The organism is Chitinophaga rhizosphaerae, from assembly GCF_003958645.1.
Taxonomy (GTDB): Bacteria; Bacteroidota; Bacteroidia; order Chitinophagales; family Chitinophagaceae; genus Chitinophaga; species Chitinophaga rhizosphaerae.
Map to the genome: position 1 here is coordinate 1 of NZ_RXLO01000017.1, position 57671 is coordinate 57671.

General features: G+C 50.7%; 46 protein-coding genes and 1 pseudogene. 34 read left to right on the forward strand and 13 right to left on the reverse strand.

Annotation, left to right across the window (positions count from 1 at the left end; all coding sequences use genetic code 11):
• Positions 1-263: 263 nt before the first annotated feature.
• The 3 genes from EJ361_RS24220 to EJ361_RS24230 all read left to right on the forward strand — a co-directional run bounded on the left by EJ361_RS24220 (position 264) and on the right by EJ361_RS24230 (position 5263).
• Positions 264-968, forward strand: a complete 705-nt coding sequence (locus EJ361_RS24220; RefSeq protein WP_126249166.1) for a ferritin-like domain-containing protein — start codon at positions 264-266, stop codon at positions 966-968.
• Between the two features lie 15 nt (positions 969-983).
• Positions 984-1826, forward strand: coding sequence for a ferritin-like domain-containing protein (locus EJ361_RS24225; RefSeq protein ID WP_126249167.1), 843 nt, complete (start codon positions 984-986; stop codon positions 1824-1826).
• Between the two features lie 149 nt (positions 1827-1975).
• A complete protein-coding gene (locus tag EJ361_RS24230; protein WP_126249168.1) occupies positions 1976-5263 on the forward strand; it encodes a S41 family peptidase in 3288 nt (1095 codons plus the stop codon).
• A 154-nt stretch (positions 5264-5417) separates the two neighbouring features.
• On the opposite strand, the gene EJ361_RS24235 is transcribed toward EJ361_RS24230, so the two are convergent.
• The gene (locus EJ361_RS24235; RefSeq protein WP_205687103.1) at positions 5418-5561 is read right to left on the reverse strand and encodes a hypothetical protein; all 144 of its coding nucleotides are present in this window, start codon (positions 5559-5561) and stop codon (positions 5418-5420) included.
• Positions 5562-5655: 94 nt separating this feature from the next.
• On the opposite strand from EJ361_RS24235, the gene EJ361_RS24240 reads away from it, so the two are divergent.
• Positions 5656-7452 carry a S41 family peptidase gene (locus tag EJ361_RS24240; RefSeq protein ID WP_126249169.1) on the forward strand — a complete coding sequence of 599 codons (1797 nt, stop codon included), beginning with the start codon at positions 5656-5658 and terminating at the stop codon, positions 7450-7452.
• A 74-nt stretch (positions 7453-7526) separates the two neighbouring features.
• Here the strand turns inward: EJ361_RS24240 and EJ361_RS24245 are convergent, their stop codons facing one another.
• The 3 genes from EJ361_RS24245 to EJ361_RS24255 all read right to left on the reverse strand — a co-directional run bounded on the left by EJ361_RS24245 (position 7527) and on the right by EJ361_RS24255 (position 14341).
• Complete coding sequence (locus tag EJ361_RS24245; protein ID WP_126249170.1) at positions 7527-9278, reverse strand: RagB/SusD family nutrient uptake outer membrane protein; 1752 nt, start codon at positions 9276-9278, stop codon at positions 7527-7529.
• A gap of 18 nt (positions 9279-9296) precedes the next feature.
• Positions 9297-12566, reverse strand: a complete 3270-nt coding sequence (locus EJ361_RS24250) for a SusC/RagA family TonB-linked outer membrane protein (protein ID WP_164714411.1) — start codon at positions 12564-12566, stop codon at positions 9297-9299.
• 509 nt (positions 12567-13075) lie between these two features.
• Positions 13076-14341: an aspartate kinase gene (locus EJ361_RS24255; RefSeq protein ID WP_126249172.1), complete on the reverse strand. Its 1266-nt coding sequence runs from the start codon at positions 14339-14341 to the stop codon at positions 13076-13078.
• Positions 14342-14495: 154 nt separating this feature from the next.
• Between EJ361_RS24255 and fbp the strand changes: the two genes are divergently transcribed.
• The 5 genes from fbp (at position 14496) to EJ361_RS24280 (ending at position 18079) form a co-directional block, all read left to right on the forward strand.
• Positions 14496-15503 carry a class 1 fructose-bisphosphatase gene (fbp, locus tag EJ361_RS24260; RefSeq protein ID WP_205687104.1) on the forward strand — a complete coding sequence of 336 codons (1008 nt, stop codon included), beginning with the start codon at positions 14496-14498 and terminating at the stop codon, positions 15501-15503.
• 58 nt (positions 15504-15561) lie between these two features.
• Complete coding sequence (locus EJ361_RS24265) at positions 15562-16089, forward strand: CAP domain-containing protein (protein WP_126249173.1); 528 nt, start codon at positions 15562-15564, stop codon at positions 16087-16089.
• Positions 16090-16188: 99 nt separating this feature from the next.
• Positions 16189-16953, forward strand: coding sequence for an ABC transporter ATP-binding protein (locus EJ361_RS24270; RefSeq protein WP_126249174.1), 765 nt, complete (start codon positions 16189-16191; stop codon positions 16951-16953).
• Positions 16954-16984: 31 nt separating this feature from the next.
• Positions 16985-17515: a YfiT family bacillithiol transferase gene (locus tag EJ361_RS24275; protein ID WP_126249175.1), complete on the forward strand. Its 531-nt coding sequence runs from the start codon at positions 16985-16987 to the stop codon at positions 17513-17515.
• 12 nt (positions 17516-17527) lie between these two features.
• Positions 17528-18079, forward strand: coding sequence for an NUDIX hydrolase (locus EJ361_RS24280; RefSeq protein ID WP_126249176.1), 552 nt, complete (start codon positions 17528-17530; stop codon positions 18077-18079).
• Positions 18080-18239: 160 nt separating this feature from the next.
• Here the strand turns inward: EJ361_RS24280 and EJ361_RS24285 are convergent, their stop codons facing one another.
• The 3 genes from EJ361_RS24285 to EJ361_RS24295 all read right to left on the reverse strand — a co-directional run bounded on the left by EJ361_RS24285 (position 18240) and on the right by EJ361_RS24295 (position 22209).
• Entirely contained in the window at positions 18240-19535 is a 1296-nt protein-coding gene (locus EJ361_RS24285; RefSeq protein ID WP_126249177.1) for a bifunctional folylpolyglutamate synthase/dihydrofolate synthase, read from the reverse strand.
• A gap of 10 nt (positions 19536-19545) precedes the next feature.
• The gene (locus tag EJ361_RS24290; RefSeq protein ID WP_126249178.1) at positions 19546-21033 is read right to left on the reverse strand and encodes a DUF5723 family protein; all 1488 of its coding nucleotides are present in this window, start codon (positions 21031-21033) and stop codon (positions 19546-19548) included.
• A gap of 282 nt (positions 21034-21315) precedes the next feature.
• On the reverse strand, positions 21316-22209 hold the full coding sequence (locus EJ361_RS24295; RefSeq protein WP_126249179.1) for a hypothetical protein: 894 nt from the start codon (positions 22207-22209) through the stop codon (positions 21316-21318).
• A gap of 147 nt (positions 22210-22356) precedes the next feature.
• Between EJ361_RS24295 and EJ361_RS24300 the strand changes: the two genes are divergently transcribed.
• The gene (locus EJ361_RS24300; RefSeq protein ID WP_126249208.1) at positions 22357-23622 is read left to right on the forward strand and encodes an MFS transporter; all 1266 of its coding nucleotides are present in this window, start codon (positions 22357-22359) and stop codon (positions 23620-23622) included.
• 123 nt (positions 23623-23745) lie between these two features.
• On the opposite strand, the gene EJ361_RS24305 is transcribed toward EJ361_RS24300, so the two are convergent.
• From EJ361_RS24305 to EJ361_RS24315, 3 genes are read right to left on the reverse strand one after another with little or no spacing between them, the layout of a single operon-like run.
• Entirely contained in the window at positions 23746-25041 is a 1296-nt protein-coding gene (locus tag EJ361_RS24305) for a radical SAM protein (protein WP_126249180.1), read from the reverse strand.
• Positions 25038-25625, reverse strand: a complete 588-nt coding sequence (locus tag EJ361_RS24310; protein ID WP_126249181.1) for a hypothetical protein — start codon at positions 25623-25625, stop codon at positions 25038-25040. The genes EJ361_RS24305 and EJ361_RS24310 overlap by 4 nt, the downstream gene beginning before the upstream one ends.
• The gene (locus tag EJ361_RS24315) at positions 25618-26664 is read right to left on the reverse strand and encodes an agmatinase family protein (protein ID WP_126249182.1); all 1047 of its coding nucleotides are present in this window, start codon (positions 26662-26664) and stop codon (positions 25618-25620) included. The genes EJ361_RS24310 and EJ361_RS24315 overlap by 8 nt, the downstream gene beginning before the upstream one ends.
• A gap of 134 nt (positions 26665-26798) precedes the next feature.
• On the opposite strand from EJ361_RS24315, the gene EJ361_RS24320 reads away from it, so the two are divergent.
• From EJ361_RS24320 to EJ361_RS24355, 8 genes are all read left to right on the forward strand, one after another.
• Entirely contained in the window at positions 26799-27200 is a 402-nt protein-coding gene (locus EJ361_RS24320; RefSeq protein WP_126249183.1) for a cytochrome c maturation protein CcmE domain-containing protein, read from the forward strand.
• A gap of 87 nt (positions 27201-27287) precedes the next feature.
• On the forward strand, positions 27288-29774 hold the full coding sequence (gene ccsA / locus EJ361_RS24325) for a cytochrome c biogenesis protein CcsA (protein WP_240646727.1): 2487 nt from the start codon (positions 27288-27290) through the stop codon (positions 29772-29774).
• Between the two features lie 81 nt (positions 29775-29855).
• Entirely contained in the window at positions 29856-30845 is a 990-nt protein-coding gene (locus EJ361_RS24330) for an alpha/beta hydrolase (RefSeq protein WP_126249184.1), read from the forward strand.
• Positions 30846-30882: 37 nt separating this feature from the next.
• The gene (locus EJ361_RS24335) at positions 30883-31482 is read left to right on the forward strand and encodes a DUF4294 domain-containing protein (protein WP_240646728.1); all 600 of its coding nucleotides are present in this window, start codon (positions 30883-30885) and stop codon (positions 31480-31482) included.
• A gap of 69 nt (positions 31483-31551) precedes the next feature.
• Complete coding sequence (gene bshB1 / locus EJ361_RS24340; protein ID WP_126249185.1) at positions 31552-32283, forward strand: bacillithiol biosynthesis deacetylase BshB1; 732 nt, start codon at positions 31552-31554, stop codon at positions 32281-32283.
• 222 nt (positions 32284-32505) lie between these two features.
• Positions 32506-36564, forward strand: a complete 4059-nt coding sequence (locus EJ361_RS24345) for a DUF5977 domain-containing protein (protein ID WP_126249186.1) — start codon at positions 32506-32508, stop codon at positions 36562-36564.
• Between the two features lie 134 nt (positions 36565-36698).
• Positions 36699-41024, forward strand: coding sequence for a DUF6443 domain-containing protein (locus EJ361_RS24350; protein ID WP_164714412.1), 4326 nt, complete (start codon positions 36699-36701; stop codon positions 41022-41024).
• Positions 41025-41035: 11 nt separating this feature from the next.
• On the forward strand, positions 41036-41416 hold the full coding sequence (locus tag EJ361_RS24355; RefSeq protein ID WP_126249188.1) for a hypothetical protein: 381 nt from the start codon (positions 41036-41038) through the stop codon (positions 41414-41416).
• Between the two features lie 111 nt (positions 41417-41527).
• Here the strand turns inward: EJ361_RS24355 and EJ361_RS24360 are convergent, their stop codons facing one another.
• Positions 41528-41791: a helix-turn-helix domain-containing protein gene (locus tag EJ361_RS24360; RefSeq protein ID WP_126249189.1), complete on the reverse strand. Its 264-nt coding sequence runs from the start codon at positions 41789-41791 to the stop codon at positions 41528-41530.
• Positions 41792-41891: 100 nt separating this feature from the next.
• Between EJ361_RS24360 and EJ361_RS25785 the strand changes: the two genes are divergently transcribed.
• From EJ361_RS25785 to EJ361_RS26055, 10 genes and pseudogenes are all read left to right on the forward strand, one after another.
• The gene (locus tag EJ361_RS25785) at positions 41892-42272 is read left to right on the forward strand and encodes a hypothetical protein (protein WP_205687105.1); all 381 of its coding nucleotides are present in this window, start codon (positions 41892-41894) and stop codon (positions 42270-42272) included.
• 906 nt (positions 42273-43178) lie between these two features.
• Positions 43179-44114 (forward strand): annotated as a pseudogene (locus tag EJ361_RS24370) (RHS repeat-associated core domain-containing protein); the annotation flags it as partial.
• Complete coding sequence (locus tag EJ361_RS24375; RefSeq protein WP_126249191.1) at positions 44115-44756, forward strand: hypothetical protein; 642 nt, start codon at positions 44115-44117, stop codon at positions 44754-44756.
• A gap of 10 nt (positions 44757-44766) precedes the next feature.
• Entirely contained in the window at positions 44767-45054 is a 288-nt protein-coding gene (locus tag EJ361_RS24380; RefSeq protein ID WP_126249192.1) for an RHS repeat domain-containing protein, read from the forward strand.
• A 21-nt stretch (positions 45055-45075) separates the two neighbouring features.
• The gene (locus EJ361_RS24385) at positions 45076-45504 is read left to right on the forward strand and encodes a hypothetical protein (RefSeq protein ID WP_126249193.1); all 429 of its coding nucleotides are present in this window, start codon (positions 45076-45078) and stop codon (positions 45502-45504) included.
• Between the two features lie 254 nt (positions 45505-45758).
• Positions 45759-46067, forward strand: a complete 309-nt coding sequence (locus EJ361_RS24390; RefSeq protein ID WP_126249194.1) for a hypothetical protein — start codon at positions 45759-45761, stop codon at positions 46065-46067.
• 47 nt (positions 46068-46114) lie between these two features.
• On the forward strand, positions 46115-46408 hold the full coding sequence (locus EJ361_RS24395) for a hypothetical protein (RefSeq protein ID WP_126249195.1): 294 nt from the start codon (positions 46115-46117) through the stop codon (positions 46406-46408).
• Complete coding sequence (locus EJ361_RS24400; protein WP_126249196.1) at positions 46374-46889, forward strand: hypothetical protein; 516 nt, start codon at positions 46374-46376, stop codon at positions 46887-46889. The genes EJ361_RS24395 and EJ361_RS24400 overlap by 35 nt, the downstream gene beginning before the upstream one ends.
• A 61-nt stretch (positions 46890-46950) precedes the next feature.
• Positions 46951-47427 carry a hypothetical protein gene (locus EJ361_RS24405; protein ID WP_126249197.1) on the forward strand — a complete coding sequence of 159 codons (477 nt, stop codon included), beginning with the start codon at positions 46951-46953 and terminating at the stop codon, positions 47425-47427.
• A gap of 272 nt (positions 47428-47699) precedes the next feature.
• Positions 47700-47825, forward strand: a complete 126-nt coding sequence (locus tag EJ361_RS26055; RefSeq protein ID WP_262707086.1) for a hypothetical protein — start codon at positions 47700-47702, stop codon at positions 47823-47825.
• 1320 nt (positions 47826-49145) lie between these two features.
• Here EJ361_RS26055 and EJ361_RS24410 read toward each other — a convergent pair.
• Positions 49146-49514, reverse strand: coding sequence for a LuxR C-terminal-related transcriptional regulator (locus EJ361_RS24410; protein WP_126249198.1), 369 nt, complete (start codon positions 49512-49514; stop codon positions 49146-49148).
• A gap of 1010 nt (positions 49515-50524) precedes the next feature.
• On the opposite strand from EJ361_RS24410, the gene EJ361_RS24415 reads away from it, so the two are divergent.
• Both EJ361_RS24415 and EJ361_RS24420 read left to right on the forward strand, forming a co-directional pair.
• Positions 50525-50875 carry a hypothetical protein gene (locus EJ361_RS24415; RefSeq protein ID WP_126249199.1) on the forward strand — a complete coding sequence of 117 codons (351 nt, stop codon included), beginning with the start codon at positions 50525-50527 and terminating at the stop codon, positions 50873-50875.
• A 602-nt stretch (positions 50876-51477) separates the two neighbouring features.
• Positions 51478-51888, forward strand: coding sequence for a hypothetical protein (locus EJ361_RS24420; protein WP_126249200.1), 411 nt, complete (start codon positions 51478-51480; stop codon positions 51886-51888).
• A 199-nt stretch (positions 51889-52087) separates the two neighbouring features.
• On the opposite strand, the gene EJ361_RS26210 is transcribed toward EJ361_RS24420, so the two are convergent.
• A complete protein-coding gene (locus EJ361_RS26210; RefSeq protein ID WP_126249212.1) occupies positions 52088-52342 on the reverse strand; it encodes a helix-turn-helix domain-containing protein in 255 nt (84 codons plus the stop codon).
• A 113-nt stretch (positions 52343-52455) separates the two neighbouring features.
• Between EJ361_RS26210 and EJ361_RS24430 the strand changes: the two genes are divergently transcribed.
• The 4 genes from EJ361_RS24430 (at position 52456) to EJ361_RS24445 (ending at position 57480) form a co-directional block, all read left to right on the forward strand.
• Positions 52456-53097 (forward strand): SMI1/KNR4 family protein, encoded by a 642-nt coding sequence (locus EJ361_RS24430; RefSeq protein ID WP_126249201.1) that lies wholly within the window; start codon positions 52456-52458, stop codon positions 53095-53097.
• A 1610-nt stretch (positions 53098-54707) separates the two neighbouring features.
• A complete protein-coding gene (locus EJ361_RS24435; RefSeq protein WP_126249202.1) occupies positions 54708-54929 on the forward strand; it encodes a hypothetical protein in 222 nt (73 codons plus the stop codon).
• 48 nt (positions 54930-54977) lie between these two features.
• Positions 54978-56333: an RHS repeat-associated core domain-containing protein gene (locus tag EJ361_RS25790; protein ID WP_205687106.1), complete on the forward strand. Its 1356-nt coding sequence runs from the start codon at positions 54978-54980 to the stop codon at positions 56331-56333.
• Positions 56334-57126: 793 nt separating this feature from the next.
• A complete protein-coding gene (locus EJ361_RS24445) occupies positions 57127-57480 on the forward strand; it encodes a hypothetical protein (RefSeq protein ID WP_126249203.1) in 354 nt (117 codons plus the stop codon).
• The last annotated feature ends 191 nt before the right edge of the window (positions 57481-57671 follow it).

Genomic DNA, 57671 nt, shown 5'->3' on the forward strand with positions numbered 1-57671 from the left:
AATGGTGCAAGAATACCTGGATCACCACAAGGATGACCCAGGTGCTAATGCTGAAAATTTAATGCTGGAGTAGGACTTTAGTCCGGCATACCCAAACCTCTGCACTTTCAGTGCAGAGTATTTTAGTGTATGCAAACAACCGTATGTATTTTTTTCTGACGATTGAAACTAATTGGATTTTGGCCCCGTATATCTTCGTGAAAACATCCAAATCCATTCACTGAGAAGTACCCTTTTTTAATCCACCAGTAAAAGAAGATTTTATGGCAGAAAAATTGAATGTTCCACAGGAACAGGAGGGGCATGCCATGCTATCACAGAAAGGCCAGCAGCGCCGGCGGTTTCTCTCGCTTTTCGCGGGAACCGCTGCTGCGGCCACGCTGATGCATGCCTGTTCCAATAACGACGATCCTTCGCCCGATAATGGCGTCAATCTCGGCAGTGGCGATATCGGGATTCTCAATTATGCTTATGCGCTGGAGCAACTTGAAGCCGCATTCTACATTCGTGTAACGCAATCTTTTTTCAGCGGCGCTACGGCAACGGAGCAACAATTTCTCGCAGACATCCGCGATCATGAGATCGCGCACCGTGAATTTTTCCGGAATGCATTGGGTGGAAAAGCGATCCCCATGCTGGAGGCGGATTTCAGCAAGGTCGATTTCAGTAGCAGGGCGAGTGTGCTGGGAACGGCCAAGGCATTCGAAGACCTGGGCGTGGCGGCTTACAACGGCGCCGGCAAGCTGATCACCGATGGCGCTTACCTGTTGCTGGCAGGGAAGATTGTTTCGGTGGAAGCGCGGCACGCGGCCATGATCCGTGATTTGCTGAGCAATGGTTCTTTCGCCGACAACACAGCCGTAGACGCCAATGGGCTTGATATGGCGCTCGCACCGGCAGACGTGCTGAAAGTAGCCGGCGGTTTCCTTAAATCGAAGATCAACGCGTCCAATCTTCCCACTTCCTGATCTAAAATCCGAAACATGAACATCGAACATATCATTACCGAACTGGAACAGCAAGACCCCGAGCTCCACGACCGCATGAGCAGCCGGCGGTCGGCTATCAGCGGGCTGGCAGGCATTGGCGGCAAACTTGCCCTCGCTGCGATACCTTTCGCGCTGGGCAGTTTGTTTAAGAAAGCCTACGGGCAATCTACTACCGGCATCGTACAGGTGTTGCAATTCGCCCTTACGCTGGAGTATCTCGAAGCGGAATTTTACACCCTCGGCGCCGCGGCACCAGGCCTGGTGCCCGCCGGCCCGCCCACCGGCGCAATCGCCACGATCCGGGATCATGAGAATGCACACGTCTCGCTCCTCAAAACTACGATCATTTCGCTGGGAGCAACGCCGGTCCCCAAGCCCACCTTCGATTTCAGTGCGGGAGACGGCAGCGGGAACGGGCCGTTCAAGGGCGTTTTTTCGAATTATCCGCTCTTCCTCGCCGTGGCGCAGACTTTCGAGGATACGGGCGTCCGGGCCTACAAGGGGCAGGCGGGCGAGCTGATCGCCAGTAACGACGTGTTGACGGCCGCGTTGAAGATCCATAGCGTGGAGGCGCGCCATGCCGCCCATATCCGCTACATGCGGAGGAACCTCACGGCCAATGATACCATCAAGCCCTGGATTACCGGGAAAGATACCGGTGGTATCGGAGCCGCCGTGCAGGCCAGTTATAATGGTGAAGAAGTCAGCGCGCAGGCGGGGATCAATATCGTCGGGATCAACGGAACGGGCGTGGGGATGAATGCCGCCACAGAAGCGTTTGACGAGCCCCTGAGCAAACAGGCGGTGCTGGATATCGTAGCACCGTTTATCGTATAATTTGACTTGAGTTTTCCATCCCGTCGCGCCCCGGGCCTTCCGGCGGCGCGACATTCTTATCTTGCAATATCGATTTTCCGGCTTGGGATTTTATCCTTATTTTGCGCTACTGCCGTTTCTTACCGGCAATATCAAACCCAAGTCTGCTTATGATACAGAAAAGTATGTTCCTTGCCGCCGGCGCCTTCCTGCTGGCCGGCGCACCCGTCACCATGGCGCAAAGCCCCACCAAACTGCTCCGCAACCCTACGGTGAGCGCGCAGCACGTGGCCTTTATGTATGGCGGCGATATCTGGATCGCGAACCGCGACGGTTCCGCGCCAAAAAGGCTCACCATCAACCCGGCCCTGGAAACGGAGCCCGTTATTTCACCCGACGGCAAATGGGTAGCCTTTACCGGTAACTACGACGGCAATTCCGATGTATACGTGGTGCCGGTGGAAGGCGGCGAGCCCCGGCGCATCACGTTCCACCCCTCTTCCGAAATCGTTCGCGGCTGGGTGGATAACGATCATATCCTCTTCGCTTCCGGCCTGGAATCGCCCACGGGCAGTACCCAGCGCCTCTACACCGCCAGTCTCAAAGGCGGTCTCCAGCAACCGCATCAACGGATTCCCGAAGCCACCCAGGGCGCCGTTTCGCCCGACGGGAAATTTACCGCATACTTCAAAAATCCCGATCCTACCGAAGGCGGCGCCGTGTACCGCCCCTTCAAACGCTACCGCGGCGGTTATGCGCCTAAAATCTGGATCTTCAACCACGCCAATAACCAGATCGTGGAAATCCCCGGGGAAAACGCCAACAACATCCGCCCGCAATGGATCGGCAAAAACGTATACTTCCTCAGCGACCGCAACCACACCATGAACGTTTTCCGCTACGATACAGACTCGAAGCAGATTACGCAGGTAACGCACTACAAGTCGGACGATGTGAAATCGCTCCAGGGCGATGGTAAAACCCTCGCTTTCGAACAGGCCGGCACCCTCCACCTGCTGGACCCCGCTACCGGCAAAGTGACTAACCTTTCCGTGAGCCTTCAGGCGGATATTCCCTCCAAACGGCCGCGTTACGAAAAGCTGAATAGTTTCGAGAACGTATTCCTGTCGCCCACCGGCGCGAGGCTCCTCGTGCAAGGCCGCGGCGAAATCCTCTCCGTTCCCAGGGAAAAAGGCGATGTGCGCAACATCTCCAATTCCCCCGGCTCCCACGAACGCCTGCCGGGCTGGAGCCCCGACGGAAAGTACATTTCCTACGTGTCCGATAAAGACGGCAACTACAAACTCATCCTCCGCGACCAGAAAGCAATGGATACGCCGATCGAGATCGAACTCGGTAAAACCGTGTATTATTTCGGCCTGAACTGGTCGCCCGATAGCAAAAAGATCCTGTACAGCGATGCACACTTCAACCTCTTCGTGCTCGACGTGGCCAGCAAAAAGATCACCAAAGTGGCGACGTATGCCAACGGGAGCATCCCTTCCGGCGGCAGCAACCCGTTCCAGCCGTCGTGGTCGCCCGATTCGAAATGGATCACGTTCGTAAATGCCGAAGAGAATGGATTTGATGCAGTGTTCCTGTATGAAGTATCCGCCGGCAAAACCGTACGCGTAACCGACGGCATGAGCGATGCCAGCGCGCCTTCGTTCAGCGCCGACGGAAAATATCTCTTCTTCCCGGCCAGCACCAACAGCGGTATGGGCCTCAGCGGGCTCCACATGCAGACCTACGACCGCGGCAATGCAATGGCGCTATACGCCGCCGTGCTGTCGAAAAAAACGGCTACGCTTTTCACACCGGAAAGCGACGAGGAAACGGTGAAAACCGACGAAAAGAAAGAAGATAAGGATAAAGAGAAAGAGAAAGAGAAAGACAAGAAGAAAGACAGCACCAAAGCCACGCCAGCCAAGCCGGAGGCCGCCCTCGTTGATGCTGACGGCCTGCAGCAGCGTATTATCACGGTCCCGGTCCCGCAAGGCACTATCTATGGCGTGAACGGCGCGGTAAAGGATAAAATTTTCTACTCCGACGGAGGCGAGATCAAGTATTTCGACCTGAAAGAAAGAAAAACGGAAACCTTCGCCAAAGGCGGGCGTTTCATGATCAGTGCAGACGGGAAAAAAATGCTCATCGCCGCCGGCGGGAACAATTACCAGATCGTGGGAACGGAGCGGAAGCCCTCGCCAGGAGACGGCAAGGTAGACCTGTCTAAGGTGACCGTTTACGTAGACCCCGTGGCCGAATGGAAACAGATCTTCGACGAAGTGTACAAGATCGAGAAGGACTACTTCTACGTGAAAAACATGCACGGTGTGGATTGGGACGCCAACCGCCGCAAATATGAGGCACTGCTGCCGCATGTGAGCAGCCGCGCCGATCTCACTTACCTCCTCAACGAAATGATGAGCGAAATGGTGGTGGGCCACAACTACGTGGGCCTGGGCGATATGCCTTCCGGTCCGAGCGTGAACGTGGGCATGCTGGGGGCAGATTACGAAGTGACCGGCGGCCACTACCGCATCGCTAAAATCTACAACGGCGAAAGCTGGAACCCCGAAGCCAAAGCGCCCCTGGCCGTTCCCGGCCTCAACGTAAAGGAAGGCGATTACATCCTGGCCGTTAACGGCGTTCCGCTGACCGCTACCACCAGCATCCACGAACTGATGCAGAACCAGGCCGGCCGCCAGGTAACGCTGAAAGTGAATAGCTCCGCTTCCGAAACCGGTGCGCGCGACATCGTGGTGGAACCGGTCTCCGTGTCTACGGAAAACAGTCTCCGTTACGTAGACTGGGTGGAAGGGAACCGCAGGAAGGTAGACCAGCTGAGCGGCGGCAAGATCGCTTACCTGCATATGATCAATACGGGCCGCGAAGGGTATAATTCCTTCAACAGGTATTACTTCGCGCAGGCCGACAAAAAAGCCCTGCTGCTCGACGAGCGCTTCAACGGCGGCGGTTCCGTGGCCGATTATGTGATAGATGTGCTGAACCGGGAAGTAATGAGTTACTGGGGCGTGCGCGACGGCCGCAGCTTCACTACGCCCGGCAACGGCATCTACGGGCCGAAAGCCATGCTGATCAACGAATACGCAGGTTCCGGCGGCGATATGATGCCCTGGATGTTCAATCACAAGAAACTGGGCAAGCTGGTGGGTAAACGTACCATGGGCATCCTGGTGGGCATCAGCGGGTATCCTTCGCTGATCGACGGCGGTTATGTGACTTCGCCCAGCTTCGGAATTTACGATACCAATGGCAAATGGATCATCGAAAACGTAGGTACGCCAGCAGACGTGGATGTGGAACAAACCCCGGCCGATGTGATCGCCGGCCGCGATCCGCAGCTGGAGAAAGGCGTGCAGATCCTGCTGGAAGAACTGAAAACGAAAACCTGGCAGCCGGTGCCCAAGCCGGCAGATCCGGTTCGCGTGAAATAATCCGTAACGGAATTTTCCGAACGGCCGCCTGGAACAATCCGGGCGGCCGTTTTTTTATCCGTTTTTCATGATCCTTCCGGCAAGTCGTGGCGAAAGTCGGGCCAGTACTTTTTCCATGTCCGGGATGTGAATTCCGTTTACATAGGTAAAGAAATCAGCGGCCGGAGGATTTCCTGCGGATGCGGCTCAATTGCGTAGGCGTAACGCCCAGGTAGGAAGCGATGTGGTATTGCGGAACGAGTGCCTCCAACGCCGGGAACCGCTTGTCGAGGAAGCGATGGAGCTTATCATGTGGCATATCGGTGGGGCGGATTTGTTCCTAGATATACGGATTGCCGTTGCGCAATCGCGGCAAAACCATATATTCACCTACTTTTTAATGTTATACCTCCATGAAGACATTGACCCGGTTTCTCGCTTTCGGCATATTGGCATCGATCGCCGTAAATATCGTATCCGGTTGCGCGGCTGTCCCGGGCCGGCAGTTGGCATCCATCCAAGAACGCCCCATTTCCCCGGATACAGGTAAAACGGCGGATCTGGTGCTGCTGGCGCGGGTTTGGGGGTACCTGAAGTATTTCTCGCCCGTCATCAGCGAACGGAACATCGATTGGGATAAAGTACTGATCGATCAACTGAAATCGATGGACGAAAACCCCGCCGCCGGTGTGCTTCCCTCCATCCGCACGATGCTCGATTCCGCCGCACTTTCCGCGCCATCCGGCCGTAAGTCCGGCGCGAAGCAGCTCGCCGATGCGAAGGAGATCGAAAAAGTAAACATAAACCACCACTGGATCGCATCCGCAAAGCAGCTCGGCCAGGAGGAAAAAGACCGATTAACCGCGTTGGCAGATTATTTCAAGCCATTCAAGAATAAATACATCATCACACCCGACGTTTCCGGATATCCGTCTCCCCAATTCAGGGAAGAAACTTACGGGAAAGACTTCCTGCCCGAAAAGCACTTCCGGCTGCTGGCGCTTTTCCGCTACTGGAACATCATCGAATATTACCTTCCTGCGAAATACCAGCAGCAAGGCGGGTGGCCTGCAAAGCTGGCGCGTTTCATACCGGAGTTCGCCAATGCGGATACCGACCGCGATTACGCCCGCGCCCTGATCAAGCTCAATGCCGCCATTACGGACGGTCACAGTATCATGCCCACCCACGCTAAATTCCCGGAATACGTTCTGCCGGGCCGGCTCATCCGCTTGCCCTTTGCCATGGCTGTGATCGGCGATACGGTTTTTGTGCACCAAGCCGATTCCGGGTTTGCCGAATTGAGCGGGATGCGCCCGGGCGACCGGGTACATACCGTCAACGGAGCGCCAGTTAGCCGGTATGTTGATTTGTTGCGGGCCAACATGAGCGACCCGCGCAGCGAAATGAAGGACTATTATATTTCCGTATCGGGCATATTGCGAATGATGCCGGGGAGTGGCGATACGCTCACGGTCGGTTATGAAAGCGGCGGCCAGGCCAAAACGTTCCGCGGCCGGTACGGCGATGAGGAAATAGCGCAATACGGGGCTGCCGGTGCGAGGGCATGGGCGAAGCAGCAGGAAGCGCAGAAAATTGCGGCACCCAAACCTGCCATGCAATTGCTCGATGGCGATATCCTGTACATTGATCCCGCGAAATGGTCGGGCAAAATGGCGGACACCACGCGGGAATTGCTGTCGAAAGCCAAATCGCTCATCATCGAATGCCGTACCTATCCCAATTTCGATTTCATCAACTTCACGCATTTCCTGTTCAGAAAGCAGACGGAATGCATTTTATGGAACGGGACGATCGGCTACCCCGGCCTCACGAAAACGCTGGAGTACAAGCGCGGTCCCGACCGCAAGGTTCATTTCAAAGGAAAAGTAGTGGCGCTGATCGCGGAACGGTCTGTCAGCCGCCCGGAAATGCTCACCATGATCGTGAAGGCCCGTAAAGGCAATACGGTATTTTTCGGCCGTACTACGGGCGGTGCCGACGGAGACGTAACCCCAATCCCCATGGTGGGCAACCAGGACATGCGGTTCGTCATCTCCGGCCTCGACGTCCTGTATCCGGACGGCGGCTATACGCAAGGCATCGGCATCGGGCCGGATGTGGAAGTACCGTTGACCGTTGCGGAATTCGCCGGCGGGAAAGATGTTATCTATCAACGCGCCCTTCAATACCTCGCCGCAAACCCCTGAGCAACAGGTATACAAAACAGGAAAGGCGCCCTCATGCGGGGCGCCTTTCCTGTTTATAAAAATTGCCTGAGCGGCTACAGTCCGTCGTTCCAGTTCGGGTTCTGCGTCAGGATTTTGTTTGTCAACTGCCTTTCCTGGATGGGGATCGGCTGGAGGTAATCCCTGTTTTCCTGGAAGGTTTTAGTGGTAGTGCGGTTGATCAGTACGTTACCGGCATTATTTTCCAGCTCGATATCCTTGCCCAGTTTGAAGTACTGGACACCGGCTACTGCGGGGCTCGGCTTGTCGCCGGTGTAGATGTACACGTCGATCTTGCCGTCGCGGTCGAGGTCGTATTGGCCCGCACCGGGGAAGTACATCCCTTTGAACTGGCGCACTACGCTCTGGCCGGATTGCCAGCGCATGAGATCGTTCCAGCGGTGGCTTTCCATCACGAGTTCGATCCTTCTTTCCCGGCGGATTTCGAGGATAACGCCCTTGTTGGCGCCGGCCACGGCCGGGTATTGCGCGGCCATATAGGGGTCGGGGTTGGTGTTGGCGGCCACGAGATTCAGGTTGGGCATGGCTACACGCTCGCGGAGCTGACCGATGGATGCGTCGAGGTCGGCCTGCGTGAGGGTGCCCAGTTCCGCCTTGGCTTCGGCGAAGTTCAGCAGCACTTCCGCATAGCGGAAAACGGGCATGGAATTGATGGAACGGTTGTAAGAATCGAAAGACATGTCCGTCACGAACTTGATCAGCTGATAGCCGGTCACGCTTGCGCCGAAATCGGGCACCAGCGGGTTGTTGGTCCCGATGCGCGAGTAACCTGGCGTGCGGATGGTTTGGGCCAGGCGCGGATCGCGGTTTTGCGTTTCACCGTAAAACGTGATGGTGTCATACCGCGGAATGTCCGTAAAGCGGGAGCCGTCCGCCATCAGGTAGCTGTTCACGAGCTGCTTATCCAGCCCCGGCTTGCCGTAAGAGGATGTGATCGTGTAGTAGTTCACGTTATGCCAAACCGACAACTCATTGCTGAAGGTGCGGGCGAGGATGATTTCGTCCTTGTTCGGCGCGATGGAAGCGAACAGCTCGAGGTAAGCCTTGGACGGCGTGGATTTGTAAATTTTGTACTTGCCTGCGCTCATCAGCTGTTGCGAGGCAGCGGCCGATTTTTCCAGCAGGGCTTCCCAGCCGGCTTCGTTACGGTATTTTTTCCATGTCCCTTCGAACAGGCAAACGCGGCTCAGCAAGGCCATGGCCGTGTATTTGGATACCATTTCCGTGGATTGCGGGAAAGTGTTGATGTCCATATTGGCGATAGCGAAATCGAGGTCGGCAATGATGGAGTCAACCACCACTTTGCGGGGCGATCTGGGTTTGGTAAGGGCTTCCTTGTCCTGGTAATCGATGGTGTTGGTGTACCAGGGCACGTCGCCGAAACGCTGCACTTTGTCGAAGTAAAAATAGGCGCGGAAGAATTTGGCCACGGCGGCAAACCGGTTTACCTGCTCCTGCGGCATCACGCGGTTATAATTGTCGAGGTAGTAATTGATCTTCCGCAATTCGGTCCAGGTCCAGTTCCCGCCGGTCAGGGGCACAGTACGGCGGCCGGTCACCTGGTCGCTGAGGGATTGCTTCACGATGTTATCGATATCCTCGTTATACACGCCTTCGGCAGACGGGAATGCGCTGTAGAAGGAATTCAGGTAGAATTTCTGTTCGTTGTCGTTATTGAAATACTGGTCTGGCGCTACCTGCGAAAGCGGCTGCCGGTCCAGGAACTTGCTGCAGCTGCTGAAGAGCCCGGCCGCGGCGATGGCAAATATGGAAAGTTGCTTTTTCATTGTTGTGCGATTGATGGGTTAGAAAGACAGGTCCAGGCCGGCGGAAAATACTTTGCCGAAAGGGTACACACGGCCGTTGGAATCGGCATTGGCTTGTTCCGGATCGATGTACTTGTTGTCCAGTTTGGTCCAGGTCATCAGGTTGTCTCCGCTGACATATACGCGCAGGCGCGAAAGTTTCACGCGTTTCAGCAGATAGTCGGGCAGGGAATAGCCGATGGTCAGGTTTTTCAGGCGGAGGTACGCCAGGTCGCGCATGTACTTGTCATTGACGTTGGTGAGCGGGTTGTTGCCGTTGAGGGCGATGTAGCCGCGCAGGCGCGGGAAGTAGCTGTCCTGGCCTTTTTCCGGCGTCCAAACCTTATCGGGGAAGTCGGTGGGGAGGAAGGAGTAGTACGGACGGCTGTAAGGGCCCCAGAATTTATCTGCGTTGGCACCGGGGTACCAGTCTCTTTTACCGATGCCCTGGAAGAAGAACGACAGGTCGAAGCCGTTCCAACTGGCGCCGCCGTTAAAGCCGTATGGGTAGCGGATCTGGCTGTTGCCGAGCTTTACGAGGTCGCCGTGGTCGCTCAGGGTGTTCAGGCCGTTATTGATGATACCGTCGTTGTTGAGGTCTTTGAACTTCAGGTCACCGGCCAGCAGCCTGTTGTACTGTGCGGAGGCGTTTTTGATGTTGGAGCCCACGAGATCCTGGTTCACTTTGGCCTGCCATGCGGCGGCTTCTTCGTCGGTGTTGAAGTACCCGTCGGTCACATATCCCCAGATATCACCGTATTTCTGGCCTACGTAATAATCGTTCAGGCGCTTGTTGTCGTTGGAGAACCGGGTGATCACCGAGCTGAAATCGCTCAGGTTGGCGCCAACGTTCCAGTCAAAGGGTTTGCCGGCGAGGTCGAACGAGCTGCGGTAGTTGATGCTGATCTCGAAGCCTTTGGTGCGGAGGTCTGCGGCATTTTCCTGCGGTTCGCCGGTGCCGAACACTACGGGCAGCGTCGTGCCTTTGGTGAGCATGTCTTTCGTATCGCGGATATAGTAGTCGAAGCTCAGGGTCAGTTTGTTCTGGAACAGGCCTGCATCCAGGCCGAAGTTCTGCGAAGCTGTTTTTTCCCAGGTGAGGTTCGACGAAATCGCATTGGGCGAGGTGAGGTATTCCAGTTTCTTGCCGCTGTTGATCCAGTTCTGTGTGCCGCGGTTGAGCAGGAGAATGTAAGGGTATTCAGACCGCGTGACCTGGTTCCCGAGCTTGCCGTAAGAGGCGCGGAATTTCAAATCGCTGAGGGTGTTCTTGATCGGTTCGAAGAAGCTTTCCTCGCTGATTCTCCAGCCTGCAGACACTGAAGGGAAGAAGCCGAAACGCTTGTCTTTTGGGAACCGGGACGTACCGTCGTACCGGCCATTGACCTCCAGGAGGTATTTACCTTTGTAGTCGTAGTTGGCGCGTGCGAAGTAGCCGAGCAGCGCCCATTCTTTCTGCTCACCTGATGTGATGTAGTAACCGGAGCCGAGGCCGATATCGTTCAGGTCTTGCGACAGCAGGTCGCCGCGCTCGGACGTGATGCGTTTGAACTGTTTCAGTTCCTGGTTGTAACCCGCCATGAATTTCACGTTATGCTTGCCGTAGCTCTTGGTGAATTCACCATAGGCATTGGCAACGTGGTAGTAATCCTGGTTGGTTTCTTCGCGGAGGAAGTCGGGTCTGGGCACTTTGCTGATCACTCCGGGATAGATGGAGTAGGGCGAGGAAGTCTGCCGGAAGCTGGCCGTTGTCGGGTTGTCGTTATCCCGCGCAGGGTTCAGTGTAAAGGTGTAATTGGCGTACAGGTTGATGTTTTCGTTCACTTTAACGGTAACGCCCCAGGTGCTCATCAATTCATTCCAGCGTTGAACGCCTTTGTTTTTGCCGTACAGCAGGTCGGAAAAGAGGCCGTCGCCGATCTGGTAGTTGTTCAGGGCGGTGATGTAAGTGGCGGTGCCGTCGGGGTTTTTCGGGACATAGGAGGGAAGCGCGTGCACGGTGGAGTTCACGAAGTTCGTATTGGGATCCCAGCCCGGGTAGGTATACTTGCCGATCATGAGCTGCGTGTTGTTGGAGAACGTCAGCCATTTGTTGGCGCGCACGGTGAGCTTGGTGCGCATGTTGTAGGAGTTGTACACGTCGCGGTTGAGGCGCATCATGCCTTTCTTGTTGTACATGCGGCCCGATACGAGGAAGTCCACTTTATCGGTTCCGCCGGAAATGCTCAGGCTATGTTCCATACCGTCTTGCGCCGGCAGGAAAAATTCGTCCCACCAATCGGTATTCCCGTAATACACGTACTGGTCGCGGCCATTACGGTTATCGATCACCACGCTGGGGAGCGATTTGTCCGTCTGCCGCTTCTTCAGTTCTTCCATGTCTTTCGGTGTATACTGGGTATAGGTTTTACCGTTCGCTACGAAGAAGGCTTCGTCGTTCAGTGCCGCCGATGTATAGCCGTCGGTGATGAAGTCGGTGGAAACGGTGGAGTAGGATTTGTTGAAGTTGTTACCGTAGTTCACGGTGAGTTTCCCTCTTTTGGCGGCTTTGGTGGTAACGAGCACCACGCCGAAAGCGGCGCGCGCGCCATAGATGGCCGCTGCGGCGGCGTCTTTCAGCACGGTAACCGTTTCAATGTCGCGCGGGTTCACGTTGTTCATGGAGCCGGGCACACCGTCTATGAGTACCAGCGGCTGGGCGCCGGAGCTGAGCGGGTTGGTGCCGCGCACGTTGAACCGGCCGTTGGAGCCGGGGCGGCCGTCGGTGAACGTGATGTTCAGGCCGGGAACGGCGCCTTGCAGGGCTTGGGTGACGTTGGCGACGGGCCGGTTTTCAAACGCTTCTGCGCCCACCTGGCTGATGGCGCCGGTGAGGTTCACTTTCTTTTGGGTGCCGTAACCTACCACTACCAGTTCGTTCAGGCCTTTGGCGGCGTCTGCGAGGGTGATGGCGGGAATCGGGTTGTCGCCTTCTTTAAGGGTTTTTTCGGTAATCGATTGCGTTTCGAAGCCGATGAAGGTGAAAGTGATGGTAACGGGCGTGCCGGCAGGGAGCCCTGCGAGGCGGAATTTGCCGGTTCCGTCGGTAGCGGTACCTTTCCGCTGGCCGTCCGGCGTTTTCACTTCCACGGAAACGCCAGGTAATGGCTCGTTTTTCTGGCTGGATACGGTCCCCGAGATCGAGGCTCCGCCTTGCTGGGCCAGTACGGCCAATGGGAGGAGGCCTGTCAGGAACAGTCCCGCGCATAGTTTTCTAAGCATGTTGCGCATGATACAGTAGTTTATAGATTGATGTGTAATGAGCATGAGAAGTCCTGCAGGTGCGGTGTTCCGCCCTGCGGGTAATGTATGCGGTCATGAATGTTCCGTTTGCGGGCGCAAGATTGAAATTTATCCAGCGCTCACCTAACTTCCCAGGTTAAGGAACTATTAAAGAAATGTTAACTAAATGAAATAGTGGTGACATTTGACGTGGATTTTGATTTTAGCATTGATATTCAATAAAATACAACTCTCTTTTCTATGGATACTTTCAGGAAATTTGCTTGTGGCCCCAAATTACAGCAAAAAATTACAATTTAATAATGAAAAAGAATGTGTGTTTGAAAGAAAAGGTAATAAATGTGAAGGCGGGGCGAAATAATATGGATGTGCTAAAATAGTAGGGGAGCGGCTTGGATACGCCTGGCCGGGAAGGAGGGCGACATGGGAATAAAAAAACCGCCAGCGAGGGATAGGCTCCCGGGCTGGCGGATATTTCAATTCAAATCGTTCGTTACTTATTTGATCACCATCTGGATCGTATTGGCAGAACGCTGCTCCAGCAAAACGTTCCGGTTTTTCGTCAGCTTGTCGATCAGCCCGTTCTGATAATGGCGGATGGTCAGCAGCTCCAGTCCTTCGTTATAATTGATCCGGTAACCACCATGCAGCGCCTTGATCAGCAGCTCGATCTTTTCCGGGTTGTTGTCGATAGCGCAGGAGAAGGTAATGGCCCCGTTCTGGGTCAGGTTGATCTTGATCTTCTTGTCGTGGAAGATTTCGTAAATCTCGCTGATTTTATCTTCCGTGATAAAGGAGAAATCGCGGGAAGTAATGGAAATGAGCACCTGGTTTTTCTTCAGTACGATGATGGGTGGCAGTTTATGGTCGTCCACATCCTGGCGGATCACCGTGCCGGGGAGATTCATATCCAGGAAGCACTTCACGTACAGCGGGATCTGTTTGTTCTGCAACGGCTTGATCGTTTTGGGGTGGATCACCTGCGCGCCATAATACGCCATCTCGATCACCTCGTTATACGCGATCTCCGGGATGTCGATCGTATCGGGGAAAAGCTTGGGATCGGCGTTTTTCAGGCCGGTCACGTCTTTCCATATCGTCTGGCTTTCGGCGTTGAGGAGGTTGGCGAACACCGCGGCGGAAAAATCACTTCCTTCGCGGCCGAGCGTCACGCTTTCGTTCTGGTCCGTGCTCCCGATGAAGCCCTGTGCGATGACGATATTGGCCGTATTGAAGAGCGGCAGCACCTTCTGGTTCACCTGCAGTTCGGTGACTTCCCAGTTGATGTTGGCGTCGCGGAAGTTATCGTCTGTCCGGAACACGTCGCGCACGTCTACCCAGGTATTGGTAATGCCTATCTGGTTGAAATAGGCGCTTACGATAGCGGTACTGAGCAGTTCGCCCAGGCCTACCAGCTGGTCGTAATAGTAATCGTAGGAACGGATGGGCTTTTCGCCCAAGGTCCATTCCGCTTCGGTAAAGAATTGCTGCAACTGCGTGAACAGCGGATGCTCACGGTCGCCCAGCAGCGACTGCGCCACCTGGATGTGCTGCTGCTCGATGTTGAAGAGCAGCTGCGCGGCGATCTCCCGCTTGCGCATAAAGTAGTTCTGGGCTACCTTCTCCAACTCGTTGGTCGTTTTGCCCATCGCCGAAATCACCACCAGCAGCTTGCCGGATGCATTCGCTTCGATAATTTTTCCTACCTGCTGGATGCGCTCAATAGTTTCTAAACTTGCGCCGCCAAATTTGAAAACCTTCATACTTTGGTCCCTCTTCTTTATAAAAAATCTGCGGCAAAGTACGGCAACTTTAGAATTGATTAAAAATCCAACGGCCAAAAAATGACGTATTTCTTAAAAAGGACTGATTTCCCGTACCTTAGCCCGGCCAAAACCAATCAATTCAAACACGTTTATGAAATTCAACCGCCAAGTGATGAACCTGGACGAATTCACGATCCAGGACCTGAAAAACTATCCCGGCGCTACCGGCCAGCTGTCTGGCCTCCTGCGAGACATTGGCCTCGCGGCCAAGCGCGTGAATGTCGAAGTGAATAAAGCCGGTATCGCCGACATCCTCGGCGAAGCGGGCAAAACCAACGTCCAGGGCGAAGCCGTCAAGAAGCTCGACGAATTCGCCAACGACCAGCTCATTGCCTCCCTGGCCAGCTCCATTTACTGCGCCGGCGTGGCTTCCGAGGAGAACGACACGTTCATTGCGTTCGAGGACGAATTTTCCATGAACTCCAAGTACGTGGTGCTCATGGACCCGCTCGACGGTTCCAGCAACATCGACGTCAATGTGTCTATCGGTACGATCTTTTCCGTATACCGCCGCCTGTCGCCCAACGGCACGCCCTGTACGCTGGAAGACTTCCTGCAGCCGGGCTCCCAGCAGATCGCGGCCGGGTACATCATCTACGGCTCGTCTACCATGCTGGTATACGCTACCCGCCGCACGCTCCAGGGCTTCACCCTCGACCCGTCCATCGGCGAATTCTGCCTGTCCCATCCCGATCTCAAAGTGCCCGACGACAGCGATATCTTCTCCGTCAACATGGGATATTATCACCTGTACGAGCCCAAGGTCCGCAACGCCATCGATCTGTTCGTGGCTACCGACCCGAATCAGAAGATCTACCGGCACCGGTTCGTGGGCTGCATGGTCGCGGAAATCCACCGCACCCTCATCCAGGGCGGCATCTTCATGTATCCGGCGTTCGGGAAATATAAGAACGGCCGCCTGCGGCTTTGCTATGAATGCAATCCCATGTCGTTCATTATGGAAAAAGCGGGAGGGATGTCCATTTCCGCCGGCAACCAGCGCCTGCTCGACGTAAAGCCGACGGAACTGCACGAGCGCATCCCCATTTTCATCGGTTCGAAAAGTATGGTGGAAAGGGTGCAGGCCGCGATCCGTTAATTTGGCGCGAATTTGGATAAGGCAATAATAGAACAGCTTAAAAAATCGTTTAATCAACATGTTTAACCAACGTTATTGCAAAATCCTCTTCCTCGCCGCCGCGGTTATCACGGGCAGCTCCACCATGGCCTGCAGCAAACCGGTTGCCGGTAGCGGCTCCTCATCCGAACGCTCCGTTCGCAACGATGGCGACATGGATGAAGATATCCTCTTCTTTGTCAACAAGTTCCGCCGGTCCAAAGGTCTCAAGCCCCTGGAATTGAATGGCGTTCTCAGCAAGGAAGCGCGCGGGCATAGCAAGGATATGGCCAGCGGGCGGACCGGTTTCGGGCACGAAGGCTTCGAATCCCGGATCGACGATATCTCCAAATCCATCGGCACCGTGCGCGCCGCCGCTGAAAACGTGGCTTATGGCAACCTGAGCGCCGAAGCCGTGGTGGATGGCTGGATCAAAAGTCCGGGTCACCGTAAAAACATGCTCGGCGATTTCAACCTTATCGGGATCGGAACGGCCAGGGGCAAAGGGAACATTGTTTTCTTCACCCAGATTTTCGTGAACAAACCCGCCGCACAGGCGAAGAAATAAAACTTGCTAATCTGTTTTATACCGCAGCGGTTCCCTGGGCAGGGGAGCCGCTGTACTTTTTTTGTACCTCCCTGCCGTTTTTTGCCGTAATTTGGCGCCATGGAAAAACGCAGGATCATTGAGGTGAGAGACCTGGTGAAGACGTATGGAGATTTCACCGCTGTGAAAGGGATCAGTTTCGATGTGTACGAGAACGAAGTCTTCGGGCTCCTCGGCCCCAACGGCGCCGGTAAATCCACCACGCTCGAGATCATTGAAACCCTTCGCCAGAAAACCTCCGGCAGCGTCATGGTAGCGGGTTTGGACCTGGATAAGGACCCCGAGGCCATCAAGCAGATCATCGGCGTTCAGCTCCAGACGTCCGGGTATTATCCGAACCTCAACCTGGTAGAGCTGATCGACCTGTTCGGCGGATTGTACAATCAACCCGTAGACCCCATGGCCCTGCTGCGCGAATTCAACCTGGAAGATAAAGCCAAAGCCAAATACAAGGCGCTTTCCGGCGGACAAAAGCAGCGTTTCTCCATCGCCACCACCCTCATCAACAAACCGCGCATCATTTTCCTGGACGAGCCCACCACCGGCCTCGATCCGCAGGCGCGCCGCAACCTCTGGACGCTCATCCAGCAGGTGAGGGCCAATGGTACAACCGTCGTGATCACCACGCATTACATGGATGAAGCAGAGTTCCTTTGCGACCGCTGCGCCATCGTAGACAGTGGCCGCATCATCGCCATCGACTCGCCCGACGCGCTGATCGACCAGCTTGTGGCAGGCGGTTTCGAAAGGAGAAAAGAAGTGAAAAAGGCCAGCCTGGAAGATGTGTTCATCCAGCTGACCGGGAAGGATTTGCGCGAAGACTGATTATTCGTCAACATGCATACCGCTCTTTTTTATGGAAGATTTACGCTATCCCATCGGCCGCTTTCACCCGCCGGCCATCATTAACGCGGAAGCCCGCAAACGCTTCATCAATGACATCCGGCACCTGCCTTCGCTCATCGAGCTGGCCGTGCAAACGCTCGACGAGCACCAGCTACAATCGCCCTACCGCCCCGGCGGCTGGACGGTGGCGCAGGTGGTGCACCACCTGGCAGATTCGCACATGAACGGTTTTACCCGGTTGAAGCTGGCGCTCACGGAAGACAATCCTACCATCAAACCCTACGACGAAGCCGCCTGGGCCGAACTGCCCGACGTACAATATACGCCCATCAACATATCCATCAACCTGCTTCACGCCCTGCATGCCCGTTGGGCAGCCGTGCTCGAGCATATGGAAGCGCGGGACTGGGACCGGACATTTTTCCATCCCGGCAACAACACTTCCAACACGCTGGCGAAGCACCTGGCCAATTATTCCTGGCACGGGCTGCATCACCTGGCGCATATCGAAAAGCTGAAGGAAAGGGAAGGGTGGAAGTAAAACGAATGAATTTTGAACTGGAAACTACTGCGATCAGAATACCTTTTCCGCGAGCCCTGGCTCACCGTGCGGAGAGACACATGTGAAACGCCTTCCGGCGTGCTGGTACCTGAATATTACGTGCTCGAGTACCCGGATTGGGTGAACGCGATGGCCGTTACCGACGATGGAAACGTGATCCTCGTCCGCCAATACCGCCATCCCGTCGAAAAAGTATTGCTGGAAATCCCCGGCGGCGTGATGGACCCGGAAGACGAATCGCCCGAGATCGCCATGCGGCGCGAGCTGCTGGAGGAAACGGGCTATGTGTTCGATGAGGTGCATTTCCTCGGGATCACGTCTCCCAATCCTTCCACCCACACCAACCGCGTATTCATGTACCTGGCTACGGGCGGGAAGAAAATACAGGAGCAGCAGCTCGATTTCAATGAGGAGATCGACGTGGAAATCGTCACCATCGCGGAATTGGAGGCTAGGCTGGCGCGGAACGAATTCTTCCAGTCGCTGCATTGCACCTGCCTGTTTTATGGATTGATGAAGTGGAAGGATTTGCAATCCAGATAAATGAAGGGCAGCCGCTCCCCGCAGCAGGCGCCTCATACATGCTGAAAGCCCTCGTCGCCGCGGGGTGTACTCTGGCGTCGTTTCGGGAGATGCATTAAAACTATCGCAAGCCGGCGGCTCCGGCGGGTGCTTAAAATCGAAAACCGGGTACTTTTTGAATCTAGGGTTGTAATGGCATATCGCCGACGATGAAGCAGCTTCCGCAAACGAGGATCATGTCGTTGGCGCCGGCAGCGGCCCTGGCGGCGGCGTACGCTTCGGGGACCCCGGTGTATGCATTGCCCTGTAGTCCTTCCTGGCTGGCCATTTCCAGTAATTCTTTTTCGTCGAGTGCCCGGGGGATCTGGGCGCGGGTGAAGTAATACATCGCGTCTTGCGGGAATAATCGCAATGCGGCGGGCACGTCTTTGTCTTTCACGAAACCCGTCACGATATGTAACTTTTCGAATTTGACGAGGGCAAGCTGTTCTAGGATAGCGCGAATGCCGGCTTCGTTATGGCCCACATCCAGCACCGTGTAGGGTTGCCGGCCGATCACTTCCCATCTTCCACCCAAACCGGTCAGCCGTTTTACATTTGCCAATCCCTTTTCCACGGCTTCCTGCGTGAGCTGGTAACCTTCCTGCCGGAGGATGCTCACGCCGGCCAGCACGCCCAGGAGGTTTTTTTCCTGGTAATGTCCCGGAAGATCGAGGCGATAGGTGGATGCAGGCTCCCCTGGACCGGAAGCCACGGTAACGGTCAGTGTTTCGGGGCCCGGCTCGCTTTTGATAATGGTGTATTGCTTGTCGGCAAATAGGATCGGGGCGTTGTGGAGATCGGCCATTTCGCGGAAAACACCCTCGGGCCCGGCCTGCGTTTCGCTGATCACCACCGGCGTATCCGGTTTGATGATCCCGGCTTTTTCCCGGGCAATCAGTTCCGGCGTGTTACCGAGGATGTGGGTATGGTCGAGGCTGATGTTGGTAATGATGGAAAGGAGGGGGGAGATGATATTGGTGCTATCTAACCGCCCGCCCAGCCCGGTTTCGATGATGGCGATATCTACGCCTTCATCCGCGAACCACTGGAACGCCATGGCCACGGTCACTTCGAAGAACGACGGGTCGATGGTTTCGATATGCTGTTTGATGGCTTCGGTGAAAGTAACCACCCGTTCCCCGGGGATCATTTCGCCGTTGATGCGGATGCGCTCCCGGAAATCGTGCAGGTGCGGGGATGTGTACAGGCCCGTTTTGTACCCGGCCGACTGGAAGATGGCACTGAGCATGTGGCTGGTAGACCCTTTCCCGTTGGTGCCCGCGATGTGGACAGCAGGGAATTTTGCTTCGGGGTGGCCGAGCACGCCGCAGAGCAGGCGGATGTTGAGCAGGTCGTTTTTCAGCGCGGAAGCTCCCAGCTTGCTGAACATCGGGAGCCGGCTGTACAAGTAATCGATCGTTTGCTGATAGTTCATGGATACCTCGCTAAATAGTGGGGCAGCCCGTGTTGTGCCGGCGTTTGCGGTACGTTCCGTCACTGCCCTTGTCCCACGACCATTTACCGAAACGGATGGGAACTATGCGCAAAGCTACGAATACATCCGCATGATTGATCATCCGGCGGCCGAGGGTGGATAAGATGGAGGCAGACCCGATCACCAGGGGCCCCGCGCGCAGGGCAAAACCCGCATCCGCCTGTCCGTACCGGTTCACGGAAACAGGGAGGTAAACACCCAGGTTGCGGAGCTCGTACCGTGGCGTGACGGTCAGCTGCGTGAGAGCGCTCGTCTTGTTATCGTCTTTCTCCCCGCTGTTCAGGGCCAGGGTGGCGCTCGCGCTCAGGAAAAACCTGCCGTTCAGGTTGTAGTCGCCGAACAGGTTGAGCGAAGTGGGGAGGTTCATGTAATACGTTTCTTCGTTTTCCATGGGCGTAAACATCGTGGCGAGGCGCGTCGCATATCGCCGCATACTTTCGCCCCGCTGCTTGTTCAGCGAGCGGACGATCACATTGTTCGCCGTCATGTCCAGGTTGGCCGAAGCCATCGCTTTTCTATATTTGATACCGCCGATGTCTACGATAGACACGCCGAACCGGGCTTTCCAGGTATCCGCGTCGGGGTTCCAATCCGGCCCGCCTTCGTGCATACTTCCAAATCCGTCGTTATCCGGCCGCCATTCGTACACCACCCCGATATCCGCCCCGATGCCGGGATTCTGGAAGGGTTTGTAGTAAGACGACCAGCTATCGTTGTTCGTATACTCATCCATCTCCTCGTTATAGGCGTAATACACTTTTGCGCTGTTGATGTCGGCCAGTTCCGTGGTATTGAAGGTGAACGAGGCATCGCGGATTACGGTGTAGGCAGCTGCCTGTCCACCGAGGTATTTCAGCGTGATCCCCGCTTTCCAGCGGTGGTCGCCTTCGTCTTTGATAACGCGGGAATAGCTGAACCCGAATTCGTTCCAGGCATGACCGTTGCCCGCCGCGAATTTGGCGGCGAAGTTACGGTTGGTGAATCGGGGATTGGGATAGTTGAGCGCAAAGAAATTAGCGATGTCGGTTTCCACGCCGCCGGCATTGGCCGATCCGCGTACGCGCCAGGTGAAGGCGACGGACTGTTTTTCGTCGATCGAAAACAGGACGGACGGCAGCATGATTTCCCCGCTGCCCCAACCGTATTGCCGGCGGGTGGCGTTGGTGTCGGGGATATAGTCGACGTTCCGCACCAGCTTTTCCTGCCTGGAGAAAAGGGAGGATTTAACGAAGGAATAATAGGTATTGCCCGCCTTTACATCCGCCCCAACGATATTCACGTCCCACCTGTACCGCGATCCGGCACCGAGGGCCGGGTTGAACGGGATGGCGTGAATGCCTGCGTACTGGCTCGTATGATAGCCGGTAAATACCTGTGCCTGCGCTGAAATTGCGGTCAGCAGGCACAAAGCGAGATATCCGAGACGTGATTTGCCCATAGAATAGTACAAGGTATAGGTAATAACGTGAAAATCCGAAGGATATTACCGTACTGCCGTTCCTGCGGCCTGAATCAGAAGAGGGTAGCGCCGGACTGATCTTCGGGAGCATCCTCGTGTTGTATCCGCCTCCGCAGGTTGAAAGGCCGGCAAATACAGCCCTGGTTTGTTTACTTGTGGTCTGAAGACTGGCTCGTTTCGCATCGGACGGTTCGTTGGCCTGCGGCAAGTGGTTTACCCGGTATAATGTATGAAAATCCGGTAAAACCCACCTTACCGTATTTACTGCGGTTTGAAGTAGAACCGGATGGTGCCGAATTGTTCCTCGGGGGCGTCCTGGCTTGCGTTGTATTTGATGCGCATGGCAGCTTCCCGTGCGATGCGGACGGCGGCGGAATTATTGATGGTAGAACCGCGGAGGCTGTGCGTGGCGCTCACCACGTTACCATTACGGTCTACTTTAATGTTAATGGCTACGTAACCGGTTTCGTTGCCATCCCACTCTACAGACGGGCGGCCTACGAGGCTGCGGCCGCTGAGCCGGAAGTCTGACGCACCGCGGCCTGCGCCGGGCGTGCCGGTATAAGCGCCGCCATTGGGGCTGCCGCCGATAACGCCGCGGTCTCCGGGCTTGCCGGTATTGCCTTCGCCGGTGGAGTTATTGGAGCCGTCGGCCCCGTTGCCGCTGTTGGCCGAACTCCCTGTTCCGCCGGTGAAAACGGCTTTGGGTTTCGGTTTCGGGGCAGGGGGGACAGGTGCGGGAGGCGCTTCTGCTTTTGGCTTGGGCGCTTTTACCGGCTTGGGCTCGAGTGTTTTTGCGATTTCCTTGGGTTTGACGTTGACGGGCTTCACCGGCTGTTTAATCACTTCCGGCGCCTCGGCCTCGTCGGACGTGGCGAGTTCCTGCGAATTGCTGTTGTCGGCTTTGGAAGCGGCGGCAGGTTGCGGCACGGAAGGTTCCGGCTGGGCGGCCGCGGGCGGATTGGGGTTGAGCGGCTGCTCGTCGCCCATACCGTTGTCGGACGTGCCCAGGTTCACTTCGATACCCATGTCCTGGTCGGGCAGGGGCGGCGGCACGTCGAGGCTCACCATCACCAGTGCTACTAACAGCAAGGCATGTACGCCGATCGTGATGCCGGCGGCTTTTATATTCTTGGATTTATTTTGCGCTGTCATCGTGTTCCAAAGTTAATATTTTTTTTCCGGTGGAAGGAATGCCCCCGTTTCCGGCAGCAAATACCCTGCCGCGCCTGTCATTTACAAATGCGGTTTGTCATTTCCGGACAGGTAAATGTAAGTAAGCGGTGTAATTTGCGGTACATGATGTTCGACAAGACAATTTCCTTGTACAGAAGCGCCTACGGCGGTATTCCGCGGAAGGTCTGGCTGCTGGCGACCGTGCTGCTGATCAACCGCGCCGGCGCCATGGTGATCCCTTTCCTGACGCTGTACCTCACCACCCAGCTTCATTTTTCGCTGGAGCAGGCGGGTATTGTGATGACGGTCTATGGCATCGGCTCGATCCTCGGCTCGCTGCTGGGCGGTAAACTGACGGATACTATCGGTTTTCACCCGGTGCAGTTCTGGAGCCTGGCGATGCACGGCGTGATGTTCGTGGTGCTTTCGCGCATGGATACCTTTCCGCAGTTCGCCGTAACGGTATTCGTGCTCGGGATGGTGGGCGATGCTTTCCGCCCGGCCAACTTCGCGGCCGTAGCGCATTACAGCGATGCCACCACGCGCCTGCGCTCCTATTCCCTGCTTCGCCTGGCTTCGAACCTGGGCTGGGCGGTAGGGCCCGCGGTAGGCGGGGTGCTGGCCACCATCAGCTATAACATGCTCTTCTTCGCCGACGCATTTTCCTGCCTGTCGGCGGCCCTTTTGCTGAAATTGTTCCTCCGTCCCGGGAAAACAGCGGAAAATATCGTGCATACGGCACCCGCCGGCGAAGCCAATATGTCTGCCTGGCGCGATAAACGCTATCTATTCTTTATCCTCCTCGTCACGTTCAACGCCATCTGCCTGTTCCAGATGTTCAACATCGTTCCGGTGTACCTCAAAACCGTGGTCCACATGAATGAGAGCATGATCGGCCTGGCGATTTCGACCAACGGCGTCCTGATCGCACTGATCGAAATGATCCTCGTGTTCAAGCTGGAAAACCGCCGGCCCAACGAGTACTATATCTGCATCGGCGCCCTCCTTATGGGACTGGCGTACGTGATCTTCAATTTCATGCCGCCCGTGGCGGCAGTGGCCTATCTCCATATCGTGCTGTTCTCGGCTGCAGAAATGATGACCCTGCCGTTCATGAACAATTTCTGGATCAACCGCGCCCAGGCCCACAACCGGGGCCAGTATGCGGGCCTTTACACCGTCGCGTTTTCCTGCGCCACGATCCTGGCGCCCACATTAGGCGCTTTCGGCGTGGAACATTTCGGGTTCCGCGACTGGTGGTGGGCGGTAGGCGGCATCAGCCTGCTCACTTTCTTCGGGTTCCGCTGGATGCTGAAAAATACATCCACCCCTCCCGCAGCATCCGCGCCCACGCCCGAACCAAGCCCCGCGCCGGAAGCCGCGGTGGCGTAATCGGACGCGTTTGCGGAACCTAGATTCCTCATCCACCGGAAAAAACACCCGACAATACTTCGTTCGAAAAACAAAAAGCCCTCATCCAGCGATGAGGGCTTTTTCAAAATATTATCTTAAAAACTACAAATGCGCGAAATCCGCCTCGTAGTTGCCTTTGATACGTTCCATCGGCGGATTGTAATACCCGAATTTCAGATCGGGGAATTCTTCGCGGATGAGCTCCATCAACTGTTTCACGCCCAATAATTCACCGGTTTCCACCACGCCGATCTTGCCCAGGTACCAGTCCGGATCGATGTTGAAATTCCGCCACTGGATCATGTTCAGGCCGGTTTCACGGATCACCGTGCGAAGTGCTTCATATTCCTCCACCGTGTCGGTCATGCCCGGGAAAACGAAATAGTTGATAGACGCCCATCCACCATGCTCCCGCACCACTTTTATGCTTTCGATGATGTCGGAGAACTGGTAGTTGTTGGGCCGGTAATACGGTGTATAAATCTGCTCCCGAACGGAGTTGAGGCTCACGCGGATGCTGTTCAGGCCCGCCTTGCAGAGCTCGCGCACCGCATTGGGCTTGCTGCCGTTCGTATTAATATTGATGCTGCCCTTGCCGGTATGCTTGCGGATCTCGAGTATCGATTCGCGGATGGTTTCCCACATGAGCAACGGCTCGCCTTCACATCCCTGACCAAAGCTCACGATAGGGTACGGCGCCGATTCCAGGTGCGGAACGGTAAATTCCACGATCTCCTGGGCCGTCGGCTTGAACGTAAGACGGTCTTGCGTGGAAACGATCGTCTCTTCTTCAGGCTGGAAAGAAATACAGCCGATGCAATTGGCGTTGCAGGCGGGGGAAGAAGGGATGGGGCATTCCCAGCGGCCCATGAAATAGTTACGGGCGGCCGGACAATGGTACGTCAGCGCGCAATTATTGGCCAGGTGCTGCACCAGCCGGTTGTGCGGGTAAGCGGCCAGCATGTCGGTCACGCCGGATTTCACGGATTGATCGTCGAACCCTGCGCATTCCTGCCGGATGTCCTGCTCGATGCGCACGGCCGGCACATAGAATTTATCGTCATGCCAACCCGCAGCCGTGTAGCAGAACAGGGGAAGGGTAGGTGCGTCCGGTAAGGTTTCGTATGCCGCGAGGTATAGCCCGGTATGCGCGGGCGGGATGAAAGCCGCAACGGCCCATCCTTTCTCGCAAAGGCGCATTTCGCCGGTCTGCACGTCGATCCCGATGCCTCTGCGGCCGGGCAGTTCGTACAGGTTGCCTCCTTCGGGAAGCTCGATCCATTCATCTTCAGGGATGGGAAATGCATCCCACCCGGCACGGCCCACCACATACAGCGAGGTATCCTCGAAGATGTTGCCCTTGCCGTCGGAGTACATTATATAAGGAGAAACGTTCATGTTAGCCTGGATTGAAAATAAGCATTGATCTCCGCCGTTTGCGCGGGGGAATATTCGTCGAGCACTTCGAGCTGGAGCACTTTGTTGGTGCGGAAATCCAGCGTCAGGAGGTCGTTCCGCAAAATTACGTTATTCATCTCGTTCCACCGGTAATGCTTCTCCCCGAACACGGTGGGGAGGGAAATGCCGCCATCCTCGATCCGCGCGTACGCCGGCTGCATGATGCGGTATTCCGCATAGCCGGTATATGCCACGCCGAGCCCCGCCAGCAGCAGGGTGCCGCCGATAATGGGCTGCATGTGCGACAAAAAGAAAAGGCTTCCCGACAAAAGCGTGAACACCTGCAAGAGCCGCAATACGGAATTGGTTTCGGACATTTTCCGCATTGTCCGCATCATGAACGGGAAAGCCAGGCTGGCCGTACCGAGCGCGATGAACAGCAGGGCCATCAGCCAGTTGGGATGCTCCATTTTGTACACGCCGATGAGGTTGAACAGGAAAAGTATCCCGATCATGCCATGCATTACAGGCTGCATGCGCAGCTTGGTGATGGCGTTTGGATGTAGGACGCGGAACTTATGCATTGGATTTCACCATCAGGTTACACAATTTGAACAGGATGCGGGCACCCACATTGGCGTCCCACTCATCGAGCCCGGCGCTTACCTCAACCAGGTCGAACCCGATGAGGGTACGCCCGCTCTCGATCACGCGGCGGAAGAGGTAATACACCTGTTGGGCTTCGAGGCCTCCCGGCACGGGGGTCCCGGTGTGGGGACAAAGCTTCGGGTCCAGCCCGTCGATATCGAAACTGATATGCACTTGCTGCGGGAGCCGGGAAATAATGTCGTCACAGATGCTTTTCCACGTTTCGCCTTCGTACATGCGCTCTTTCATGTCCTGGTCGAGGAACGCCGTAATGCGCCCGCCGCTGTTGCGGATGAGGTTGATCTCGCTGTCGCAGAAGTCGCGCAGGCCTACCTGGACGAGTTTCTTGAGCTGGGGCACTTCCTGCAGCGCGTTATACATGATAGATGCGTGGGAATATTTGAAGCCTTCGTAGCAGTCGCGCAGATCGGCATGCGCATCGATCTGCAGGATGCCGAAATCGCCTTTGTGCTCGCCCATGGCGCGGAAGAAGCCGAGCGGGGTGGAGTGGTCGCCACCTACCAGGCCTACGAGTTTCCCTTTGGCCAGGAGGCTTTTGGTCTGGTCGTAGACCCAGGCGTTCATTTTACAGGCGCCTTTGTTGACGTCGTCTACCGAGCGGAGCATGAAGTCGTTTTCACTGATATCTCCGCCTTCGGCGAGGAATTTCAGGTACAGCTCGGCTTCCTTGCGGAGGTAATCGCTCCGGAGGAGGAGCTGGCGGTCCTGCTCCTTCATGTAGAAACCCTGTTTCCAGCCCTCGGTGCCGGTGTCAGAATCGTAGAGGTCTACCTGCAGGGAGGCTTTGTAAATGTGTTCCGGGCCACGGGCTGTACCGTTGTTATAAGACACCGTCACTTCCCAGGGCACGGGCAAAAGTACCAGCCGTGCATCGTCTTCCCCGAAAGGCAGTCCGAAAATGTTGTTGGACAGCAGGCCGGGGGAGTTGGGATCGAATTTCGATAGATCAGCCATGATGAATCAATACTTAGCTTATTTCCGCGCAAAGGTACAGGTAAAAATTGGTTCCGGGAGGGGGAAACCTGACGAATATCAGCCCCCGGGAACGGGTTTTTTGGCTACCTTTGGTCTCGATTAATCTGCTAAGGATGAAGAAGACAAGTATTATTCTGCTCGTAGTAATAGCGGTTTGCGTGGCCGGCATGGTCATGATGGTGGGTGATTTCAGCACCTACGAAACATTCGCTACCGCCCGGAAGAAGGAAGGAAAGGAGATTCACGTGATCGGCGCTTTAGACAGTACAAAGGCCGTGGTGTACGATCCCGCCCGGGATGCCAACTACTTCAGCTTCCATATGAAAGACAAAAGCGGCGAAATCAGCCGTGTCGTGTTCTACGGTACCCGGCCCACCGACTTCGAGAAATCCACCGAGCTGGTACTTACCGGCAAAATGGTCGGCACCGAGTTCCATTGCAGCAAGATACTTATGAAATGCCCGTCGAAATATAAAGACGAGCAGCAGGCCTTCAGCGCGCAGCGCAAAGGATAAGGAAGATATTAAACAATAACTGTATATCGTCGTCTTTCAGCGCCATGCCAACGGGCGACGGAATCCTCACAACTTACGGAGCAACCATTGGAATCGATCAAATACAATGGGGAGCACCTGCTTCCCGGACAACTGGGCCATTTCTTCACCATCCTGGCTTTCGTGGCCTCCATGGTGTCTGTCGTGGCTTACTTTATCAGCGTCAGGCATTCGGACGGGCTGAAAAAATCTTCCTGGGCCAAAATCGGCCGGTGGAGTTTCTACATACAGGCATTTTCCGTTTTTGCCGTGTTCGCCACACTTTACTACATCATTTCCAACCACTTATTCGAATATAAGTACGCCTGGCAGCACTCCGAGCGCGAACTGGAAGTGAAGTACCTCCTCAGCTGTTTCTGGGAAGGGCAGGAGGGCAGCTTCCTGCTGTGGAGCGTTTGGCACAGCGTGCTGGGCATCATCCTGATCAACACCTCGAAATCGTGGGAAGCCCCCGTGATGGCGGTCCTCGCCTTCTCGCAGGTCTGTCTTGGCAGTATGCTGATCGGTATTTACATGTTCGACTATAAAGTCGGCAGCAACCCGTTCCTGCTCATCCGCCAGGAAGATCCGACGCTACCCATTTTCAATAACCCGGATTACATGCAGTTCAAGCAGTTCATGGACGGAAACGGCCTGAACGCCCTGCTGAAAAACTACTGGATGGTGATCCACCCGCCCGTGTTGTTCCTCGGCTTCGCCGCCACCATCGTGCCTTTCGCATATGGGGTGGCCGCTTTATGGACGCGTCGGTACACCGAATGGGTGAAGCCCGCACTGCCCTGGGCGCTCTTCGCCGGCATGGTGTTAGGCGTAGGTATCATGATGGGCGCCGCCTGGGCGTACGAATCGCTCACTTTCGGCGGGTACTGGGCTTGGGACCCTGTAGAGAACGCCTCCATGGTTCCCTGGCTCACCCTGGTAGCCGGCATTCACACCATGCTGGCCTTCAAATCGTCTGGCCACGCACTCAAATCATCGTTTTTCTTCATACTGATCTCTTTCGTTTTCATTTTATATTCTACTTTCCTAACGCGTAGCGGTATTCTCGGCCAAACCTCGGTGCACTCGTTCACCGACCTCGGCATGAGCGGCCAGCTTCTCGTGTTCATGGGCATGTTCACCGTTCCGGCCTTCTGGATGCTGATTGCCCGCGGAAAGCAGATCCCGACGCTGAAAAAGGAAGAAAGCACCTATTCCCGCGAATTCTGGATGTTCGTCGGCGCCCTCGTGCTCCTCGTCAGCGCGCTGCACGTGACCTTCTTCACCTCCATCCCCGTCTGGAACAAACTGCTCGATATTTCCGGGATCAGGAAGCTGTTCAAACTGGAAGAATTCGCACCGCCGACAGACGTGATGCTGCATTACAACAAGGTGCAGATATGGCTGGCGATCATCATCGCCCTGCTCACGGCCGTCACCCAGTTCATGAAATACAAGGATACGCCCAAAGGCGTGCTGGCCAAAAAACTGGCCTGGCCTACGCTGATCTCCGTGGCCATCGCCGTGCTCATCGGCGTGGCGGGACGTATTTTCTATACCGACTACGGCGCGGGTGTGCTCCTGGGCATCTACCTCTTGCTGTTCGCCTGCGTGTACGCCATCGTGGCCAATATCACCTACATCATCACCGTACTGAAAGGCAAAACCAAAGCTGCCGGCGCCTCCGTGGCACACGTCGGTTTCGGGCTCATGCTGCTGGGGATCCTCATTTCCTCCAGTAAGAAAGAGGTACTGTCTATCGATTCGATGAACGTGCTCAGCGGGTATTTCACGAAGGAAAGCGGACAGAATTCCCGCGAAAACCTCATGTTGCCCAAAGGCCTGCCCGTGCAGATGGGGCCGTATTTCGTGACCTACCGCGGCGATTCCATCAGCACGGTGGACAAGGACAAAACCCTTTACATCGTTGAATATGAGCGGAAGGCGAAGCTGGAAGACGAGCCCACGGAGCGTTTTACGCTGTATCCCGATGCGTATCTCAATGTGAAAGGGCAGGAAGGGATCACGCCGAACCCGGATTCCAAACATTACCTCACCCGCGATATCTTTACTTACATCACCGCCGTACCGAGGAAAGACATCCCGGCCGATACGCTGCCGTACACACCGCACGTCATCACCCAGGGAGATACCGTGTATTTCTCGAAAGGGTTCATGGTGCTGGAAAACCTGAATACGAAACCGCAGCAGAAGAATTACCATCCCGAGCCGGGAGACATTGCCGTAGGTGCCGAAATTTACGTGCATACCCGCGACAATGGCGACTTCCGCATCAACCCTGTGTATTTCATCCGCGACAGCAGCTTCCAGGCGAATGTGGCAGACACCATTGCGCCGCTGAGCCTGGCCGTGAAGTTCACCAGGATCCTGCCGAACGAAAATAAAGTGCAGATCGAACTGAAGGAAACCCGCGAGCCGATGGATTACATCGTGCTCAAAGCGCTCGTTTTCCCCTGGATCAACGTGCTGTGGATCGGCATCATCGTGATGGCCGTCGGTTTCGGCATGGCGATCCGTCAGCGGATACGCAAATAATATATAACTGAATATTCATATGAAGGACGGTCCATGCGGCCGTCCTTTTTATTTATATTAGCAAGAGCAAACCCTTCTCCTATGCGCAGGATATTCCGTTTTCTTCTCATCGTGCTGGCTGTATTGGCCGTAATATACATCCTCGGCCCCAAGCCCGCTCCGCCTGATTTGCAGGGCTCCCTGCCCAAGGTGCCACAGTCGCCGGAGCAGGTGGCGGCATATGTAGACAAGAAGGAAGCGGGGTTCAACACGCGGCCCGGCAACAGGGCCAGGATCGTTTGGGCGGGCGATTCCATTCATAAAACGCCTTTCAGCGTGGTGTACCTACACGGATTTTCGGCCAGCGAAAGGGAAGGGTACCCCGTTCACACCGATTTCGCGCGGAAGCACGGATTCAACCTGTACCTGTCGCGGCTCGACGGCCACGGCCTGGAAACCCCCGAGCCTTTGCTGGACATGACGGCCCAGGGGCTCTGGAAAGACGCCCGCGAAGCCCTCGCCATCGGGAAGCAGCTGGGGGATAGGGTGATCGTCATGGGAACGAGCACCGGCGGCACATTGGCCCTTATGCTGGCGGCGCAGTTCCCGAATGATGTGGAGGCCGTCGTTAACATGTCGCCCAACATCGCCATCAACCAGCCTATGGTCGGTATGCTCGACGAGCCCTGGGGCCTCATGGTGGCCCGGGCGGTGAAGCGCGGCAAATACGACGAATCTACGCCCGCCAACCCTGAAAAAGCGAAATACTGGTATACCAAATACCGCCTGGAAGCTGCGGTGGAACTGGAAAACCTGGTAGATCATACCATGAAGCCGGAACTCTTCGCGCGGGTAGACCAGCCTGTCCTCAACCTGTACTTTTACAGGAACGAAAAGGAGCAGGACCACACCGTGAAAGTATCCGCCATCCTCGACATGCACGAAAAACTGGGTACGCCGGCCGCTAAAAAGCGCGCGGTGGCCATTCCCGGCGCAGGCAGCCATGTGATCGGCTCCAACATTACGTCTCACGACGTGCCGGGCGTGGAAGCGGCCATTGAAGCATGGTGGCGGGATATGTACGGGAATTGAAAAATTGCGTAATTTGGGGAGAAACCAATACGTTCCAGTGCTTCGATTAGCGGTTTGCTGTTTGATGTTTTTCCTGTGCCTGACAGGCCGGTCTTTTGCCCAGCAAAGGCCCGCAGGAGATTCCGTCGCCGTCCGCGCCATCGTTGTCGGGACAGATACCATCCCTTCCATCACCCTTTCCATTTTTAATGTGTACGACCGGTTGCCGAAGCGCCTCCGCAAGGAGCGCGAACGCTGGACGCGCCTGCGCAATGCCGTGTACGTGACGTATCCTTATGCCGTATCGGCCTCCCGGGTGCTCAAGGACGTGGGCCGCGACCTCGACCGCTGCACCTCCAAAAAGCAGCGGAAAGAGTATCTGGCCAGCAAGGAAAAGGAACTGAAAGCCCAGTTCGGCGATAAACTGGAGAATTTGTCGGTGTACCAGGGCAAAGTGCTGATGAAACTCATCCACCGCGAAACAGGGGAGAACTGTTACGAGATTATCAAGGAGCTGAAAGGCGGATTCAACGCGCGGATGTACCAGACCGTGGCGTTCTTTTTCGGCGGTAACCTGAAAAGCGAATTCAATTCGCAAGACGATCGCGACATCGAGCTGATCGTCCAGGAAATCCAGCTCTACAACCGTTTTAACTGATCCTGACCTACCGGGATTTGGTACATCCCGTCCTAAACCCGAACTTTGCCGGGCAAAAATCTGAGCATCATGAAACTGGATATACTCGCCATCGCTGCGCACCCCGACGACGTGGAGCTGTCTTGCGCAGGCACCCTGATGGTACACGCCCGCCAGGGCCTGAAGACCGGCATTGTAGACCTTACCCGCGGCGAGCTCGGTACGCGCGGCACGCCGGAAGGCCGCCTCATCGAAGCGCAGGACGCCTGTAAAGTCATGGGTCTCGACGTGCGCGAGAACCTCGCGCTGGCCGACGGTTTTTTCCAGAACACGAAAGACGATCAGCTCGCCGTGATCCGCGCCATCCGCAAGTTCCGGCCCACCATCGTGCTGACAAACGCCACGGAAGACCGACACCCCGACCACGGCCGCGCTTCGCAACTGGTGAGAGATGCCGCCTGGATGTCTGGCCTCCGTAAGATCGAGACCCTCGGCGACGACGGGCAGCCGCAGCACGCCTGGCGCCCGGCGCAGGTGTACCATTTCATCCAGGACCGCTTCCTGCAGCCCGATTTCGTGGTGGACATCACCGACGTGATCGAGCAGAAGATCGCCGCGATCAAATGCTTCAAAACGCAGTTCCTCGCCGAAAAAGACCACGAACCGCAGACCTACATTTCATCCCCCGAATTCTTCGACAGCGTTTTGTACCGCGCCAAGATGCTCGGGAAGATGATCGGGGTGCCTTACGCGGAGGGGTATACGAGCGCGAAAATGATCGGGGTGAAAAGCTTGATGGATTTGATCAATGTGCCGACGTGATAAATGATTTTTTAAAGCAAGGGATACCTCTGCGAATTGAAATGCGTCTACATATGGTACTAATCTGTGGGCGTTCCTATTGATATGTCGGTAACGTTCAATTTTTACGAATACTAAAATCCCTTCAGGAAAAATTAACATTGTGTAATAATCGGGTTTGAAATTTTTTGTACTTTCGGGCCTTGACCCGCTACTCAAGTTTTAAAAAATTTATCCCTGATCATGAAAACATTGTTATTTGCCCTGGTCCTTTTTTGCTGCGTGTTTACAGGTCGTACTCAGGATCTCAGGCAAATCGTTCCTCCTTCACCCAGCTCCCAGGCTTTCGAAAAATTTATTAATAACAAGGTGAATCTGGCAAATGGCTTGCCGGAAATTGGCGTAAATCTTTATAATATCGAAGTTGGCGGGATCAGTATCCCCATCCGGCTGTCGTATCATGCGTCGGGTATTCGCTATAATCAAAGTAGTGGCGATGTAGGGCTTGGTTGGGTACTGAACCCAGGGTACCGGATCAGTCGGACCATTTACGGATTCCCCGACGAAAAGACCACCTGGGCCTCACAGTCGGATATTATCCAGAATGTACTCAACAACCAGAATAAACTCAACCGTGACTTTTACCTTTCCACTTTCCTGTTACAACCAGACGCGGAAAGGTTCCTGTCGGGACCAAATACTTTTACAGACGGTCAATACGATATCTTCACATTGTCGACCGACCAAATCAGCGCCAACCTGCTCATCGGCGACCATGCTGTCGGGAAATTGAGCTTCCTCAATGCCAGACCAGGCAACATCATCAGTTATGGTACAGAATCCGGTATTGGAATCAGTCATTTCAACCTTACGGACACGCGCGGCGTTCAGTATAGTTTCGGCAAGTATGAAGATGGAAGCGGGATCCGTGAGATGGCCAACGCTCCTGGTGAAATGAACCCTACCAGCTGGCCCCTTACCCGTATCCTCACTCCCGCAGGGAAAAAGATACAGTTCGGATATACAAAATATACGGAAAGCCGGGTACCGATCCCTACGACAACCGTGACAATTACAAAAGGAGGTGACAAGACAGACGATTGTTATCATCCCAAAATGAAGCTGAGTGAAAACCAGGGCCCGTCTTCCTACTACGAATCCTGTTTTCCAACCACCATTACAACCGAAAAGGAAAAAGTTGTATTCATCCGTACCGCTGTATCAGGAATTTTGAATGAAATCAACATCCGCACCATTGCCGGTGATCAGCTAATCCGTAAAATCCAGTTTTATTACAGTTACGGCGCTATGTCTAACCGCTATCTGGATTCGGTCCGTATTTCGGACCCTACGGGTGTAGAATCCATGACGTATTCGTTCGACTACCACAACCGAATGGGCCTTTGCCTGGACTATGACCTTTTTGGCTATTATAAATCAGCATACGTTCAGAGTACATACCTGGCATCTCTCTCTGTGCTCGCCCACAATTTTGAGGATGAATTGCCCGACGGCACGCTGGTTGGCGCCTGTAATGCTTCTGAGATTTTTCCATACAACTTCGGCAAGAACAAATTTGATGAAACACCGGATCACTTCACCCTCCAAAAAATAACTTACCCAACTGGCGGATATACTACTTACATGTATGAGGCTAATAAATATAAATGTGGTGAAAATGTTACGCAAGGTGCCGGCCTTCGTGTTAAACGTGTAGAAAGCTTCGATCATTTCGGAAAATCAGTGTTGCAGAAAACATACAACTATGGACCAAATGGCAATGGCGCTGGCATCGGACTATGCTTCCCGCCTCGAAAATACGACGTGCAGGAACGGTTGCTCTATGGTATCTTCAAATTCAATTTCACCCCTTTAAAACAAATTACTTATTCATCCCTCCTCAACAGCGAAGTCTTGGATGGGATGATATCATCATCGTGGCTTTGGTATAACGAAGTTAGTGAAGAGTCAGTCAGCAGTAACGGATCGGAGGCTAATGGCAAAATAATTGAAAAGTATGACCGTTCATTACCCCAGGTAGCCACTTATTCTACCCGCCAGCAGGAATTTGGCGCCCCGCTGGTTCGGGAATACGAATACGACAATGAACCCAGATTGTTGGAACGGAGTGTTTACAAATCGGCAGCGGCTGGCGGCGGACTCGTAAGCCAGCAATCATTCGAATATACCCCGATTTTCACTACGCTTTTCAGCGGTCTCAAAGTTGCGCCATATATCAAAACCATCGAAGCTCCTGTTTCTCCCGGTATTTTCGATTATTATCTCACAGGACAGCCCTCCGTTTTCAATTATGACCAATATTACATTAAGGGCGGCCATAAGTTGTTGAGCTACCAACTGGATAAAACTTACGGCACCGATGGAAGCATAACGGAAACCAAAAAATATTTTGAATATACCAACGGCCGTCTTTTAAGGGAAAAGACCTTCGGAAGTGATGGCAAGCAAATTATTACGGAATATAAATATGCAGGTGACTTTGAACAATTAACCGCATCAGATGACTTATCAGCTGGAGTTAAATCACTTACCAGTAAGAACATCCTCGATGCCGAAGTGGAAAAAACCAGCTATCGCAGTAATGCAGACGGCTCAGGGAAAGTCATGCTTTCCACGCTGATGACATCATATTACCCGACCCAGCCTTTTCCTTACAAAATTCATAAAGTACTTAACAGTGCTCCCGTAACCGGATTCGTACCTGCATCCATTAGCGGCGGTGCGCTTGCAGTCAACTCCGGTTACGTTCCGTTGCTGGTGTACAGCAAATACGATGCTGACGGAAATCTGCTGGAACAATACAAAGAGAATAACTTTAAGAACAGTTACATATGGGATTACGCGAAGCAATACCCCATTGCGGAAGTAACCAATGCCGGCTGGAACGAAATTGCCTATACCAGCTTTGAGGCTGACGGGACAGGGAACTGGCTGGTGGCTTCCGCAATACGTACTTCTGGAAGCAGTATTACCGGCAACAAACATTATTTGCTGCAGAACGGGGCGATCGTTTATAACGGACTTGCCGCAAGCAAACGTTACATTGTCACATTCTGGCTAAAGAATGGAGCGAGCGCCAGTATCAACAACACCACCAGCTCGTCGATCGGGCTCACGTCCGGGGAATGGACATTCCATCAACGTTTTATTACAGGCGCAACTTCCATTACTATTCAGGGGAGTGGGGGAATTGACGAAGTGAGGATGTTTCCGGAAGACGCGCAAATGAATACTTTTACTTATTCGCCGCTGATCGGCACCACTGCCCAGGCAGGGATAACAGGTATCCCGGCATATTTTGAGTACGATGGACTTGGGCGGCTGACGATCAAGCGCGATGCAAAGCGCCAAATTACGCAACAACTTAAATACGGAATCAGGCAGGATGAATTCGGCGCTACTTTCAGCAATAACGCCGCCAGTGGCAATTTCTTCCGGAATAACTGTTCAGGCGGTTTTCAGGGCTCCCAAGTTACTTACCTTGTACCTGCCGGCAAGTATATATCGAACATAAGTCAGGCAGATGCTGATGCCAAAGCGCAGGCAGACATTCAGGCAAATGGACAGAACTTCGCCAATACAAATGGTACTTGTCCTCCGGGTTTTGCCAACAGTTACAGATCCCAGACTTTCTATAGAAATAATTGTCCTGCAGGTACTACAGCAGGTACAACGTTGTATATCGTGCCGGCAGGAAAATACGTTGTTTATACCAGTCAGGCTGCGGCAGATGCCCTGGCACAAAATGAGATCAATACTTATGGGCAGGCTACGGCCAATACCAATGCCTCGTGTTATTGGTTCAACCAGGCTACAAGCGGATATTTCACGAAGTATTGCACGGGCGGCCTGACAGGCACAACGATTGGCTATAGCGTTCCTGCCGGCAAATACTCCTCCGCTATCTCGCAGGCGGATGCCAACGCCAAAGCCCAGGCTGATTTGGAATCTAACGGACAACAATATGCCAATGACAACGGAACTTGCGGAAATCCCAATTTTTACGTTCGTATAAAGAATGGTCCTGTGAGCGGCGGTTTTGGTATCAGAATCAAAGAAACTACGAGCGGCAACATTGTAGTCCTGAAAGATTTCATGGGCAATGAAAGCGGCGTACCGGCATTTGCGGCCAGTTTGCCGACGGGCATTAATTACGTGCTGGAGTTTTCCTGCAGTACGCCTTTGACAGTATCCATAAATGGCCAGGATAACACTATAAGTGGTGTTCAGTCTTTTTCGCTTTATCCCTATCCATTTGTCGTGGAAGTGTCTAATCCTTGATGGCGTAGACAAATAAACTGTAAGACTATATATAATACCAATTTTTACCCAATACCTGATTGCTAATGAAGCGAGTTTATACTAGCTGTTATTGTAGGTTAACCTGCGTAGTTTTAAGTCTTGGTTCAATAATAATGGGAACCGCTTCCGCCTTTGCCCAGAAACCCAACGGCAGCGTGCCGGCCGTGAAATCCGCGCGCGCCGTTCCGGTAGCTTACCCCGGCGGCACCAAAGTGAACTATGTCCGCACCTGGAGCCCTAACCAGCCGCTCACCGATCCGGCGCTGGTCATCTCCGCCACGGATGTGAAAAACGTTCCCCAATCCACCGCCTACTTCGACGGTCTCGGCAGGCCCTTGCAAACCGTCTCCAAAGGCGTATCGCCATCGGTGAAAGACCTCGTGGCGCCGATAGTGTACGATGCCTTCGGCCGCGAAGCCTTCAAATACCTGCCCTACGCAAGCGGGGTGGGCGACGGGGCATTCAAGCTTAATCCCTTTAACGAACAGAAAACCTTTTATGAGGGTGTCCTCACCACCGCCAATAACACTCGGGAAGAAATTTTCTATAGCGAGACCCAATTCGAGGCCTCCCCGCTGAACCGCGTCACTAAAGCAATGGCGCCGGGCAATAACTGGACAGGCTCCGGACGGGGGACCGGCATGCAATACCTGGTCAACACCGCTGCCGACGAAGTGCGCATATGGAAGGTGGCAATCACCTTGTCTGGCAATATTCCGACGTCCACCATTACGTCGTCTGCCGTTTATCCCGCGGGCACACTGTTCAAAAACGTAACGACGGAAGAGAACGGTAAAGAGGTAATTGAATATAGGGACAAGGAAAACAAGGTGATTTTAAAAAAAGTGCAGATCGACACTACACCAGGTGCCAACCACACCGGCTGGCTATGCACATATTATGCCTACGACGACCTGGGTAATCTCCGCTTCGTTTTGCCGCCCCGGGCGGTGGAGCGGTTGGCTGGTGCCGGATGGGCGCTGAGTGCCGAGGTACAAAACAACCTTTGCTTCCGCTATGAATACGACGGCCGCAACCGGATGATTATCAAGAAAGTGCCCGGCGCCGAACCCGTGGAAATGGTGTACGACCAACGCGACCGCTTGGTCCTTTCCCGCGACGGTAACCTGCGCGCGGTAACCGGCAAGTGGATGGCCACGATTTACGACGAGCTGAACCGGCCCACCTTGACGGGGATCTATTCCAGCACGCTGACCCACGACGCGCTGGTTTCCTACATGCGAGGGGCCAGTTCGGCCAGTTCGGTGACCACCAGGATAAAAGCGGTAGACAACCTTGTCGTGTCCCGGTACGAGACGAATGTCAATGAATATAAAGCCAGAGTAAGCGTAGAATTAACGGATGGCTTCGAGACGCCCACCGGCGTAGCCGCCGAAATCCTGACAGACCCTGCCATGGCGGATATTTCTGAAACATTTACCTCCTCCCTCAGCCTGCCCAATCTCAATAATAACTTCTACGCGCTGACCTATACTTATTACGATACACCTGACTACCCCGGAGCCAAACCAGCGCAGACAGCCTATTTTACCAAACCACAGGCAGGCACTAACCTGTACGCCGAGCCCGTCGCCATCAGTAACCAGACCAAGGGCCTGGTAACCGGCACGAAGGTGCGGGTGCTCGATACCGACCGGTTCCTGGTTACTACCACGTACTACGATGCCAAAGGACGCCCGGTACAAGTGCTTAGCGACAACATTCATTCCGGGACCGATATCTTGACCAGCCTCTATGACTTCTCCGGTAAAACGCTCAGCACCTATCAGTATCACAGCAATCCCAAAGCTGGAGCGGCAGGGGAATCGAAGCTGCTTACCAACCTCACCTACGACCATGCCGGCCGCGTGACAAAGGTGACCAAACAGCTGAACGACAACACCGCCTATAAACGGGAAATCGCCACCAATACCTACGATGCCCTCGGCCAGTTGCAGCGCAAGGAATTCCGTAACGCCGCCGGGGCGGTGGTCGAAAGTATGGACTACACCTATAACGTCCGCGGCTGGAACAAAGGCATCAACCGCAAATGGCTCACCGGCGCCGAAACACATTACTTCGGGCAGGAGCTGCATTTTGATGAGGGGTTCGAAAACAAGGAATACAATGGCAACATCGCCGGAGTGACCTGGAAGGGGACCAAAATCACGTCCGGCACCGTGCCCACTGTCAATGCGTATGCATATACCTACGATGCCGCCAGCAGGCTGCTCAAAGGCTACTTTACACAATCGTCCAATGGTACAGGTTACGCCCGTACCGGCACCATTTACGACGCCATTATGGGCGACGGCGTTGATCCCGCCACGGCCTACGACGCCAACGGGAATATCAAGCAAATGCGTCATTGGGGCAAGAAAGGTACGACGGAAAACGTACTGATCGACAACCTGGCTTACAGCTACGATACCACCGGCGTTGCCGGAGGTAACAGGCTGTACAAAATAACTGACGCAGCCAACGACCCAACCACCACATTGGGCGACTTTGCCGACCAGAATACCGCCGCAACGTTTGATTATGCTTACGACAAGAATGGCAACCTTGTCAAAGATGAAAACAAGAAAATATCGGCGATCCAATATAACCTGCTGAACCTGCCCAAAACGATCAGCATCACGGGCAAAGGCACGATCTCCTACATCTACGACGCTACCGGCCGCAAGCTGGCCAAGATCGTGTCTGATCAGACGGTGACGCCGAATAAATCTACCCGGACCGACTATATGGGACCGGTAATTTATGAAAATGATGAGCTGCAGCTGATCTCTCATGAAGAAGGCCGCATCCGCCCCATTGCCGCGGGCGGGTTCACTTTCGATTACTTCATGAAAGACCACCTGGGCAACGTCCGCATCGTACTGGCCGAGACCAATCCGCCCCAGCAGCTGTACCTGGCGAGCATGGAGCCGGAGAAGGCGGCCATGGAAAACGCGACGTTCAGCAATATCGATGCCTCCCGGACGGACAAGCCGGTTGGATACCCTGAAGATCCGCAAACCGATAAAAACGCGTTCGTCGCCAAACTGAACGGTAAAGACGCCGCCCGCCGCATCGGGCCGAGCCTGGTGCTGAAGGTAAAGTCCGGGGACACGGTGCGCCTGGGCGCAAGAGCTTTCTATAAATCCCAGGGGCCTGACAAAGCGCAGAAAACATCCGCACCCGCCGCCGACATGGCCGCATCGCTGATCCGTGCGTTCGGTAACCCGGGCGCTGCGGTGGCCGACGGGCACGGTGGATCGGAAGGCTCGAACGGTACGCCCTTCAACAACAACTTCGTGAACGACAGCTGGAACCGGATGAAGGAACGGGCCCCCCAATCCCCGAACAACCCCGACCGGCCCAAAGCGTACTTAAACTTTGTACTGTTCGACGAGAACTTTAACTTAGTGGAAGGCTCCAGCGGCGTGAAACAGGTAGCCGCCCAGCCGGACGAACTGCAGACGCTGGCGCAGGACAACATTATCATGGAGAAATCCGGGTTCCTGTATGTCTACACCAGCAACGAGACTCAGCAGGACGTGTTCTTTGACAACGTGACGGTGGCATTGGCGGGTACGCCTGTGCTGGAGGAGACGCATTATTATCCGTTTGGGTTGACGATGGCGGGGTTGAGTGAGAAGGCGGTTTACAACCCGGAGAATCGTTTTAAGTTTAACAAAGGTTCTGAGCTTCAGAATAGAGAATTTTCTGATGGTGGAGGGCTGGAGTGGTATTCTACTCAGTTTCGAATGTATGATCCGCAGTTAGGAAGATGGCATGTAATAGACCCTAAGCCAAACAGCGAATTAAGCCCGTATTCTGCATTTGATAACAACCCCTTGATTAACAATGATCCATTAGGAGATACTACGAATCCTGCAGTAAGAGGAACGCAAAGTGTCTTAACTACAACTGCTGTTACATTAACGGTCGCACAAATTGTTCGTGGCGAATATAAGAATGCCGTTTCCCAATTAGATCCTACAGATGGAGCCGGAAGGACAAAAGCGAAAATGGAAGCGCGTGCAAAGACTCCCGCTGTTATGCTTGAAGTAGCTGAAAAAATGCGACCTTCTTCAAAAGAGGCGAGCAGAACAGGGGGGACCGCGAGTAAAACAAATGCAGGCGTTAATAAAACTGTAGATAGGCTTGGTACACTAGGGAAAATTGGGGGAGTCGCCGCTGTTGGAATTTCAGTCTATAATGTTTCTACAGCTGAAAATAAACCCAAAGCAATTGCACGAGAAGGTGGAGCTTTGCTGGGGGCTGCAGTGGGTGGTGAATTAGGAGCAAAAGTAGGCGCAGGAATTGGCGTGTGGTTTGGAGGTGCTGGAGCTCTTCCTGGTGCAATTATTGGTGGGATTGTTGGTAGTATTGGTGGTGGTCTAATCGGCGCTTTTACAGGCGAAACAATTTATGAAACCGTTGCGGAATAATATGAATAGATATGAACTTTTTAAAAAAAATATTCAATCCTGAAAATAGAAATCCTTATTTCATAAAGCTTAGAAAGAGCCTTGAAAGGAATGGGATTTCCATAAGGATAAGAAATGCTTATTTTCTATTTGGGATTCCTTATTCGGAAATAGGTATTGAAGAAATTAAAACTGCTATCCGGGAGAAAAGTCTTTCTGAATTTAAAGGGAAGTACCGTTTCGATGTAAAGGTTGATAATATTGAACTGTATCTTGTTGAAAATACAATTGGTGAATTCTGTATCATTCTTTTACTCGATCCCTATGAGTTGTATCGTGAGGAGGAAATTTTGGAAATAATTCCTGTCAACTCCACCAATTTTGAAAAGGAGCTTATTTTCTCTTTAACATAAGCAGTAGAGCCCGCGCGATCCGCGCGGGCTCTACTGCTTATTATCTGGAGTATGCTTTTATAGTTTTGTTGTAAGTGATAGCCATGTCGATAAAATAATACACCTTCTCTTTCACTTCCGTGGGCAGGGCTTCGATATCTTCCATTCTTTTGAGGAGTTTTTATCCAGCACCATGTTGGCGGTTCCGCCTATGAGGTAATCGACGGTGACTTCCAGTTCATCGGCGATCTTCTTGGCCATCTCGATGGATGGTTTAATCTCCCCGCGCTCATATCTGCCGCTGATGGGCGCGGAAGTTCCCACGTTTTTAGCCAGGTCGTCTTGCGAGAGTTTTAATTGCTTGCGCTGCAGGGCGATGCGTTCACCAAAAGTTATATAAAAGTGCTTTTAAAACCTTGTAAATGCAGGGGTTAACAAATTTAGGTTACTTATTTGTGCTTCCAGAAAGCAGCAAATGAAATCCTGGGAAGAGGTTATGCAAAAGGTGCAAGAGTACCTGGGGGGCGAAGGTGCGCCAGTTGGAGCATTGCGTGCGCACGGGAAGTTATCGAAACCGGCGATGCGCGGCATGCGGCTGCTGAACGGACATTACCTGCGGGAAGAAGTTAGCAAGCTGCTGAAAGCTCTCAAAAAGCTGAATCCTGCGATCAGGAGTGTGCAGCAGATCAGGGGTAGCGTGATCACGGAATGGCTGCATCATTATAACGTTCGGCAGGTGCAGTATATGGCCGGCCACAAATATGCGAGCAGTACGCAGCGTTACCAGCTCTCCGGACTGGAAGATCTGCAGGCGCAGTTAGATCAGCATCACCCTATAGAAATCGGCATCCACACGGATCGCTACGAGTACCTTTGACAGCGGCAACGCAAAATACCTCCTCCTCCTCAACGCACCCTATATGTAAGAACTGGAAAAGCGGTCTCACTGCGGGCATGGGAAGGGCGCGGGCGTACTCATGTCAATGTCCCCTTTTATCGGCAACGTACCTTTGTGGCCGCCCTTTCCATGCCCTGCGTTCGGGCAGCTCCCGGTCTTTGCGCGAAGCGCGCAAAGACCGGGAGCTGCCTCATATCTGTCCGCCACCTGCCGGCGGCGCAGGGTGACCGGTGGCTCCGTGTTCGCTTCGCTCACACTCCCGCCCCCGGACCCTGCGCGCATGGCGGTGGTCAGGTGGCGGGAGCGGATGGGAAGTTACCGGAATCAAGCATTTTCTTAAACCTTTAAAATATCATCGAATGGAACTGTTATGGTTTTTAAATCCTTCATTGGGAGCGGATCACGGGACAATTACCTGCGATGTATGCGGGCATGTATTCCATTACTCACCGCGCCTGGCTTGTCATTGCAACTTGTGCGCGATGCGGGAACTGGCGGCGCTGGCGCGATCAGCGGAAGATGGGGGACTGTGTGCGGAGTACGGCCAGGCATATGCGTTGTTGGAAGACCTATAAGCCTGCTCCGGAGCGGAAGGCAATGCAGCGGCGGGGCGGTAGATCAGGAACGAGCGGGAGAACACGACCTGCCGCGAACGGGGGGGGAGTTCCCTGATCGGCAGCAGTGCAGTCTTGGCGCATCCATAGCGGGCGAAGGCGGCGCAAGGCGCTTCCGGATTAATGTCTCTAATGCCGCCTTCGCCCGCTTTGGATGTGTTTTTAGCCCTTCCTTTTGTTTTTCAATTGAAGATAAAAACGCATATCTTTAAAACCGGTTCTTTGAAAAAGTTGCCAGTAGCAAGAATGAGGCAGTAACTATTATCCGTTTGGGTTGACCATGGCGGGGTTGAGTGAAAGGCAAGCGATTGGAGACGCGAACAACTTCAAGTACAACGGGAAGGAACTACAGACGAAGGAGTTTACAACGGGTTCCGGATTGGAGTGGTATGATTATGGGGCCAGAATGTTCGATCAACAGTTTGAGAGGTTGTTTAATCAGGATAAATTTTCGGAAGTGTATATTGCATTATCACCGTATCAATGTGCAGCAAATAATCCAATCAAAATAATTGATGAAGGGGGTGAATTATTAAAAGACAAAGAAGGCAGGATCATAGCGACTTCAACAGGTAATATAGTATCAAGAGATAACTTTACGACAGTTAATGGCGTCGAATATCAGTATAAGTCAACATATGAGGTTGTCACAATTTATACCGATAAGGGAACTCCAATTAATGCTCTAAGGGAAATTGCTTCAGAGGTGACAAGGGGCGATGGAGCAGGTGGAAGGTTGAAAGTTGAAGGGGCAGACAACCCCATGAGCACTTGTTCGAATTGCCATGGGTATGCGTTTGCTGGAGCACAACTTGTAATTGAAGACAATTCAAATGGCAGTAGCATTATCAAAACAATTCTTGCGGATGATGGATATCAGATAGATGGAGAGGATGGCGCAACGGTCGACGATATGGAGGCAACTGGGTTTATTGAAACTGACGAAAGTGGACGGAATATCTATCACACTGCTATAAGAAATAATAACGATTTCTGGTCAGCAGATCATGGAGTTTTCAAGCCGATTGAAAATGTATCCAAGGGGCAAGTGGCGAGCCCCGCTGCGAAAAATTCATTCGTAAGAACTAAAAATATAAAGAATAACGATCCTTTGAAAGGTACCGCAACCGGCATTAAAATAGTTGATCCTAAAGAAATTGCAAAAATACTTAAAGACCTCGGGTTGTCCACAACAAAAAGTAACTAGATGGAATTGACTATGAGTATTAAACGTGAACTTGTCTTAGCAAGCATATTACTGTTTTTAATCTTGGGTTACGTAAAACCGGCTGCGGCGCAAGTTGAACATATATCTGTTCAGAAAGATACATGCTTTCATGATGTAGACAAAATTGATGGCCATAAGTTAGTAATTATAGTGAAGGCTCGGGATACAACCATATCTACTCCTAAGGATTTCTATGACTTGGATGGAATAATTGGTTTATCAGACAGCATTAAATTAAATATAATAGAGCAATTATTGAAATTCAAAAATGATCAATCAATTTGCTGCCGAAAAGTTGGAAAATACTACTACGAAGGAATCGAGCGTACTTGCATCGGTAAGCCAAAATCACAGATTTATAGTATCCAGATCGACGCTCTTTATTTGATAAACAAGATTGTACATCCTTATGGAACAAGTATGTATTCATGTTTTCCTGTCGTTGTTAATAGGGAAACACAAAAAGAAATAAATGACTGTCCTGAACTAATAGTTGATTATTACAGGATTTACGAGAAATTTTTTGAAGAAGCTAAGAAAACGAATGTAATTAGTAACAATTTTAATTTTAATACTATAAAGTATGCATGGTTTGGAGCTGATCCCAATACGATAAAGTAATCTACCCTAATTGGAGGAGACGCATTATTCTCCGTTTGGGTTGACCATGGCGGGGTTGAGTGAGAAAGCGATATATAACCCTGAAAACCGCTATAAATACGACGGCATAGAGAAGATCGGAGATCTGGGTTTAGAAGATTATGGTGCGAAGTTCAGGGAACTTGACCCGCAGATTGGGAGATGGTGGCAGGTGGATCCGAAGACGGAGAAAATGGAGATGTGGTCTCCGTATGCTTCGAATTATAATAATCCGATATTGTTTAGTGATTTACTTGGAGATGAGCCTGAAGGACCCTGAGATCCTGTTAAGAGAATTAGGATGGTAACGGGGAGGGAATATACCTTAACGGCACCAACAGGGGTAGGTTCTTCTCTAAAGTTTGCGGGACAATATGCTCTTGGCTTATTTAATGAAGGAGTGGAAGCGGTAAATCGTTATGTAAATCCGTTAGTCCCTGCGGCAGAAGTTGTAGTTGGGAAAAGTTACGAGAGTGGGTTTACAGAAGATAAGTCTCGTATAACTTCTGGCGTTGAAGTGGCGGCAGTATTTATACCAGGTGGTAAAGCTGAAATGAGCGCAGCAAAAGCATTAGAGCGTTCAGTTATTAGTTTGGATAATAACGCATTGATTCATGCAGTGGAAAAGGGAGGTAAAGATGCCGTGAAAGATGCGATAGGAGGTGATAAACCCATTGCATCTATAACTGCGGCTAAAGAATTTTTGGTCAAAGGGATAAGAATGCGTTAAGGGCATTTATGCAGGAAATAGGGGCAACAATTAGTGGGAAGGGTGCATCCTCCGGTCAAGTGAAGAGTCTGCAAGAAGCCGCGGCGAGCATAGGTCGAAAGCTTGGGTTAAATGATGCAAGTATTATAGGCGGTGCAATAAATAACAAAGCCAGTGTTTTAACGAATGATGAACAGATGGTAAAATTTATGAACGCATTGGGTTTACCAGTTAAATCTTTTTGATATGGGGCGTGTAACGTACTTCTTGCAAAGGTGCAATGTTCATTTTGCAAAAACACTTATGAAGCGAAGGTTCAGTTTAAGTATGGAGACACCTGGCAGCACCAGTATGTTGTTGGAGATAGGATTTTATGGGGAGGTAATGATATTGGTGTCAAGGGAACATTAAAGGCAAAAGTTTATGGGATACTTGAAACTGACACCTGTCCGGTTTGTAATCACGATAATTTAAACAATGAGTATGATATTTATGCGGAAGGCGATGTTATAAAATCAGTTTCCATAATGAAAGATATAGGAGATTACTTTGCTGATGACGGAAGTCTTAAAATACTTGAATAAACAAAGAGCCCACGCAGTCGCGCGGGCTCTTTCTACCGTGGCTGAATGTGAGCGCAGTCTGGCTGGATTGGGGCGGAGGAGAGATGAAAAGTGCTTATGGCCTTGAGAAAAACAAGACCCCTAATGCGACGACTTCACTTTCTGCAGGGATTAGGATACTAGGCAGTAAAGGATTTAAAGTGGGCGTTTCCAATGACAAGAGTACTGGACAATCTACTTTTAAATTTAAAGGATGGAATAGTGCGGTGGAGCAATATAATGGAGGGGGGACAGCAGGATATCAAAGCGGTGTTTTGAAAATGATGAATGAATCAAAAAAGCCACAAGCATCAAACTATTAGAAGTAGGAAAATTATACCGATAGTCTTATTACTACTTTTGTTTAGTGGGCATTACAATGCTTATTCGCAAGATTTAATTGTATTGAAGGTTCTTAATAAAACAGCAGTTGGTAAAGTGTATTCATTTAAAAGGGACGATAATAGTACGGATAAATTGAGATATTTAGGAATTTTACAAAATAAAAAAGGAGAAGTTTTTAAGATCATTAACTCGACCTATATATCAGGTTTGTTCAAAGGTTCAAAAAGAGCATCCTGTCGGATTTTGATATACAGTAAGGATGAAAAATACCTAGGGAGTTATTATGTAGGAGCTGTTTGGTATCTTCCAAATAAGATTGAGAAAAATGCATTGATTTTTGCGCCACGCAGAGGTTGCAAACAGGCAACAAAAATTGATTTTAGTGAAGGTATTCCTGAACGATTATATGTCTTGTGCACACAGAAAGAAGGAGACCTTTTTTCTTTTTCACGGGAATAAAGCAATTTTAGTTTTAAAGTGAACGCCTGCGCCGGGGATATTAAGAATATATGTATATCAGATGAATATCGTTTTTGAGATTCCCGTAGGGAAAATGAAGGTAGTGCCTTCTTGGAAAGACATACTGACAGCGCAGATTATTTGCCACATGGCTTTTCTGTCTGCCTTATTGAAACAGTATCTAAACAATATCGTACTTTTCGAACTTGCCGCACTGGCTTTATGCATTGCATATATGGCAAGGAAAAAGGCAAGGTTCGTGTATTATATATCGTTTGATGATGCACATAACATTTGCACTGTGAAATACAAGCAGTTTCAGTTTTTAAAATTTAAGACGGAAATCAAATATGAAGAGCTGGACTTCAAGTATACCCACATTATGTTCTATCGTGGGCAGATACCGCTGACGCTGAGGATTATTAAAAACGGAAAGATAATTGCAGATATCAGGGAAAAGTACAATCTTGGTTTCAGTAATGAGGAAATACAGGAAATGAAAACCTATGTGGAACAAATTAAAAAAAGTGTAAAATGATAGTTAAATGTAAAGCAGTATTACTTTCGAGCATGATGTCATGGATGTTGATCATCGAACTTCCGCTATTCGTATTAATGTTCCTGTTTCTGAATATATTCATTGGGTATGTTTTTTTGATGTGCTCTTCAGTATTTTTTATCAGCCTTCTCTACATTTTTTACAAAAACAAGTTTGAATTGTTGACTGTTTCAGTTGATGGAAGTACTATCTATCTTTCCTTTGTTAATAATAGCTTTTTTAAGAGACCTGATATCAAAACTACCAAAGACATGGTGAAAGTAGAACAGGGTGACGGGCAGCTAATGATCAGCATGGACGGACAATTACAGGCCATTCTCAGGCAAAAGGCCGTGCCGGCGGAAAGTTGGAGCGAAATTAACCAGGTATTGCGATAATACCTCAAGTACTTAAAGATACAAGTTTGCTCTGCAAAAAAAAAAGGGCCTCGCTGTACAGCCCCAAAAAGTTGAACACTTTTTGGGGGCATTTTTATGGATAGACGTACCAAGTTCAGTTTAGCAGAGAAGTTAACGGTAGTTCGGCATGTTTTGAAAGGTATAGCGTCGGTCAAGGCGGCCGCCCAGCGTTTCGGGGAGGTAGGACTACTGTTAAACGATGGGTTGATCATTACTTTCAGTCGAGAAAGGCTGGGTTGACATTGTCAGGCAGGTAATACGAGGGAAGTTTAAAAGTCGGGGTAATAAGGTACATGTTGGAAAACCAGCTATCTATAGCCCTGTCCGCAACCCATTTCGGTATTCCGCAAAGCAGCAGGAAGAAGCCGCTAAATAGGTCGCAAGATTAAACCCAAAGATGCGTCTGTCTTCGCCCCGTAAATAACAACGGGACTGTATTAACAAGGGATAACAAAATGATAAGATTGTTACAGGCTATGGGATTGCCTGTTAAAACGGTTTAATATGGGTACTTTCAATGTATTGACAGTAGAGCAGATTTGTACTGTTTGCCGTCAACCAACAGATGTCAGGATGTAATTTAGTTTTGGAGATACCTGGCAATATGAATACGAAATTGGAGGTACAATTCGGTGGGGTGGTTATGATACCGGTAAACCTAGTCTTCCAAAGGTAAATGTATATGGAATACTGGAAACTGAGAATTGTATTCATTGTAACGCCCTTTTTATTGTTGATGAATTTGATATTTGGAACGGGTTGTTGCCATTTGGTAATGATGAATTGCGCATAGCGAAGTATGGTAGATTAGCCTTACTTTTTCTTCCAATATTTTTAATAATTTATTATCTCGTAAAACCATCAGAATTAATAACATTGCAGTATGATGATGAAAAAATCAAGAGAGGAGGGGTGGTTTTGACTATTTATCTTGTATTAAATTTTATTTTGTTGTTCGTATTAATGTTTGCTTTCAGAAAGTTTTAATTATGATGTTTCTAATGTTAACAGATGAATGGTTTAACTGCACTGGAAGCAGCAAAGTGTTGAAAGCCGGCGTCATACAGTATGAAAGTACTTCTTCTACCCCAGGTTCCCCGTATACGAGCTATACTTTCACACTGCAGGCCGGGTCGGGATATATCGTCAGGTGATTGGCATGTCCTGAAAGTTAAAGCCATGCTGATCCTTCGATCAGCGTGGCTTTAACTTTTTTAGATATTCACTGAATGCAAGCCAATGACGGAATCGCATTGAATGTCAACTGATGTTTCACTTTATCAACCCCCGCATTATCGCTTACTTCACCAAACCCGCCATGTGCTTGATATTGAGTTTCTGCGTTATATTCAACCGATGACACTCCACCGTTCTCAGACTGATAAACATTTTCTCCGCGATCTGTTGGTTCGTATGCTCCGATGCGATCAGCGTCAAAATCTCCGTTTCCCACTTGGTTAACTGCACTTCCCGGCTGGATGGCCGCTTTCCCATGATCATTTCGGACAGCATGGCCTTTTCGAGCCGCTTATCCAGGTACTCCTCGCCGTCGTACGCCTTATCGATAGCGGAAAGGAGGCTCTCCGGGCCGGTGCTCTTCAGCAGGTAGCCATAATGACCAAAGTGTTCGTCTCGTTCAAAGAAGCGTTGCCGGCTTCGCGAAAGCAATGGATTACCTGCAAGGTTGCGTACTGGACTATTAGCAGCATGAGTGCGTTATAACAGCGGTGAATTGCAAGTGGAGGGTAAATTAACTAAAGCACCCAGCGGCATTTTTATATACCTCACACAAATGTTTTGATGAAAAAGAATTAATATGGATAAGGATATTTACTGGTTTAAGGCTAGTGTTGCACCCCTATTACAGGGTTATGACATAGAGTGCCGCTATTATGAGGAAGGGGATTTTGGTTCGTTAAACCAGGTATTATTTAACTCTACTCTTAAAGGGGGGGATTGATTTTTGGGGGTTAGGGTGGTTTTATTTAACGCATAGTTTTACTTGTCAAAACTTACGTATATTACCTTGTCTATTTTGCCAATATTATTTAAGAAATTAGTGACTGTTGTACGTATATTGATAAGAAATATTTTGGGTATTTATGTTGAAGACTAACAGAGATGATATACAAGGTTTATTTTTATTACTACTATTTACTATACAATCGGGTTATTACTGATCTGACACCATATTCGACAAGTGTATTTGTTTTTGGTATTTTGCTTTCATTTTTAGTTAATGGTGCTGTCGATGTTGTAAGTATTTTACTATTCTGTCAAGAAGTTGGTAAGTACCAAATGCTAGGAATCGCAGTTTTATGCTTAATTGTGAGTTACTTATTGTATGTGAAGCATGGCAAAGGGAAGAAGATTGTGTCGGAGAAGCCTTGCTTTTGGGGGAGCCATCGGCTTAGTCTTACAATTGTTTTGATAAGCTCGTTAGTCATTATTTCCTGGCTTTTTTGGGGACCGATATATACCCGGAACCTTCTTGAAAATTGCAGATAGAACAAATATTCCGCGCAGGTCCGATGGTTTTTATTTGTTGGACTTAACCCTAATAGGCTATCCGGCAGAAGGAAAAGGGAAGGGCTGTTGCGCAATATGAACAGGCAATAGGAAGTAATGGGCGCGTGATTTATTATAACCCGAACACGCGAAAATCTTAAAGCATTTTTATGAAAGAGTATAACTCGAAATCAAATATATTTTCAGTAAAAGTACCCAATAACTATCTGATTGAGGAAGCTGATGGTACAGTAAGTATCACGGACGAAGAAAATGGAGTGGGCGCAATAAACTTATCTGCAGCCGTAATCCCGATGACGTATAGTTTTGATATTGGGGCGGAGCTGTCAGATTTTATTTCTTCAAGCGAAAATAAAGATGATGAGGAAAGTTTAATTGCGCAAGCAGGCTCCGATAATTATAGGGAGAAAATGTTTGTGATCAACGCGCAGTTTTTTGGATGTATTGTTTATTATTCCAAGAGAATCGAGCCGTATTCGGTACATACAATTGCTTCATAAATGGTCGGCTTGTAGAAAGTGATATCATCAAAAAAATTATTGGTTCGATAAGTATTCTTAGAAAGACCGTATGCTTTTTTTGTTACAATGGCCCATGTGGAATTCCAGGTTAACACAGGTCTCGTGCGCGGCCAAAATGTGGGTAGGATTGAGTCTATTTAATCACTTCGGGTCATTGCAAGATTTGCGTATTAGGTTCCAGCGGAAAATAACTGGATCGTATAAATCATCTTCAACCTGCAAAGATCGATCAGTATCACTTATAAAGGGCACAATCAGCTATGTATATAACACCGATATTGGGGTTATTGGGAGGGGAATACCAGAAAAACTCCCTACTTCCAATGTCAAAGTGGTTACAGCCCACGCTCCAAAAGACGCTGTTTAAACCGCAAGAGCTGCTGCGAAAGCGGAGGGCGCTGTTTTAAGTAAGGCAGAGCGGGTCAAGGCAGAAAACTGCAACTAAGAACACACAGGAAGTTGCAGAGAAAGCTAACGATGCGGTTAATAGTCTTCCTGCAAGTGTGACTGCGGGCGGCGCGCTTGAATCGGGAGAAAGAGCCGTCGATAACGAGATGAAGAAGCAAATAAAATATTGACATATGAGTGAAAGGAGGGTTGGTGGCAAGAAAGCGGCAATAGCAACAAGCAAACCCGGCTATGTTAAAATCATCGGACGAAAAGTTCACATAGGGTACCTCATTGGAATTGTATTCCTGGCAGTCATCATTGTGCCTGCCTCAAAGAAAACGATCCAAAACTTGCGGTTGGCTAAAAACGGTGTGTTTGAACTTGGAATTGTGACAACGAAGTACAAAGTTGGAGGTAAAGGCACCTTTCGAATTAACTACGAATTTAAAGTAGAAAATCAAACCTATACCGGCTTCGCTAATGATGAGGACTATCAGGAAGGAGATAGTATTGAGGTCGTTTATTTAAGGAGTGATCCAGCAGTAAACCGTGCGTATCGCTTTATTATACGTAATTATAGCGTGTCAAAAGTTCGTCAATAACTTGAAAATCGTGAAATAATTACGTTGTAATCAATTGAAGGTAGGCTATCGCTTAATTTTACTGTGGTTGATAGGCAAAGAACCCGCGCAGATCGTGTGGGTTCTTTGGTTTTATCTGGAGTATGCTTTTTTAGTTTTGTTGTACGTGTTGGCCATGTCAATAATATATTACACCTTCTCATTCTCCTCAGGCGGCTCCTCAATGTCTTCCATTCTCTGAAGAGTTTTTATCCAGCACCATGTTGGCGGTTCTGCCGATCAGGTAATCGAAGGTGACTTCCAGCTCATCCGAAATTTTATTTGCCATCCCGATAGATGGCTTCATCTCCCTGCGCTCATACCTTCCGATGATGGGCGCAGAAGTACCCACCTTTTTAGCCAGGTCATCTTGCGAGAGTCTTAATTGCTTGCGCTGCAGGGCGATGCGTACACCAAAGCGAAAGCCTTCATCAATTAATCAACCCACCGCATCAGTGCGTCTATCGGCCGACAACTTAGAAATGTACATGATCATACTCGTATTGAAATAAAAGTTATAATTTTCATGCTACCTAAATAGTAATAGCTATGCCCGGTTTGATTCAAAGTATGCTTACATCTCAAGATTTGTCAATTAAATCAAAGCCTTTCCTGGTTGCCGCAGTTGATTTTGACATACATTCGGTAAATGTGGGGCCATTTACAGCGTTTATGAGGAGCCTAAACAATGGTGGGCTCTTTTTTAACCGATCTTTTCAAATATATGGATTTAGCAGGGAAGAATCATTTACAAATGGCAACTATGTTAATATTTTACTTCGCCAATATTTCGGAAAGTTAACTGAAAACCTGTTTTTCTTTGGGCAGGATATGTTTGGATTTCAATTCGCCTTTGTAAAGGATAGTACTCAAATAATTTATTTCAATTCAGAAACCGGGGAAAGGGAAGTAATGGCGAATGATTTTAATGATTGGTTACAAGTTTTGGATTCCAGACTGGATTATTATACAGGAGAGCCGCTAATGAAAGACTGGATAAATGAAAAAGGTCCTATTGCTCCCGATGTTCGACTCATACCAATAAAGCCATTTATTATGGGAGGTGATTACGAAATTTACAACCTACATACCCTTAATTTTCCCAAGTATCTGGATTATTATAGTGACATTGCTCACCAGATATCAAGTATCCCAGATGGAACTCAGGTAAAATTGACTATAAGGAAGTAGTTTCAAAGTCAACATTTTTAGGAAGAAGAAATCCAAGATACGGAGACGTGCCACAAAGTTCAAACCGCTTAATCCCATTCATATGGTTATGCTAAAAGATATTAATCATCGATCATAGTATCTATTGGATTGTTGATAGGAAGAGAAAGATAGTGAATACGAATTCCGTTCATGAATCCGAGTTGCGTCCAACTCAGCCTTAGAAGATGCCATTTGGCAGGAAGTATATTACTAACCATTCGGGTTGACCATGGCGGGACTGAGCCACAAACAGGCCATCGGTAAAGAGAACTTATTCAGATACAACTGAAAGGAATTGCAAACGAAGGAGTTTACTAATGATCCGGGGCAAGAATGGTACAATTATGGATCCAGGTTGTATGACGCGCAAGATGGTCGATGGCATGTGATCCTTCCGTAGGTGAACGAAAGAGAATCATTATCTCCAATAAACTATGTAAGGAATTATACAATTCTACGTATAGATCTTACTGGTACTCTTGACGCCAGGTACGAAGATGAAAATGGCATGTTACTGGCCAAAACCCAAGATGGCAATAGTGCCACGGTTACCATCGTGAATAGTAGTAATTCCACATTTTTAGAGGAATATACCAATGGTGATTATCTAAAAAATTTCACTGGCGCTACTTAATTGCTTGATGCGTAAAAATGGGGCAATCCTCAGTCTAAAATATACAAAACGGCTGGAAGAGAGGTAGTGTTGGCGGAATTAAAACATATCCCGTATCTTGGCTTAACAAAGGTCTGACTGGTTTGGTGTGGACGATTGGAATTTATAATGCTTTAAATACACAATCTGCTTATGAAAATAAAGAGATCGGGACACCACAAATGTTACTGGAACAAGGGTCAAGTGCATTTTCAACTTTAGGAGGAGTTGAAGGCGCTGCATGGGGTATCGGTTGGGAAATAGGACATGGAATACCCCAAAATTCCAGGTTACCATGAGAATGTACGAGCCCCCTTGAGGAACTTGTTAGGTATTGAAGTTAAAGATTAATACGCGATGATTTTTAAGGTGTTCTTTTATCATTACTACCAGGTGTATAACCGTTATATCACCTCGGGGTCTCCAGCTTTTTCCGGAATTTTGGCATTTGCAGCGATGTTGTCACTTTTAATCAATTGTATACTCAGCACATATAGCGTGCATGTAAAGTGCCAGCCAGTTGGCAAATACCCAATGCTGTTTGTAGTTGCATTATCATTATTCGCCTCTATCTATTTTTACTTCCTATACGGGAAAGGCGAAACCATACTTGCCGAAAAACCTGCGTTCTTCAAGAGCCGAAAATTAAGTATTGCAATTGTAGCAGTAGTATCTACCCTCATAATTCTGACAATGTTTGCGGGGCCGATTTACTACAAAATGATTCTTAACCAATGCCGGTGACTCCGTATAAAAATCGAATATCTGGTAAACAAGTAAAACGAGCGCCTCAACAGGCGCCCGTCATTGTAAATGCATACAGAATAACACTCCGGAAAAAAAAACGTGCAAAGTATTTCTCGTTATTAATAGATGTGCCAGTAGGTTTTGGACGGAGTAAGTCAGATCACCGCCCCAGCAGCTGTACCTGGCGAGCATGGTGCCGGAGAAGGCGGCCGTGGAAATCGCGACGTTCAGCAATATCGATGCTTCCCGGACGGACAAGCCAGTTGGATACCCTGAAGATCCGCAGGCCGATAAAAACGCTTTCGTCGCCAAACTGAACGGTAAAGACGCCGACCGCCGCATCGGGCCGAGCCTGGTGCTGAAGGTAAAGTCCGGGGATACGGTGCGCCTAGGCGCAAGAGCTTTCTATTAATCCCAGGGGCCTGACAAAGCGCAGAAAACATCCGCACCCGCCGCCGACATGGCCGCATCGCTGATCCGTGCGTTCGGTAACCCGGGCGCTGCGGTGGCCGACGGGCACGGCGGATCGGAAGGCTCGAACGGTACGCCCTTCAACAACAACTTCGTGAACGACAGCTGGAACCGGATGAAGGAACGGGACCCCAAATCCCCGAACAACCCCGACCGGCCCAAAGCGTACTTAAACTTTGTACTGTTCGACGAGAACTTTAACTTAGTGGAAGGCTCCAGCGGCGTGAAACAGGTGGCCGCCCAGCCGGACGAGCTGCAGACCCTGGCGCAGGACAACATTATCATGGAGAAATCCGGGTTCCTGTATGTCTACACCAGCAACGAAACGCAGCAGGACGTGTTCTTTGACAACGTGACGGTGGCATTGGCGGGTACGCCTGTGCTGGAGGAGACGCATTATTATCCGTTTGGGTTGTCGATGGCGGGGTTGAGTGATAAACAGGCCATTGGGGAGGCGAACAACTTCAAGTACAACGGAAAAGAATTACAGTCGAAGGAATTTACCAACGGCACAGGTTTAGAGTGGTATGATTATGGGGCGAGGATGTATGATGCGCAGATTGGTAGGTGGCATGTTGTGGATCCTCTGGCTGATAAAATGCGTAGGCACTCTCCATATAATTATGCGTTTGATAATCCTGTTAGGTTTATAGATCCGGATGGCATGGCACCGAATGATCCACCTACAAGAGTAACTAGTACGATGGATGAGTATAAGACACTGCATGTTACAGCTTCTAGTTCCTCTTCAAGTAAAGTAGTAACTACAGAAAATGGTATTACTTATACAACTACGAAAACTTCAACTACTAGTGTAACCAATCTTGTATTCTCAGATCCCAGAGTAAAAACGGAAGAGGGAGCAGTGATAACAACTACAACTTCTAATGTAGTGGCGACAAATAGTGATAATGAGGTTGTTGCTAATATAACAACTACTAAACAAGCGTCAGTCGCAAGAGGAGAATCAGATTTTGATGTTAGTTCACTTCAAAGTGTAACAAAGGATTTAGAGAACTTTAGGAATACTAATAAGATTCAGTATAATGACTATAGAATTAATAAAACGAGTGACTTTTTGGATAAAGCATTAGGTCTGGGAGCTTTGCCATTAGGTGGTGCTGTTAAAGTGCCAGGTAAATTGGGTGATCTTCTTGGAGCAGTTGGAGCGCCGGCTAGTGCGGATCAGGCAATGGGAGCCGTAGGTAAAAGAATATTGCCGGAAAATTCTCCAATAGACCTTACGCCACGAGCGTCGACTGCATTGGATGGAAGAGCATATAGAAATGAGCCTACAGGCGCATCCAAAAAGGTGATAGATTTTATTTACGGATTATTTAAATGATTATTATAGTGAGAAAGACAAGGATTAAATTTTGGTATCCATTGCTTATAATAGTTTCAGTTATTTTTTTCTTGACTAAGGATAAGTTATATTATTTAGTGTTCCAGCCTGGGCGAAAATATGGAGTTGCCTTTAATGCAGAACGAGCGAGGCTTGGTATAGCAGTGCTGCCTGATACTTGGGTGACAAATGACAAGTTAAGTGAAACGAAGGTGTGGTATCCTGTTAACAGACCTGATAGCGGAAGTTTTAGGAGTTCCAAGATTGTAGTAGTGAAATCAGGAAGTATACTTTATGATGGAGATACTTATCTCAGAATAGTAAGGGATAAATATGAGAAATTGACTGTTGGGTATAGGTATACCGACACAAGCGTTTGGGAGTACAAATATTATAATCCGTCGATTGGCACTGACGAGAATAACATCACAAAGTATAGAGCAGACAGCATATTAAATAATTGGGGATTGGAATATAAATAGTTGTTTTATGCTAAATAGCAAAGCCCGTGTATATCGCACGGGCTTTATGTCATAATAGAACAGTTTTAATTTTTCTGTTAGCGATAAAAGAATCAAGGAACTCGAACACGAGTTCTTTGTCTTTTAAGGAGAGTTTAACGGCTATTCGAAATACTGGAGGAAAGGTAACACAAAGCGTCAATCAGGCTGCAACAAAAAATGCGGAAACTAATGGAAAGTACTTTCAAGGTGTATGGTAATGCTTCCAAAGGATAAAGTTAAGGAACAAAGCAAGTTAGGAACAAACTAGTATGACAAAAATATTTGTTGTGATGAAAAAAAATGTACGTAAAAAAGGAAGAACTGTTCACCCAAAGTATATACTATGGTTCTTGTTCTTTGTATTTGTTGTGGGTACGTTATTGTTTAAAATCGGTAAAAACCAAGTGGCCAACTATTTTTTAAATAGAGATGTATTGTATACAAAGGGAGTAATTATCGATGAGAAAAACTATATGGGTAATAGTCCTGTGAGTCACGAATTTTCATATTCATATGAGTTTATTTTAAATGGGAAGGTTTATAAAAATAATTCACATAATTCAAAGTATTTGGTCGGCGATTCCGTAAATATCAAATACTCTAGGAATTGGCCTGGGTTTAATAAAATTGCCGATAATCAATAGTGAGGATTATGTCTTAGGTATATCCAAATGGAATTAGGCGGGAAAGTCGTGGTTGAAAAAGACGGAATAATATTGACAATTTATCTATTTGTAATTTTTATTTTACTATTCGTGTTGACGTTTGTTCTTCAGTGAATTTTAGCTGTATTTCCGATGAATTAAGCGTTAAGTCTTTCGCGCTGATAAATCAA

Excerpts from the sequence above, each read along its gene's own strand:
- EJ361_RS24220 (WP_126249166.1), top strand. The coding sequence starts at position 264 with ATGGCAGAAAAATTGAATGTTCCACAGGAACAGGAGGGGCATGCCATG.
- EJ361_RS24225 (WP_126249167.1), top strand. The coding sequence starts at position 984 with ATGAACATCGAACATATCATTACCGAACTGGAACAGCAAGACCCCGAG.
- EJ361_RS24230 (WP_126249168.1), top strand. The coding sequence starts at position 1,976 with ATGATACAGAAAAGTATGTTCCTTGCCGCCGGCGCCTTCCTGCTGGCC.
- EJ361_RS24235 (WP_205687103.1), bottom strand. The coding sequence starts at position 5,561 with ATGCCACATGATAAGCTCCATCGCTTCCTCGACAAGCGGTTCCCGGCG.
- EJ361_RS24240 (WP_126249169.1), top strand. The coding sequence starts at position 5,656 with ATGAAGACATTGACCCGGTTTCTCGCTTTCGGCATATTGGCATCGATC.
- EJ361_RS24245 (WP_126249170.1), bottom strand. The coding sequence starts at position 9,278 with ATGAAAAAGCAACTTTCCATATTTGCCATCGCCGCGGCCGGGCTCTTC.
- EJ361_RS24250 (WP_164714411.1), bottom strand. The coding sequence starts at position 12,566 with ATGCGCAACATGCTTAGAAAACTATGCGCGGGACTGTTCCTGACAGGC.
- EJ361_RS24255 (WP_126249172.1), bottom strand. The coding sequence starts at position 14,341 with ATGAAGGTTTTCAAATTTGGCGGCGCAAGTTTAGAAACTATTGAGCGC.
- fbp (WP_205687104.1), top strand. The coding sequence starts at position 14,496 with ATGAAATTCAACCGCCAAGTGATGAACCTGGACGAATTCACGATCCAG.
- EJ361_RS24265 (WP_126249173.1), top strand. The coding sequence starts at position 15,562 with ATGTTTAACCAACGTTATTGCAAAATCCTCTTCCTCGCCGCCGCGGTT.
- EJ361_RS24270 (WP_126249174.1), top strand. The coding sequence starts at position 16,189 with ATGGAAAAACGCAGGATCATTGAGGTGAGAGACCTGGTGAAGACGTAT.
- EJ361_RS24275 (WP_126249175.1), top strand. The coding sequence starts at position 16,985 with ATGGAAGATTTACGCTATCCCATCGGCCGCTTTCACCCGCCGGCCATC.
- EJ361_RS24285 (WP_126249177.1), bottom strand. The coding sequence starts at position 19,535 with ATGAACTATCAGCAAACGATCGATTACTTGTACAGCCGGCTCCCGATG.
- EJ361_RS24290 (WP_126249178.1), bottom strand. The coding sequence starts at position 21,033 with ATGGGCAAATCACGTCTCGGATATCTCGCTTTGTGCCTGCTGACCGCA.
- EJ361_RS24295 (WP_126249179.1), bottom strand. The coding sequence starts at position 22,209 with ATGACAGCGCAAAATAAATCCAAGAATATAAAAGCCGCCGGCATCACG.
- EJ361_RS24300 (WP_126249208.1), top strand. The coding sequence starts at position 22,357 with ATGTTCGACAAGACAATTTCCTTGTACAGAAGCGCCTACGGCGGTATT.
- EJ361_RS24305 (WP_126249180.1), bottom strand. The coding sequence starts at position 25,041 with ATGAACGTTTCTCCTTATATAATGTACTCCGACGGCAAGGGCAACATC.
- EJ361_RS24310 (WP_126249181.1), bottom strand. The coding sequence starts at position 25,625 with ATGCATAAGTTCCGCGTCCTACATCCAAACGCCATCACCAAGCTGCGC.
- EJ361_RS24315 (WP_126249182.1), bottom strand. The coding sequence starts at position 26,664 with ATGGCTGATCTATCGAAATTCGATCCCAACTCCCCCGGCCTGCTGTCC.
- EJ361_RS24320 (WP_126249183.1), top strand. The coding sequence starts at position 26,799 with ATGAAGAAGACAAGTATTATTCTGCTCGTAGTAATAGCGGTTTGCGTG.
- EJ361_RS24330 (WP_126249184.1), top strand. The coding sequence starts at position 29,856 with ATGCGCAGGATATTCCGTTTTCTTCTCATCGTGCTGGCTGTATTGGCC.
- bshB1 (WP_126249185.1), top strand. The coding sequence starts at position 31,552 with ATGAAACTGGATATACTCGCCATCGCTGCGCACCCCGACGACGTGGAG.
- EJ361_RS24345 (WP_126249186.1), top strand. The coding sequence starts at position 32,506 with ATGAAAACATTGTTATTTGCCCTGGTCCTTTTTTGCTGCGTGTTTACA.
- EJ361_RS24350 (WP_164714412.1), top strand. The coding sequence starts at position 36,699 with ATGGGAACCGCTTCCGCCTTTGCCCAGAAACCCAACGGCAGCGTGCCG.
- EJ361_RS24355 (WP_126249188.1), top strand. The coding sequence starts at position 41,036 with ATGAACTTTTTAAAAAAAATATTCAATCCTGAAAATAGAAATCCTTAT.
- EJ361_RS25785 (WP_205687105.1), top strand. The coding sequence starts at position 41,892 with ATGCAAAAGGTGCAAGAGTACCTGGGGGGCGAAGGTGCGCCAGTTGGA.
- EJ361_RS24375 (WP_126249191.1), top strand. The coding sequence starts at position 44,115 with ATGGAATTGACTATGAGTATTAAACGTGAACTTGTCTTAGCAAGCATA.
- EJ361_RS24385 (WP_126249193.1), top strand. The coding sequence starts at position 45,076 with ATGGTAACGGGGAGGGAATATACCTTAACGGCACCAACAGGGGTAGGT.
- EJ361_RS24400 (WP_126249196.1), top strand. The coding sequence starts at position 46,374 with ATGAATCAAAAAAGCCACAAGCATCAAACTATTAGAAGTAGGAAAATT.
- EJ361_RS24405 (WP_126249197.1), top strand. The coding sequence starts at position 46,951 with ATGAATATCGTTTTTGAGATTCCCGTAGGGAAAATGAAGGTAGTGCCT.
- EJ361_RS26055 (WP_262707086.1), top strand. The coding sequence starts at position 47,700 with ATGGTGAAAGTAGAACAGGGTGACGGGCAGCTAATGATCAGCATGGAC.
- EJ361_RS24415 (WP_126249199.1), top strand. The coding sequence starts at position 50,525 with ATGAAAGAGTATAACTCGAAATCAAATATATTTTCAGTAAAAGTACCC.
- EJ361_RS24420 (WP_126249200.1), top strand. The coding sequence starts at position 51,478 with ATGAGTGAAAGGAGGGTTGGTGGCAAGAAAGCGGCAATAGCAACAAGC.
- EJ361_RS24430 (WP_126249201.1), top strand. The coding sequence starts at position 52,456 with ATGCCCGGTTTGATTCAAAGTATGCTTACATCTCAAGATTTGTCAATT.
- EJ361_RS24435 (WP_126249202.1), top strand. The coding sequence starts at position 54,708 with ATGGTGCCGGAGAAGGCGGCCGTGGAAATCGCGACGTTCAGCAATATC.
- EJ361_RS25790 (WP_205687106.1), top strand. The coding sequence starts at position 54,978 with ATGGCCGCATCGCTGATCCGTGCGTTCGGTAACCCGGGCGCTGCGGTG.
- EJ361_RS24445 (WP_126249203.1), top strand. The coding sequence starts at position 57,127 with ATGAAAAAAAATGTACGTAAAAAAGGAAGAACTGTTCACCCAAAGTAT.